At 53.4% G+C, this 57,671-nt stretch carries 48 protein-coding genes and 1 pseudogene (2 of these 49 cut by a window edge); 17 read left to right on the top strand and 32 right to left on the bottom strand.

The genetic code is table 11. The features are described 5' to 3' along the window. The 3 genes from uraA to SK32_RS00485 all read right to left on the bottom strand — a co-directional run. Nucleotides 1-207 carry the 5' portion of a uracil permease gene (uraA, locus tag SK32_RS00495; protein WP_003037932.1) on the bottom strand. It extends 1,083 nt beyond the left edge of the window, so only the first 207 of its 1,290 coding nucleotides appear in the window; it begins with the start codon at nt 205-207; its stop codon lies off the left edge, out of view. Nucleotides 208-303: 96 nt separating this feature from the next. Further along, nucleotides 304-930, bottom strand: coding sequence for a uracil phosphoribosyltransferase (gene upp, locus SK32_RS00490; RefSeq protein WP_003037929.1), 627 nt, complete (start codon nt 928-930; stop codon nt 304-306). Nucleotides 931-1,113: 183 nt separating this feature from the next. Then, nucleotides 1,114-2,544 (bottom strand): 6-phospho-beta-glucosidase, encoded by a 1,431-nt coding sequence (locus SK32_RS00485; RefSeq protein WP_048210941.1) that lies wholly within the window; start codon nt 2,542-2,544, stop codon nt 1,114-1,116. A gap of 295 nt (nt 2,545-2,839) precedes the next feature. Here SK32_RS00485 and purM point away from each other — a divergent pair, with 295 nt between their 5' ends. From purM to ppx, 4 genes are all read left to right on the top strand, one after another. Continuing rightward, nucleotides 2,840-3,877, top strand: coding sequence for a phosphoribosylformylglycinamidine cyclo-ligase (gene purM, locus SK32_RS00480; protein WP_003838485.1), 1,038 nt, complete (start codon nt 2,840-2,842; stop codon nt 3,875-3,877). Next, nucleotides 3,874-4,515 carry a phosphoribosylglycinamide formyltransferase gene (gene purN / locus SK32_RS00475; protein WP_048210940.1) on the top strand — a complete coding sequence of 214 codons (642 nt, stop codon included), beginning with the start codon at nt 3,874-3,876 and terminating at the stop codon, nt 4,513-4,515. The genes purM and purN overlap by 4 nt, the downstream gene beginning before the upstream one ends. A 214-nt stretch (nt 4,516-4,729) precedes the next feature. Beyond that, complete coding sequence (gene ppk1, locus SK32_RS00470) at nt 4,730-6,796, top strand: polyphosphate kinase 1 (protein ID WP_048210939.1); 2,067 nt, start codon at nt 4,730-4,732, stop codon at nt 6,794-6,796. A gap of 4 nt (nt 6,797-6,800) precedes the next feature. Next, the gene (gene ppx / locus SK32_RS00465) at nt 6,801-8,342 is read left to right on the top strand and encodes an exopolyphosphatase (RefSeq protein ID WP_048210938.1); all 1,542 of its coding nucleotides are present in this window, start codon (nt 6,801-6,803) and stop codon (nt 8,340-8,342) included. On the opposite strand, the gene SK32_RS00460 is transcribed toward ppx, so the two are convergent. Continuing rightward, nucleotides 8,322-10,592, bottom strand: a complete 2,271-nt coding sequence (locus SK32_RS00460) for a bifunctional diguanylate cyclase/phosphodiesterase (protein WP_048210937.1) — start codon at nt 10,590-10,592, stop codon at nt 8,322-8,324. The genes ppx and SK32_RS00460 overlap by 21 nt on opposite strands. Before the next feature lie 366 nt (nt 10,593-10,958). On the opposite strand from SK32_RS00460, the gene SK32_RS24065 reads away from it, so the two are divergent. Together SK32_RS24065 and mscS are read left to right on the top strand one after the other, a co-directional pair. Beyond that, a complete protein-coding gene (locus SK32_RS24065) occupies nt 10,959-11,162 on the top strand; it encodes a YfgG family protein (RefSeq protein ID WP_071887371.1) in 204 nt (67 codons plus the stop codon). Between the two features lie 363 nt (nt 11,163-11,525). Further along, nucleotides 11,526-12,405, top strand: a pseudogene (gene mscS / locus SK32_RS00450) (small-conductance mechanosensitive channel MscS). A 97-nt stretch (nt 12,406-12,502) separates the two neighbouring features. Here mscS and guaA read toward each other — a convergent pair. Beyond that, a complete protein-coding gene (guaA, locus tag SK32_RS00445) occupies nt 12,503-14,080 on the bottom strand; it encodes a glutamine-hydrolyzing GMP synthase (protein WP_048210935.1) in 1,578 nt (525 codons plus the stop codon). Nucleotides 14,081-14,143: 63 nt separating this feature from the next. Beyond that, a complete protein-coding gene (gene guaB / locus SK32_RS00440; RefSeq protein WP_048210934.1) occupies nt 14,144-15,610 on the bottom strand; it encodes an IMP dehydrogenase in 1,467 nt (488 codons plus the stop codon). 160 nt (nt 15,611-15,770) lie between these two features. On the opposite strand from guaB, the gene xseA reads away from it, so the two are divergent. Then, nucleotides 15,771-17,144 carry an exodeoxyribonuclease VII large subunit gene (gene xseA / locus SK32_RS00435; RefSeq protein WP_048210933.1) on the top strand — a complete coding sequence of 458 codons (1,374 nt, stop codon included), beginning with the start codon at nt 15,771-15,773 and terminating at the stop codon, nt 17,142-17,144. On the opposite strand, the gene SK32_RS00430 is transcribed toward xseA, so the two are convergent. From SK32_RS00430 to SK32_RS00370, 13 genes are all read right to left on the bottom strand, one after another. Then, on the bottom strand, nt 17,141-17,356 hold the full coding sequence (locus SK32_RS00430) for a zinc ribbon domain-containing protein (protein ID WP_048210932.1): 216 nt from the start codon (nt 17,354-17,356) through the stop codon (nt 17,141-17,143). The two genes, xseA and SK32_RS00430, sit on opposite strands and share 4 nt — an antisense overlap. A 52-nt stretch (nt 17,357-17,408) precedes the next feature. Further along, nucleotides 17,409-18,443 carry a Gfo/Idh/MocA family oxidoreductase gene (locus SK32_RS00425; RefSeq protein WP_048210931.1) on the bottom strand — a complete coding sequence of 345 codons (1,035 nt, stop codon included), beginning with the start codon at nt 18,441-18,443 and terminating at the stop codon, nt 17,409-17,411. A 63-nt stretch (nt 18,444-18,506) separates the two neighbouring features. After that, complete coding sequence (locus SK32_RS00420; protein ID WP_048210930.1) at nt 18,507-20,048, bottom strand: peptide MFS transporter; 1,542 nt, start codon at nt 20,046-20,048, stop codon at nt 18,507-18,509. A 289-nt stretch (nt 20,049-20,337) separates the two neighbouring features. Beyond that, the gene (gene der / locus SK32_RS00415; RefSeq protein WP_048210929.1) at nt 20,338-21,810 is read right to left on the bottom strand and encodes a ribosome biogenesis GTPase Der; all 1,473 of its coding nucleotides are present in this window, start codon (nt 21,808-21,810) and stop codon (nt 20,338-20,340) included. A 118-nt stretch (nt 21,811-21,928) separates the two neighbouring features. Beyond that, nucleotides 21,929-23,107 (bottom strand): outer membrane protein assembly factor BamB, encoded by a 1,179-nt coding sequence (gene bamB / locus SK32_RS00410; RefSeq protein ID WP_048210928.1) that lies wholly within the window; start codon nt 23,105-23,107, stop codon nt 21,929-21,931. Nucleotides 23,108-23,117: 10 nt separating this feature from the next. Beyond that, nucleotides 23,118-23,738, bottom strand: a complete 621-nt coding sequence (locus SK32_RS00405; protein ID WP_005120429.1) for a YfgM family protein — start codon at nt 23,736-23,738, stop codon at nt 23,118-23,120. 13 nt (nt 23,739-23,751) lie between these two features. Beyond that, a complete protein-coding gene (gene hisS, locus SK32_RS00400) occupies nt 23,752-25,026 on the bottom strand; it encodes a histidine--tRNA ligase (protein WP_048210927.1) in 1,275 nt (424 codons plus the stop codon). A gap of 110 nt (nt 25,027-25,136) precedes the next feature. Continuing rightward, nucleotides 25,137-26,255, bottom strand: coding sequence for a flavodoxin-dependent (E)-4-hydroxy-3-methylbut-2-enyl-diphosphate synthase (gene ispG / locus SK32_RS00395; protein WP_003037720.1), 1,119 nt, complete (start codon nt 26,253-26,255; stop codon nt 25,137-25,139). A 26-nt stretch (nt 26,256-26,281) separates the two neighbouring features. Next, entirely contained in the window at nt 26,282-27,259 is a 978-nt protein-coding gene (rodZ, locus tag SK32_RS00390; RefSeq protein ID WP_048210926.1) for a cytoskeleton protein RodZ, read from the bottom strand. A gap of 285 nt (nt 27,260-27,544) precedes the next feature. After that, nucleotides 27,545-28,711, bottom strand: a complete 1,167-nt coding sequence (locus SK32_RS00385) for a dual-specificity RNA methyltransferase RlmN (protein WP_003037713.1) — start codon at nt 28,709-28,711, stop codon at nt 27,545-27,547. A gap of 290 nt (nt 28,712-29,001) precedes the next feature. Further along, on the bottom strand, nt 29,002-29,433 hold the full coding sequence (gene ndk, locus SK32_RS00380) for a nucleoside-diphosphate kinase (RefSeq protein ID WP_003037710.1): 432 nt from the start codon (nt 29,431-29,433) through the stop codon (nt 29,002-29,004). 137 nt (nt 29,434-29,570) lie between these two features. Next, nucleotides 29,571-31,883: a peptidoglycan glycosyltransferase PbpC gene (pbpC, locus tag SK32_RS00375; protein WP_048210925.1), complete on the bottom strand. Its 2,313-nt coding sequence runs from the start codon at nt 31,881-31,883 to the stop codon at nt 29,571-29,573. Next, nucleotides 31,884-36,815, bottom strand: coding sequence for an alpha-2-macroglobulin family protein (locus tag SK32_RS00370; protein WP_048210924.1), 4,932 nt, complete (start codon nt 36,813-36,815; stop codon nt 31,884-31,886). It abuts the gene before it with no gap. A 206-nt stretch (nt 36,816-37,021) separates the two neighbouring features. On the opposite strand from SK32_RS00370, the gene sseA reads away from it, so the two are divergent. Together sseA and timP are read left to right on the top strand one after the other, a co-directional pair. Next, nucleotides 37,022-37,870, top strand: a complete 849-nt coding sequence (gene sseA, locus SK32_RS00365; protein ID WP_048210923.1) for a 3-mercaptopyruvate sulfurtransferase — start codon at nt 37,022-37,024, stop codon at nt 37,868-37,870. 339 nt (nt 37,871-38,209) lie between these two features. Continuing rightward, nucleotides 38,210-38,338 (top strand): small toxic inner membrane protein TimP, encoded by a 129-nt coding sequence (gene timP, locus SK32_RS26575; protein ID WP_306308094.1) that lies wholly within the window; start codon nt 38,210-38,212, stop codon nt 38,336-38,338. A gap of 36 nt (nt 38,339-38,374) precedes the next feature. Here timP and sseB read toward each other — a convergent pair whose 3' ends face one another. The 11 genes from sseB to trmJ form a co-directional block, all read right to left on the bottom strand. Then, nucleotides 38,375-39,151, bottom strand: a complete 777-nt coding sequence (sseB, locus tag SK32_RS00360) for an enhanced serine sensitivity protein SseB (protein ID WP_048210922.1) — start codon at nt 39,149-39,151, stop codon at nt 38,375-38,377. A 109-nt stretch (nt 39,152-39,260) separates the two neighbouring features. Then, on the bottom strand, nt 39,261-40,544 hold the full coding sequence (pepB, locus tag SK32_RS00355; RefSeq protein ID WP_003037696.1) for an aminopeptidase PepB: 1,284 nt from the start codon (nt 40,542-40,544) through the stop codon (nt 39,261-39,263). Nucleotides 40,545-40,605: 61 nt separating this feature from the next. Next, nucleotides 40,606-40,806, bottom strand: a complete 201-nt coding sequence (gene iscX / locus SK32_RS00350) for a Fe-S cluster assembly protein IscX (protein WP_003037694.1) — start codon at nt 40,804-40,806, stop codon at nt 40,606-40,608. Between the two features lie 11 nt (nt 40,807-40,817). Beyond that, nucleotides 40,818-41,153, bottom strand: a complete 336-nt coding sequence (fdx, locus tag SK32_RS00345; RefSeq protein ID WP_003037690.1) for an ISC system 2Fe-2S type ferredoxin — start codon at nt 41,151-41,153, stop codon at nt 40,818-40,820. A 1-nt stretch (nt 41,154) separates the two neighbouring features. Then, the gene (gene hscA / locus SK32_RS00340; protein ID WP_048210921.1) at nt 41,155-43,005 is read right to left on the bottom strand and encodes a Fe-S protein assembly chaperone HscA; all 1,851 of its coding nucleotides are present in this window, start codon (nt 43,003-43,005) and stop codon (nt 41,155-41,157) included. 15 nt (nt 43,006-43,020) lie between these two features. Further along, entirely contained in the window at nt 43,021-43,536 is a 516-nt protein-coding gene (gene hscB, locus SK32_RS00335) for a co-chaperone HscB (protein ID WP_048210920.1), read from the bottom strand. A gap of 108 nt (nt 43,537-43,644) precedes the next feature. After that, a complete protein-coding gene (iscA, locus tag SK32_RS00330) occupies nt 43,645-43,968 on the bottom strand; it encodes an iron-sulfur cluster assembly protein IscA (protein WP_003037681.1) in 324 nt (107 codons plus the stop codon). Between the two features lie 20 nt (nt 43,969-43,988). Beyond that, on the bottom strand, nt 43,989-44,375 hold the full coding sequence (gene iscU, locus SK32_RS00325) for a Fe-S cluster assembly scaffold IscU (protein WP_002913991.1): 387 nt from the start codon (nt 44,373-44,375) through the stop codon (nt 43,989-43,991). 25 nt (nt 44,376-44,400) lie between these two features. Continuing rightward, nucleotides 44,401-45,615, bottom strand: a complete 1,215-nt coding sequence (gene iscS / locus SK32_RS00320) for a cysteine desulfurase (RefSeq protein WP_003835233.1) — start codon at nt 45,613-45,615, stop codon at nt 44,401-44,403. A gap of 112 nt (nt 45,616-45,727) precedes the next feature. Further along, nucleotides 45,728-46,219, bottom strand: coding sequence for a Fe-S cluster assembly transcriptional regulator IscR (gene iscR / locus SK32_RS00315; RefSeq protein WP_003037674.1), 492 nt, complete (start codon nt 46,217-46,219; stop codon nt 45,728-45,730). A 173-nt stretch (nt 46,220-46,392) separates the two neighbouring features. Further along, on the bottom strand, nt 46,393-47,124 hold the full coding sequence (gene trmJ, locus SK32_RS00310) for a tRNA (cytosine(32)/uridine(32)-2'-O)-methyltransferase TrmJ (RefSeq protein WP_003838431.1): 732 nt from the start codon (nt 47,122-47,124) through the stop codon (nt 46,393-46,395). 118 nt (nt 47,125-47,242) lie between these two features. On the opposite strand from trmJ, the gene suhB reads away from it, so the two are divergent. Beyond that, on the top strand, nt 47,243-48,046 hold the full coding sequence (suhB, locus tag SK32_RS00305; RefSeq protein WP_003037670.1) for an inositol-1-monophosphatase: 804 nt from the start codon (nt 47,243-47,245) through the stop codon (nt 48,044-48,046). 104 nt (nt 48,047-48,150) lie between these two features. On the opposite strand, the gene SK32_RS00300 is transcribed toward suhB, so the two are convergent. Both SK32_RS00300 and SK32_RS00295 read right to left on the bottom strand, forming a co-directional pair. Then, entirely contained in the window at nt 48,151-49,131 is a 981-nt protein-coding gene (locus SK32_RS00300; RefSeq protein WP_048210919.1) for a nickel/cobalt transporter, read from the bottom strand. Then, on the bottom strand, nt 49,122-49,760 hold the full coding sequence (locus tag SK32_RS00295; RefSeq protein WP_048210918.1) for a DUF1007 family protein: 639 nt from the start codon (nt 49,758-49,760) through the stop codon (nt 49,122-49,124). Before SK32_RS00295 ends, SK32_RS00300 begins: the two co-directional genes overlap by 10 nt. Before the next feature lie 420 nt (nt 49,761-50,180). On the opposite strand from SK32_RS00295, the gene SK32_RS00285 reads away from it, so the two are divergent. From SK32_RS00285 to csiE, 7 genes are all read left to right on the top strand, one after another. Continuing rightward, the gene (locus tag SK32_RS00285; protein WP_003037665.1) at nt 50,181-51,164 is read left to right on the top strand and encodes an autoinducer 2 ABC transporter substrate-binding protein; all 984 of its coding nucleotides are present in this window, start codon (nt 50,181-50,183) and stop codon (nt 51,162-51,164) included. A 104-nt stretch (nt 51,165-51,268) separates the two neighbouring features. Beyond that, complete coding sequence (locus SK32_RS00280; RefSeq protein WP_048210916.1) at nt 51,269-52,777, top strand: sugar ABC transporter ATP-binding protein; 1,509 nt, start codon at nt 51,269-51,271, stop codon at nt 52,775-52,777. Beyond that, nucleotides 52,770-53,759, top strand: coding sequence for an ABC transporter permease (locus tag SK32_RS00275; RefSeq protein WP_048210915.1), 990 nt, complete (start codon nt 52,770-52,772; stop codon nt 53,757-53,759). Before SK32_RS00280 ends, SK32_RS00275 begins: the two co-directional genes overlap by 8 nt. 1 nt (nt 53,760) lies before the next feature. Then, complete coding sequence (locus SK32_RS00270; protein ID WP_003037658.1) at nt 53,761-54,714, top strand: ABC transporter permease; 954 nt, start codon at nt 53,761-53,763, stop codon at nt 54,712-54,714. 17 nt (nt 54,715-54,731) lie between these two features. Then, on the top strand, nt 54,732-56,369 hold the full coding sequence (locus SK32_RS00265; RefSeq protein WP_003847100.1) for an FGGY-family carbohydrate kinase: 1,638 nt from the start codon (nt 54,732-54,734) through the stop codon (nt 56,367-56,369). After that, nucleotides 56,366-56,965, top strand: a complete 600-nt coding sequence (locus SK32_RS00260; RefSeq protein WP_048210914.1) for a KpsF/GutQ family sugar-phosphate isomerase — start codon at nt 56,366-56,368, stop codon at nt 56,963-56,965. The genes SK32_RS00265 and SK32_RS00260 overlap by 4 nt, the downstream gene beginning before the upstream one ends. A gap of 323 nt (nt 56,966-57,288) precedes the next feature. After that, nucleotides 57,289-57,671, top strand: the 5' portion of a protein-coding gene (gene csiE / locus SK32_RS00255) for a stationary phase inducible protein CsiE (RefSeq protein ID WP_048210913.1). Its footprint extends 895 nt past the window's final position; the window shows 383 of its 1,278 coding nt (coding positions 1-383); its start codon is at nt 57,289-57,291; its stop codon lies off the right edge, out of view.

Below are 57,671 nucleotides of genomic sequence, written 5' to 3'. Positions count from 1 at the left end.
GAGGTAAGCCGGAATTTTTCCTTTGCAAATAAAGAGATACAGTAACGTACCAATGCCGTTAAACAGCAGAACGGTAGCTGGGTTGATATGAAACAGGACTGGCACCAGTACCGTTGCGCCAAACATGGCGAACAGGTGCTGCAAACTAAGCGGGATTGTCTGTAAAAGCGGCGGTCTTTCACTCACCCCGATAGCACGGCGCGTCATAGTGTTTTCCTCTGAGTGTTGTTTGTTATTAGCGATTGGGTTGTTTTATTCAAAAAAAAGCCGACTCTTAAAGTCGGCTTCTTTTCACTTATTCGTTTACTTGGTACCAAAAATCTTATCGCCGGCATCGCCGAGCCCCGGAATAATGTATCCGTGCTCGTTCAGTCCCTGATCGATGGAGGCAGTGTACAGCTCAACATCCGGGTGCGCTTTTTCCAGCGCCGCGATACCTTCCGGCGCTGCAACCAGCACCAGGACTTTAATGCTGCTGCAGCCTGCTTTTTTCAGCAGGTCGATGGTCGCGATAACGGAACCACCGGTTGCCAGCATCGGGTCAACGATCAGCGCCATACGCTCATCGATGTTAGAAACCAGCTTCTGGAAGTACGGAACCGGCTCCAGCGTCTCTTCGTTACGGTACATCCCCACCACGCTGATACGCGCGCTCGGAACGTTTTCCAGTACGCCTTCCATCATGCCCAGACCCGCACGCAGGATTGGCACAACGGTGATTTTTTTACCTTTGATTTGGTCAACTTCAACCGGACCGTTCCAGCCTTCGATGGTCACCTTTTCGGTTTCCAGACCAGCGGTTGCTTCATAAGTCAGCAGGCTGCCAACTTCCGAGGCGAGTTCACGAAAGCGTTTAGTGCTGATATCGTTTTCACGCATCAGTCCCAGCTTGTGTTTGACGAGTGGGTGTTTGACTTCCACGATCTTCATACTCTTCTCCTTTCCTCAGACGAGTGGCAACCACAAAAAAAATCGCCGGATTATACCGCTTTTCGTCTCTGGCGCAACACTGCATACGCTTGATATGGATCAACCAAAATCGTTTGCGTCCGGATGATGAGTATAAAACAAGCCCCGCTTTGAGTGCGGAGCTTATTATCAACATCATGAATTTTATAGATTTTCAGCATTGTTCTGGATGACGTTTCTATACCAGGAAAAAGATTTCTTCGGCGAGCGTGCTAATGTCCCACTCCCGTCATTATTTTTATCAACATAGATAAAGCCGTAGCGTTTTTTCATCTCCCCCGTCCCGGCTGAGACTAAATCAATACAGCCCCACGGGGTATAGCCCATCAGATCCACGCCATCTTCCACCACCGCTTTTTTCATTTCGCGGATATGTGCGGCCATATAGTCAATACGATAGGAATCATCCACCGAGCCGTCAGCCTGCTGCACGTCAATCGCGCCAAAGCCATTTTCTACAATAAACAGCGGCAACTGATAATGATCCCAGAACCAGTTCAGCGAATAGCGCAGGCCAACCGGATCAATCTGCCAGCCCCAGTCCGATTTCTGCACATACGGGTTGGAAACCAGGCTTTTCGACTCGTCGTAATCCAGCTGTGGGTTGTCCGCCGTTGCCTGGGTCGCGAAAGACATATAATAGCTAAAGCCGATGTAATCAACGCAGCCCTCGGTCAGCGCCTGAAGGTCTTCCTGGGTGATATCCAGTTCAAAGCCACGACGGGTAAAGTAATTGAGAAGATGCTGCGGGTATTTGCCGCGCACATGGACGTCAGTAAACCAGTAACGCCGGTGCATAGCGTTCATCGCCATCATCATGTCGTTCGGCGCACAGGTCAGCGGATAAATTGGGCACATCGCAATCATGCAGCCAATTTGCAGCGCCGGGTTAATTTCACGAGCGACCTTTACCGCCAGCGCGCTGGCCACCAGCTCGTAGTGCGCCGCCTGGTACATGACCGGCTCGCGGTCTTCACCAGGCAGATATTTCAGGCCAGAGTTAGTGAACGGCGCGAAGTCTTCGTGATAATTTGCCTGATTGTTAATCTCATTAAACGTCATCCAGTACTTCACTTTGTGCTGGTAACGAGTGAAAACCACCCGGGCAAAACGGACAAAAAAGTCGATAAGCTTACGGTTGCGCCAACCGCCGTATTCCGTCACCAGATGGTAGGGCATCTCGAAGTGCGACAACGTAATCACCGGCTCAATGCCATATTTCAGGCATTCGTCGAACAGGTCATCATAGAACTGCAGGCCAGCTTCATTAGGTTGCGCTTCATCACCTAAAGGGAAAATCCGCGTCCAGGCAATAGAAGTGCGAAAGCATTTAAACCCCATTTCGGCAAACAGCTTGATGTCGTCTTTATAGCGATGATAAAAATCGATGGCATCGTGGTTAGGGTAGTTTTTACCGGCAATCACACCGTCAGTAATTTCACGCGCCACGCCGTGCGCCCCCGCCGTCATGACATCAGCAACGCTTATGCCTTTACCGCCCTCCTGCCAGCCACCTTCCAGTTGATGAGCGGCGACAGCGCCACCCCACATGAAATCTGCTTTAAATCCTGACATCCCCTTCCCCTATCGTGATGAGTCTGCGCAAAACGCTCCAAATGAGGCCTGCAACAGAAAACTGAAACCGGTTTCAGTATGATACTGTGCATTCGGCTGGCAGGTTTCAAGCACAAGACTGTACCCGGTTTCATTTTCGTGGCGCAGTTCAAACAAATAGATAAATGATTGTAAAATGCTGAAAAAACCAGCAGATAAAACTTGATGCAGAGCAGGCTCGCAAACGTTTGCTTTCCCTGTTAGAATTGCGCCGAATTTAACTTTTACTGCAAGTAAACATGTGGGGAAGCAGGCAGTGACCGATAAAACCTCTCTTAGCTACAAAGATGCCGGTGTTGATATTGATGCAGGTAATGCTCTGGTTGATCGAATCAAAGGCGTAGTAAAGAAAACGCGTCGTCCGGAAGTTATGGGTGGTCTGGGTGGCTTCGGTGCGCTGTGCGCATTGCCGCAAAAATATCGTGAACCGGTACTGGTTTCCGGCACTGATGGTGTTGGTACAAAACTGCGTCTGGCGATGGATCTGAAACGCCACGACACTATCGGCATTGACCTCGTCGCAATGTGCGTCAACGACCTCGTGGTTCAGGGCGCTGAGCCGCTGTTCTTCCTCGACTACTATGCAACCGGCAAACTGGATGTGGACACCGCAGCCAGCGTCATTAACGGGATTGCCGAAGGCTGCCTGCAGTCTGGCTGTGCGCTGGTCGGTGGGGAAACAGCTGAAATGCCGGGGATGTACCACGGCGAAGATTACGACGTGGCAGGTTTCTGCGTTGGCGTCGTCGAAAAATCAGAGATTATCGACGGTTCAAAAGTGGCCGACGGTGACGTACTGATTGCGCTCGGCTCCAGCGGTCCGCACTCTAACGGCTACTCTCTGGTGCGTAAAATTGTAGAAGTCAGCGGTTGTGACCCAGAAACCACCGAGCTTGAAGGCAAGTCGCTGGCCGATCACTTGCTGGCTCCGACCCGCATTTACGTAAAATCCATTCTGGAACTGATCGAGAAGGTTGATGTGCACGCCATTGCGCACCTGACCGGCGGCGGCTTCTGGGAAAATATTCCACGCGTTCTGCCAGACAACACGCAGGCCGTGATCGACGAGTCTTCATGGCAGTGGCCAGCCGTCTTCAACTGGCTGCAAACGGCGGGTAACGTCAGCCAGCATGAGATGTATCGCACCTTTAACTGCGGCGTAGGTATGGTTATCGCCCTGCCAGCTCCTGAAGTGGACAAAGCCCTGGCTTTGCTCAATGAGAAAGGTGAAAACGCATGGAAAATCGGTATCATCAAAGCTTCTGATTCCGAACAGCGTGTGGTCATTGAATGAAAAACATTGTGGTGCTCATTTCCGGTAACGGAAGCAATTTGCAGGCGATAATAGACGCCTGCGAACAGAAAAAAATCAATGGCACCATACGTGCAGTATTCAGTAACAAGGCCGATGCGTTCGGCCTTGAGCGCGCACGCGAAGCGAATATTCCGGCACACTCGCTGGAAGCCGCCCAATTTGCCAGTCGCGAAGCCTTCGACCGCCAACTGATACAAGAGATTGACGCCTGGGCACCCGATGTCGTGGTGCTGGCCGGTTATATGCGTATCCTCAGCCCGGCGTTTGTCGCTCACTATGCTGAACGATTGCTGAATATCCACCCGTCTTTATTGCCAAAGTATCCTGGCCTGCATACGCACCGCCAGGTACTGGAAAACGGCGATGAAGAGCATGGTACCTCCGTCCACTTCGTCACTGATGAACTGGACGGCGGGCCCGTTATTCTTCAGGCCAAAGTTCCGGTATTTGAAGGCGACAGCGAAGATGACGTCACGGCGCGGGTTCAGGCCCAGGAACATACCATTTACCCGTTGGTGGTAAGCTGGTTTACCGATGGCCGTCTGAAGATGCGTGATAACGCTGCATGGCTGGATGGCGTTCGTCTGCCGCCACAAGGCTACGCCGCCGACGAATAATAAAATCCAACCTGTAAGCCGAATATCACCATCCGGCTTACAGGCATAAATACCTTTTCCGGTTAACATCTCCGGTATTCATCTACACTCCCCCTTTCTCTTTGCTATCAGACGGTTTATTGTCATATTTTTCTGGCACAGTTGGACATCTGAGAGCAATGCTCGCCATAATTAACCGGTAGTGTCCCGTGAATGAAACGGAGTAAAAGTGGTAATGGGTCAGGAAAAGCTATACATCGAGAAAGAACTCAGCTGGTTAGCGTTCAACGAACGCGTACTCCAGGAAGCTGCTGATAAGTCAAACCCGTTGATCGAACGGATGCGTTTCTTAGGCATCTATTCCAACAACCTCGACGAATTTTACAAGGTGCGTTTTGCTGAACTGAAGCGCCGAATCATTATTAGCGAAGAACAGGGTTCAAACTCTCACTCCCGCCATCTGTTAGGCAAAATCCAGGCTCGGGTATTAAAAGCCGATCAGGAATTTGACGGCCTGTACAACGAGCTGCTGCTGGAGATGGCGCGCAACCAGATTTTCCTCATCAACGAACGTCAGCTATCAGCCAATCAACAGAGCTGGTTACGCCACTACTTCAAGCAATATCTGCGTCAGCACATTACGCCGATCCTGATTAACCGCGAGACGGATTTAGTCCAGTTTCTGAAAGATGACTACACCTATCTGGCGGTGGAAATTATCCGCGGCGATACAATCCGCTACGCGTTGCTGGAAATCCCTTCTGACAAGGTTCCCCGTTTTGTGAATCTGCCGCCGGAAACCCCGCGTCGCCGCAAACCGATGATCCTGCTGGACAACATCTTACGTTACTGCCTTGACGACATTTTCAAAGGTTTCTTTGATTACGATGCGCTGAACGCCTATTCGATGAAAATGACCCGTGATGCCGAATACGATTTGGTGCACGAGATGGAATCGAGCCTGATGGAACTGATGTCATCCAGCCTGAAACAGCGTCTGACCGCAGAGCCTGTACGTTTTGTTTATCAGCGCGATATGCCCAATGCGCTGGTTGAAGTACTGCGTGAAAAGCTGACGATCTCTCGCTACGACTCCATTGTCCCCGGCGGGCGTTATCATAACTTCAAAGACTTTATTAACTTTCCCAACGTTGGCAAAGCTAACCTGGTGAACAAACCCCTGCCGCGTCTGCGCCATATCTGGTTCGATAAAGAGAAGTTTCGTAACGGCTTTGATGCTGTACGTGAACGCGATGTGCTGCTTTATTATCCGTATCACACCTTTGAACACGTTCTTGAACTGCTGCGCCAGGCCTCATTCGACCCGAGTGTGCTGGCGATAAAAATCAACATTTACCGTGTGGCAAAAGATTCGCGCATCATCGACTCGATGATCCATGCTGCGCATAACGGTAAAAAAGTGACCGTGGTGGTGGAACTGCAGGCGCGCTTTGATGAAGAAGCCAACATTCATTGGGCCAAGCGTTTGACTGAAGCGGGCGTTCACGTCATCTTCTCCGCACCAGGACTGAAAATTCACGCCAAACTGTTCCTGATTTCGCGTAAAGAAGGCGATGAGGTCGTGCGCTATGCACATATCGGCACCGGGAACTTCAACGAAAAAACAGCGCGCCTGTATACTGACTACTCGTTGCTGACCGCCGATTCACGCATTACCAACGAAGTCCGTCGGGTGTTTAACTTCATCGAAAACCCGTATCGCCCGGTAACGTTCGATTATCTGCTGGTTTCCCCGCAGAACTCACGGCGCCTGCTGTACAGCATGATCGACAAAGAGATCGCTAATGCACAGCAAGGGTTGCCTTCTGGCATTACCCTGAAGCTGAATAATCTGGTCGATAAAGGGCTGGTTGACCGCCTGTATGCGGCTTCATGTTCAGGTGTCCCCGTTAATTTATTGATCCGCGGTATGTGCTCACTGATCCCGAATCTGGAAGGCATCAGTGACAATATTCGCGTCATCAGCATTGTTGACCGCTATCTCGAACATGACCGGGTCTATATCTTCGAGAACGGGGGCGATAAGCAGGTGTATCTCTCCTCTGCTGACTGGATGACCAGGAACATCGATTATCGAATTGAAGTTGCCACACCGCTTCTTGACCCACGCCTTAAGCAGCGCGTGCTGGATATTATCGATATCCTGTTCAGCGACACGGTGAAAGCCCGCTTTATTGATAAAGAACTGAGTAATCGCTACGTACCGCGCGGAAACCGCCGTAAGGTTCAGTCACAATTAGCGATTTACGACTACATCAAATCACTCGAGCAACCTGACTAACTCTATGCCAATACACGACAAGTCTCCACGACCGCAGGAATTTGCTGCGGTCGACCTTGGTTCAAACAGTTTCCATATGGTCATTGCCCGCGTGGTTGATGGCGCAATGCAAATTATCGGGCGACTGAAACAACGCGTACATCTGGCGGACGGCCTTGGCGCGGATAACAAGCTAAGCGAAGAAGCGATGGAACGCGGATTAAGCTGCCTGTCGCTGTTCGCCGAACGTCTGCAAGGCTTTCCCCCGTCAAGCGTATGCATCGTGGGAACCCATACTTTGCGTCAGGCGCTGAATGCGCCAGATTTTCTCAAGCGAGCGGAAAAAGTCATCCCCTACCCGATTGAGATTATTTCCGGTAACGAAGAAGCCCGACTGATTTTTATGGGCGTGGAGCACACCCAGCCGGAAAAAGGTCGCAAGCTGGTTATCGATATCGGCGGCGGCTCAACAGAACTGGTGATCGGCGAAGATTTCGAGCCTAAACTGGTCGAAAGCCGCCGTATGGGCTGCGTCAGTTTTGCCCAGATGTACTTTCCGGGTGGTGCGATCAGCCGGGAAAACTTCCAGCGCGCCCGTATGGCGGCAGCGCAAAAGCTGGAAACGCTCACCTGGCAATTTCGAATCCAGGGCTGGAACGTTGCACTGGGAGCTTCAGGCACCATCAAAGCAGCCCATGAAGTGCTGCTGGAAATGGGTGAGAAAGATGGTTTTATCACCCCTGAACGTCTGGACAAGCTGACAACAGAAGTCCTGAAGCATACGTCATTTGAGGCACTCAGCATGCCGGGGCTGTCAGAAGAACGAAAGGCGGTTTTTGTTCCCGGTCTGGCAATACTGTGCGGTGTTTTTGATGCCCTCGCTATTCGTGAACTCCGGCTTTCCGATGGCGCGCTGCGTGAAGGTGTACTGTATGAGATGGAAGGCCGTTTTCGCCACCAGGACGTTCGTAGTCGTACCGCCAGCAGCCTGGCAAACCAGTACAACATCGACAGCGAACAGGCCCGGCGCGTGCTGGAAACGACGATGCAAATGTACGACCAGTGGCATACACAACAGCCCAAACTGGCCAATCCTCAACTGGAAGCGTTACTGCGCTGGGCAGCGATGCTGCATGAGGTTGGGCTGAACATCAACCACAGCGGACTGCATCGCCACTCGGCTTATATTCTGCAAAACAGCGACCTGCCAGGTTTCAACCAGGAGCAACAGCTGATGATGGCGACCCTGGTTCGCTATCATCGTAAAGCGGTTAAGCTGGATGATTTACCCCGCTTTACGCTGTTCAAGAAAAAGCAGTTCCTGCCGCTAATTCAGCTGTTGCGACTTGGGGTATTGCTCAACAACCAGCGCCAGGCAACCACTACGCCGCCGACGCTCACGTTGATTACCGACGATAACCACTGGACGCTACGCTTCCCGCACGACTGGTTTAGCCAGAACGCGCTGGTGCTGCTCGATCTGGAAAAAGAGCAGCAATACTGGGAAGCCGTCACAGGCTGGTGCCTTAAAATTGAGGAAGAAAACTCACCCGATATCGCTGCGTGAGTGATCGACAGGTGCCAGCGTGACTGGCACCTGTTCTTCCAGAGTTTTATGCAGCGGTCGCGGCTCACCAATCAGATAGCCCTGCAAATAATCAATCCCCAGAGAAATCACCGCACTGCGTATTTCTTCGCTTTCAACATACTCCGCGACCACCAACATTTTTTTCATCCGCGCCAGGTGACAAATCGAGGCCACGATTTGGTAGTCGAGACTATTTGAGACAATGTTACGGATAAAGCTTCCGTCAATCTTCAGGATGTCGGCACTCACATTTTTCAACCGCGCATAGCTGGCATAGCCGGTACCAAAATCATCGATTGCAATCTGACAGCCCAATGATTGCAGCTGCAGTAACGTTGCCTGTGCCTGTTCCGCATTGGTTAAGGCGTTGCTTTCCGTGACTTCAAAAATCAACTGCCACGCTTCAACCTTGTACTTAACCAGTAGCTGGTTGATGTCATGCGGAAGTCGGGCGCGACATATCGACGTGGGTGACAAGTTAATGGCAAACCGATGAGCGGGCATTTTCTCCCGATTCTGCACCATAAATTTCAGCGTATTTTCAATGACCCACAGATCAATGCTGGATGACAAGCCAAACTCATGGGCTACCGGTAAGAAATTATCAGGAGCAATCGTTTCACCTTCATCGCCCTGAAGACGCAGCAGGATTTCATGATAAACATCGCCGCGTACGCCAGAAATCGGCTGTGCCATCAGGAAGAAGCGATCATGCTCCAGTGCCTGCTGCAAACGATTCATCATTGCCACTTTATCTTTCAGATCCCGCTGCAGGTGCATTACGCCACGTCGCTGCAAACTCTCCGGCATATTGGTTGCCAGCGAGAGCTCGGCGATGGTGCTTAACTCCCCCAGTAACAGATAAATGTGGTTAACGGGTGAGCGAACATAGCAAAAACTGATCCCAACCTGCGGTTGCAGGGGCATGCCATCCCAGACAAAACGGAATTGCCTGATATGTTTGTCCAGCGCTTCAATACGCTGCTGATGTGACTCAGTATTAAAACGCAGTATTAAATCATTACCAGATAATTGAAAAACATATTCATCTTGTTCCAGCAACGGCGCTATCCAATGTGAGAGTTTTTGCTTGTACTGGATACGCAACATAATACCGTAGTTTTTCACCAACAGTTCCATGCCCGGTATACGCAGAAAACAGAACACTGACCATGGCGCTTTTTTCAGCGTTCGGTTCAATGCCCGCAGGTTTGGCAAATGCACCATTGGATCAAAATATGCCAGACGATGTGTGCGTCGGGTGACAAATCGCTGACGCGTTGCCAGCACGGCAATGTAATTTACGATGAAAGAAAAAACGAGGTAACTCGAAGAGGTAATTGCAAGTTGTGTATCGTAACCCGAATACCAGGGCATATAGCGCTGATAATAATGAATGGCAGTTATCAACACGACTGTCCATATCATTGAAATAAATCGGTAACCGTAACGCATTGCGCCCCATAACATGACGGGCAGTAACAGAGACAAGGTATAATTTGTGCTGAATATCGAACTCTGTTCATTTAACGGCATACACAACAGAGCCATCAATAAAGTCAATATTATCAACCAGACAGCAAACTCTGTTCGCGTTACTTTGGTGTCAAATTGCTGCTTTAATTGCGAAAAATAGCCCCGTATATGCAGCGGGTTTCGAATGGTTCGGATGATAAAATAGCATAGAGGTATACCAACAAGGTTCCCTACCAGCATAGCCTGGTAGTTGATCAACGTTCCGGTATTAAAGGGCATGACGCCCACCATACCTGATTTGCTCTCGTATACACCAACAAACGCAGCGAACTGGAAGAGAATCAGGAATAGCGTTGCCGGACAGAAAACCTGCCAAAATATTCGCTGAAACATCAGATGGGAGTCGCCGTGCGCCACGTTGTTTCTCCGGGGAGCAAAAACTTTATATCCGCCCCAACTAAGCACCACTGTAACTATAAAGTGCGTAATAATTGACAGCGTTTCAAATAACCCAACCTGCGGATATTTGTACCAACCGATAGCAATGATTATTCCTGGCAGTGCCGCCCAACTAAAAAACAACATCAGGCTAATCATCAGCGCTAAAGGCAGGTAAAAAAGGATGACTGTACCGGTACTAATATGTGCGTAGGTATTGGCAGTGCTCAATAACGGCAACAGTAAAGATGGTAAGATGAGGGGCAGCGCCCACCATTTATCTCTAATATTTATATAGTTTTTATTGAGTTTCATAGATGCTCAGTAGAATCCCTCACATCATGTAGGGGTATTTTCTGTGAAGGGCATTCAGACAGGCATCCCACCTGACTTTAAAACTATGATGTAATACACATCACAATGACTCATCAATTTTAGTTACGGATAACCGACGGGGTTTGATATATGTCAAAAAAAATATCCCCCATTAATCAATTATTACCTTTTTCTTTATTTATGATCGTTTATTCATTATTAATGCAAATAATAATATTAATTTCCATAACATAAGTGGATAAAACCGTTGATGCAATTTTACATAACGAAGAATTGACCATTCCCTCTTAGTGTGCCTTAATGTAAGTATCGCCCACTGGTTGGGTACACTTTAAGGAACCTTTTGTGAGCCAGGTTACCAGCCTACGCAAACGACACCGATTTAACAGTCGCATGATCCGGATCGTACTGCTTATCAGCTTCATCTTCTTCTTCGGACGCTTCGTCTACTCTGCTATCGGTGCGTGGCACCACCACCAGGACAAGAAAGAATCCCAGCAGACCACCTTGCCGCAACAGACTTCTCCAGCTCAAACTGACGAACGCTGAACGCTCGTATCTGTGATCCCCTGTCTTAAGATTCCTTACCGGATGGCTAATCGCCTGACATTTAACCATCCGGTAAGGGATTTGAGCGATGAAACAATACGCTGTCTTACCCACCACACGCACTAAGTTATCGGATAAAAGACCGTGTTTTTCGCACAAATGCACAATCTTTTAATCCCACTTCACCGCACTATTCGCGCTCATTTTTACGTTCCGATTTACTGGGTATAAAAAGACACACTGTGTTCAAATAGACGTCAATTAATATCTCCAAAAAATATCACAGACGAAAGCATTAATATTATGTATGAAATTAAATGCTTATTTGAATCATTACCATTTTAAATTCTACAGGGTAATACCATGAGTGGTTTTTCATTATTTCCGAAAATAAGCAGCGGTCTTGAATGGATTCGCTGGACACAGCGATGCGGTTATTCAATTCGGCTCGAATATCGTTGCCGCCGTAATTTTACTGTTTGTCGGTAAATTTGTCTCTCGCATGATCTCCAGTGGTCTGGAAAAATTACTGTTAAAACGTAAAGTTGACCGAACCATTATCCAGTTCTTCACCGCGCTGGTACGTTACATTACCCTCGCCTTTGCCGTTGTTGCCGCATTGGGTCGCGTCGGTATCGAAACATCTTCCATTATTGCCGTCATTGGTGCCGCCGGGTTGGCCATTGGACTCGCGCTACAAGGATCGCTTTCCAACTTTGCCGCTGGCGTACTATTGGTCTCCCTACGTCCATTCCGCGCCGGAGAAGTGGTACAAATTGGGGCAGTCACCGGAACGGTGGAAAAGGTGCATATTTTCTCCACCACCTTGCTCACCGCCGACAGCAAAGAAGTGGTCATTCCAAACGGTAAGATCATCGCTGACAATATCATTAACTATTCCCGCCACCCTTTCCGCCGTATCGATCTGGTGATTGGCGTCGGCTATCAGAGCCGGATAGCTGACGTTAAGCGCGTGATTAACCATATTATCGAGCAAGATACCCGCATCGATAAGCAACGTGGGGTAACCGTTCGCCTGGGAGAACTGGGCGCTTCAGCATTGAATTTTTACGTCCGCGTATGGGTACCCAACATCGAATACTGGAATACCTATTACGATCTGCTGGAAAACATTAAAGAAGCCATGGACGCCAACCATATCTCCCTGCCGTATCCGCAGATGGATATTCGCGTTGAGAACGTAGCCCCCCAATCTCAACCCCAGCTACAGTTGGTTGATTAATTCACAGCGCTTCGGTATGAGCGCAATAAAAAACCCTCTATAAAAAGAGGGTTTTTTTACATATTACCGGTTCAGAAACCGCTAACAGAAAGGGCTATTATTCCCACTCAATGGTAGCCGGCGGCTTACCGCTGATGTCATACACCACGCGGGAAATACCGTTCACTTCGTTGATAATGCGGTTAGACACGCGGCCTAAGAAGTCATACGGCAGGTGTGCCCAGTGCGCGGTCATAAAGTCGATGGTTTCAACAGCACGCAGGGAAACAACCCAGTCGTATTTGCGGCCATCGCCCATCACACCAACGGAACGTACCGGCAGGAACACAGTGAACGCCTGGCTGACTTTGTTGTACAGGTCGGCTTTGTGCAGTTCTTCGATGAAGATAGCATCCGCACGACGCAGCAGGTCGCAGTACTCTTTCTTCACTTCGCCCAGCACGCGTACGCCCAGCCCCGGTCCCGGGAACGGGTGACGGTACAGCATGTCGTACGGCAGGCCCAGTTCCAGACCAATTTTACGCACTTCGTCTTTGAACAGTTCACGCAACGGTTCAACCAGACCCATCTTCATCTCTTTCGGCAAACCGCCCACGTTGTGGTGAGATTTGATGACGTGCGCTTTACCGGTGGCGGAAGCGGCAGATTCGATCACGTCAGGGTAGATGGTGCCCTGTGCCAGCCACTTAACGTCTTCCAGCTTCAGCGCTTCTTCGTCGAACACTTCAACGAATACGCGGCCGATGATCTTACGTTTCGCTTCAGGATCGTTCTCGCCTTTCAGCGCGTCGAGGAAACGCTGTTCGCCTTCAACGTGAACGATGTTCAGGCCGAAATGGTCACCAAACATATCCATTACCTGCTGGGCTTCGTTCAGGCGCAGCAGACCGTTGTCGACGAACACGCAGGTCAGGTTTTTTCCGATTGCACGGTGCAGCAGCATCGCAGTCACAGAGGAGTCAACGCCACCGGACAGACCGAGGATAACTTTATCATTGCCAACCTGCTCACGAATGCGGGCAACGGCGTCATCGATAATTTTTGCCGGCGTCCAAAGCGCTTCACACTGGCAGATGTCGCGCACAAAACGCTCCAGAATGCGCATGCCCTGACGGGTGTGGGTAACTTCCGGGTGGAACTGCACGCCGTAGAAGCGTTTTTCTTCGTGCGCCATGATAGCAAACGGGCAGCTGTCGGTGCTGGCAACAGTCACGAAACCTTCCGGAATCGCAGTCACTTTGTCGCCGTGGCTCATCCACACGTCCAGCAGCGGTTTGCCGTCTGCGGTCAGGGAGTCTTCGATACCACGGACAAGCGCGCTGTCGGTCTGAACTTCAACCTGCGCATAGCCAAATTCACGTTCGTTAGACCCTTCAACATGGCCACCGAGCTGCATTGCCATGGTCTGCATGCCGTAGCACACGCCGAACACCGGCACGCCGGCATTGAACACGTACTCTGGCGCACGCGGGCTGTTTGCTTCGGTGGTACTTTCCGGACCACCGGAAAGAATAATACCGCTTGGGTTGAATTCGCGAATTTGTGCTTCCGTAACATCCCATGCCCACAGTTCACAGTAGACGCCCAGCTCACGTACGCGGCGTGCGACCAGCTGAGTGTACTGCGATCCGAAATCGAGGATGAGAATGCGATGTTTATGAATATTGTCTGTCATTGACGCTAATTCCGAGGCAAGTGAAACAAATTCGCCCGGCACAGAGCCGGGCGCGGAAACTTATCAGGAGCCCATGCGGTAGTTAGGGGACTCTTTGGTGATGGTCACATCGTGAACGTGACTTTCCTGAATACCCGCACCGCTGATACGGACAAATTCAGCCTGAGTACGCAGCGCGTCGATAGTACCACAGCCGGTCAGCCCCATACAGGAGCGCAGCCCGCCCATCTGCTGGTGAATGATCTCTTTCAGGCGACCTTTATACGCCACGCGGCCTTCGATACCTTCCGGGACCAGTTTGTCGGCGGCGTTATCGCTCTGGAAGTAACGGTCGGAGGAGCCTTTGGACATCGCGCCCAGAGAGCCCATACCGCGGTATGATTTGTAAGAACGGCCCTGGTACAGTTCGATTTCACCCGGGGATTCTTCGGTACCCGCCAGCATGGAGCCAACCATGACTGCAGCAGCACCTGCAGCAATCGCTTTCGCGATGTCGCCGGAGAAACGAATACCACCATCGGCGATAACCGGAATACCGGTGCCTTCCAGCGCTGCAACCGCGTCAGAAACAGCGGTGATCTGCGGTACACCTACGCCGGTAACGATACGGGTAGTACAGATGGAGCCTGGGCCGATACCGACTTTCACCGCGCTGCAGCCGGCTTCCGCCAGTGCGCGAGCGCCAGCGCCAGTTGCCACGTTACCACCGATTATCTGCAGATCAGGATATTTAGCGCGAGTTTCACGAATACGCTGCAATACGCCTTCAGAGTGACCGTGAGAGGAGTCAATCAGCAGTACGTCAACGCCCGCGGCAACCAGCGCGTCAACGCGCTCTTCGTTACCTGCACCCGCACCGACAGCGGCGCCAACGCGCAGACGACCATGCTCGTCTTTACAGGCGTTAGGTTTACGTTCCGCTTTCTGGAAATCTTTAACCGTGATCATGCCGAGCAGGTGGAAGCTGTCATCAACAACCAGCGCTTTCTCAACGCGTTTTTCGTGCATTTTGGCAAACACGACATCGCGCGCTTCGCCTTCGCGAACGGTCACCAGACGCTCTTTCGGCGTCATGTAAACGCTCACTGGCTGGCTGAGATCGGTCACAAAACGTACGTCACGACCGGTGATGATGCCGACCAGTTCGTTATCTTCAGTCACAACCGGGTAGCCTGCAAAACCGTTACGCTCGGTCAGTTCTTTCACTTCGCGCAGCGTGGTGGTTGGCAGAACGGTCTGCGGGTCGGTCACCACGCCAGATTCGTGTTTTTTCACACGTTTAACTTCTTCGGCCTGGCGCTCGATGGACATGTTTTTGTGGATAAAACCGATGCCGCCTTCCTGGGCCAGGGCAATTGCCAGGCGCGCTTCCGTCACGGTGTCCATTGCCGCGGAGAGCATAGGAATGTTCAGGCGAATGGTTTTCGTCAACTGGGTGCTAAGATCAGCAGTATTCGGCAGAACGGTAGAATGAGCGGGAACGAGGAGGACGTCGTCAAACGTCAGGGCTTCTTTTGCGATACGTAGCATGGGCAATATCTCACCTGGGAGGTTATTAAATATTGCCGCGGCATTATACAGAGCGTAACCGATTGCATCCACACTTTTTTGCAAAAAAACCTTGCGCTCCTCTGTGAGCATGTTACTTTCGACTGAATAACCTGCTGATTTAGAATTTGATCCCGCTCACATGTTATCCTCTCAGACCACCTCAATTTTTACCGTAAGCCGCCTGAATCAGACGGTTCGTTTGCTGCTTGAGCAAGAAATGGGGCAAGTGTGGATCAGCGGTGAAATCTCCAATTTCACTCAGCCGTCCTCGGGTCATTGGTACTTCACGCTCAAAGATGACACCGCTCAGGTTCGCTGCGCGATGTTTCGCAACAGCAACCGCCGGGTAACGTTCCGCCCACAGCACGGGCAGCAGGTACTGGTACGCGCCAACATTACATTGTATGAGCCGCGTGGGGACTACCAGATAATCGTCGAGAGCATGCAGCCAGCTGGCGAAGGGTTGTTGCAGCAGAAATACGAGCAACTGAAGGCGAAGCTCCAGGCCGAAGGCCTCTTTGACCAACAGTTCAAACAGCCGCTCCCCTCACCTGCGCACTGCGTTGGGGTCATCACCTCTAAAACCGGCGCCGCGCTGCATGATATTCTCCACGTGCTGAAGCGTCGTGACCCTTCCCTGCCCGTGATTATCTACCCAACCGCCGTCCAGGGCGACGATGCGCCGGGACAGATTGTGCGCGCCATTGCGCTGGCGAACGCGCGGGGCGAGTGTGATGTACTGATTGTCGGTCGTGGTGGCGGCTCGCTGGAAGATTTATGGAGCTTTAACGACGAACGGGTAGCGCGGGCGATCTTTGCCAGCCGGATTCCAGTCGTCAGCGCCGTCGGCCACGAAACTGACGTGACCATCGCTGATTTTGTTGGCGACCTGCGCGCACCAACACCGTCGGCGGCCGCAGAAATTGTCAGCCGCAATCAGCTTGAACTGCTGCGTCAAATTCAGCAGGGTCAGCAACGTCTGGAAATGGCGATGGATTACTATCTCGCCAACCGAACTCGCCGATTTACCCAGCTTAATCACCGCTTGCAACAGCAGCATCCGCAGCTGCGCCTGGCCCGTCAGCAGACCGTGCTGGAACGACTAAGTCAGAGAATGAACGCCGCTCTTGAGAATAAGATTAAACAGGCAAATCAGCGTCAACAGCGCATGCTGCAGCGTCTGAATCAGCAAACCCCGCAGCCGCGTATTCACCGCGCGCAAACACGTATTCAGCAACTGGAATACCGACTGGCGGACAATATTCGCTCGCGCGTCAGCCAGCAACGCGAACGTTTCGGCAATGCGGTCACGCATCTGGAAGCCGTCAGCCCACTGGCAACGCTGGCGCGCGGCTATAGCGTCACTACCGCGACAGACGGCAAAGTGCTGAAGCAAACCAAACAAGTGAAGGCCGGTGATGTTCTCACCACCCGACTGTCAGATGGTTGGGTAGAGAGCGAAGTGAAAGGCGTAACGGCGGCAAAGAAAACGCGTAAGAAAAAGCCGGATTAAACCGGCGCAAACTCCACGCGTTTTTTCGAAATAAGGCCATGGCCGTTCTGACAGAAATAATCCACTGCGCCGCAGGCTTTTAACACTTGCAGTGGCAGATGGCACTCCGGACAGCGCGCTTCTAACGGAATAACTTTTTTGCAGTTTTCACAGTGCGCCACACCGTTTTGCTGTTCCAGTTCTGCGTGACATTCCGGGCAGTTCATTGACATGGTAACTCCTATAAAGGGCGTTCAGCTCTGCGCTAATTTTACCACGATACGCTTAGTGTGGGCCACGCAGCTGTTGCTGCAAGGTGAGTAATCGTTCAACCTCCTCCAGTCTGCGCTGCGTTGTGCGCCTCACCTCCTGTGGGTTGCGTTCAAACAGACTTTGCGCCCCCAGAATATGTTCCGCCAGACAATGGGCATAAATCGTGCCAGGAAGCTTCCAGCGACGCACAGCATCACCGTCAATCACTTCCAGTACATCTTCTGTACCGCGCCGATCATGACTGATGATACGACCATCGCTCAGATACAGACGCAAACCTTTTTGACCGCCAGTTGGACCCGCGTACTTATTCAGCCAGATATCCAGCGGTATGCCGCTAATCTGCCCCTGAAGATGAGCTTCACCCTCTGCCGTGGTCAGGTCACTCTGGGGGATATCACGCCCCAGACGGTCTTTAGCACTCACCACCCGTAGCGCCATCTCATTATTCCCTCCCAGATACCGTACCGTTTCCCGCAGCATTGCTAACACGTGCGTACCGATATCCAGAATCACGCCATCCGGGTGGCGAAGTTCACGCGTGTCCGGTTCACCGGTGGCAAAGTTAAGCGCTATCGGCACCCCTGCGGGGTTAAACCCGCTTGGCTCCTGCAAGAAACCTTCGATTTTCACAATCTCGGCAAAAGTGCTGACCAACCCTCGTTTCACCGTTTCGATGCGCGCCATCCAGTGGTCTAGCGCCAGCACGCGATCAGCAACGCCGGGTTGAACCAGCAGCATTTTCAGTTTTTCAATTTGGGAAAGCGTGGCGACAATAGGTTTTTCAACCACGATACGTGCAATGGGAGAGGCCAGGGATTGTTCAAGCACCTCAAGATGATGTAGGGATGCGGTCGTGATAAACAGGGTATCAAGAGGCTGAGTAAGCAGCTCTTCGAGCGATGTACAACGCGTCACGCCTGCTGGCTGTTTTGCGGGTTGAACGTCAAATCCCACGCAGCGTAGTGAATCACCGAACATGTTACGTAATGCAGGCAAGTATGCCGTTTCAACGACTGCGCCAAGTCCAACAAACCCAAACAGCATGTTCTTACCTCGAAAATTAAATGGCCGGGACATAACGTCTGCCCCGGCACAATCGAGGTGTTATCAGGCGCTGGTCACCGGTTTAGTTTGCGTATTCTCCAGCATGCGACGAATCGGAACAATGAGGACGATCAGTACTGCAGCGCAGATCAGCAGCGCAATCGAACAGCGCGCGAAGAGATCCGGCAGCATATCCAGTTGGTCAGCCTTCACATGGCCACCAATCAGACCCGCGGCCAGGTTACCCAGCGCACTGGCGCAGAACCACAGCCCCATCATCTGTCCACGCATTCTTTCCGGCGCCAGCAGCGTCATGGTTGCCAGACCAATCGGGCTCAGACACAGTTCGCCAAGCGTCAGCATCAGAATACTACCCACCAGCCAGAATGGCGAAACGCCTGCACCACCATTATTCAGCACGTTTTGCGCTGCCAGCATCATCAGGCCAAAACCCGCTGCGGCACACAGAATACCGATAACGAACTTGGTGATGCTGCTCGGGCGAATGTTCATGCTGGCAAGCTTAGGCCACGCCCAGCTGAACACTGGTGCCAGCAAGATGATAAACAGCGCGTTGATCGACTGGAACCACACTGCCGGGATTTCAAAATCGCCGATCATACGATTAGTGTAGTCGTTAGCGAACAGGTTAAACGACGTTGGTTTTTGCTCAAATGCCGACCAGAAGAAGGCCGCGGAAACCAGCAGAATAAAGCAGACCAACAGTCTGGCGCGCTCTTTACGGTTCAGCCCCGCAAAGACAAACAGGTAGATGAAGTAGAGGGCTACGGATGCCGCAATCACATACACCAGCACGCTGGCTACCGCGACCGGGTTAATCACAATCACGCCCTGCGCAATCAGCGTAACGATAACCGCCACACCCACAGCAAGCGCCAGCAGCCACGTGCCCACACCGTTACGCTTCACAACCGGGCTGTTCCAGGTAGAGTCCAGCCCGACTTCGCTGTCGTAGCGTTTCATCGCCGGAACAGCAAATACGCGGAAGATAATCAACGCGACCAACATCCCGATGCCACCGATTCCAAAACCCCAATGCCAGCCATGAGATTTAATCAGCCACCCGGAGATCAACGGCGCGATGAAGGAGCCCATGTTGATGCCCATATAGAACAGCGAGAAACCGCCATCACGACGCGCATCGCCTTTTTTATACAGCGTGCCGACCATCACCGAGATACAGGTCTTGAACAGACCAGAGCCGAGCACGATAAACATCAGGCCGATAAAGAACAGGTTGTCACCCATGATGGCCGAGAGCGCAATCGACAGGTGACCAAGCGCAATCAGGATGGAGCCATACCATACCGCCTTTTGTTGGCCGAGCCAGTTATCCGCCAGCCAGCCACCCGGCAACGCGGCAAGATACATCGTACCGGCAAAGATACCGACAATCGCCGAGGCATTTTCACGCGCCAGCCCCATACCGCCGTCATAAACGGTAGCCGCCATAAACAGGATCAGTAACGGACGAATGCCATAAAACGAAAAACGCTCCCACATCTCAGTAAAGAACAATGAGCCGAGCGGATAAGGATGACCGAAGAAAGTTCGGCTTTCTTTTTGATTAACAGAGGATTGCATAATTCTCCCGAAAAGATATGTCGTGTGCTTGTAAACACCGTGATGTACGCCGGCCAGTTACGTAGCTGGTCGATTTTTTACATACGGCGAAGAGTTATTTAACCATTTGATAACCTGACAGTAGTTTTGTCTAGTACCAACCGGGTGACTTTAAGATGAAAATTCGACAATTGTCTACTTTCTTAGATTTAAACTTGGTAAAAAGCGAATAGTCATTGACAGCAAACAGACAGGTACAGGAGAAAAAAAAGCCCGCGATTTACGCGGGCCTCTATCGCCATCAGCAAGGTTACTTACTTTTTTTGATGTGCTTAATCAAACGCTTACGCTTACGCATCTGCGTTGGTGTCAGTGTATTACGTTTGTTGGCAAACGGGTTTTCCCCTTCCTTGAACTGAATACGGATTGGTGTACCCATGACTTCCAGTGATTTGCGGAAGTAGTTCATCAGATAGCGCTTGTATGAATCCGGCAGGTCTTTCACCTGGTTACCGTGGATCACCACAATCGGCGGGTTATAACCACCGGCGTGTGCGTACTTAAGCTTCACACGGCGACCACGCACCAGCGGCGGCTGATGATCTTCTACTGCCATGGTCATGATGCGAGTCAGCATCGCGGTGCTGACGCGACGGGTTGAGCTGTCATACGCTTCGCGCACGGATTCGAACAGGTTACCTACACCGCTGCCGTGCAGCGCGGAGATAAAGTGAACACGGGCAAAGTCGATAAAGCCCAGACGGAAGTCCAGTGTCTCTTTTACCTGTTCTTTCACTTCCTGCGTCAGGCCATCCCACTTGTTGACGACGATAACAAGTGAGCGCCCACTATTGAGGATAAAGCCCAACAGCGAGAGGTCCTGATCGGAGATCCCTTCGCGAGCGTCAATCACCAGCATCACCACGTTGGCATCTTCAATTGCCTGCAACGTTTTGATTACGGAGAATTTTTCTACCGCTTCGGTAATTTTACCGCGCTTACGTACACCCGCAGTGTCAATCAGCACATATTCGCGCTCATCACGCTGCATTGGGATATAAATACTGTCACGCGTGGTCCCCGGCATGTCGTAAACCACCACGCGGTCTTCGCCAAGAATACGGTTAGTCAGTGTGGACTTACCTACGTTCGGGCGCCCGACAATCGCCAGTTTGATCGGCAGATCCTGCGGATTGAAGTCGTCTTCAGGCTCTTCTTCGCCGTTTTCCTCGGCTTCCAGTTTCGCCCAGTATTCCGCATCTTCATCCACTTCTTCCTGAGGTGCGATATCATCCATCCACGGCAGCAGAACATGCTCCAGCAGGCTGAGGACGCCGCGACCATGGGACGCCGCGATGGGGTAAATTTCGCCCAGCCCCAGTGAATAGAAATCGACAACAGCCTGATCCGGATCGAGTCCGTCAGTTTTGTTGGCAACAAGGAAGGTTGGTTTCTGGCGCGCACGCAGATGCTTGGCAATGGCTTCATCTGCCGGCATCAGGCCAGCACGCGCATCCACCATAAACAGCACAACGTCCGCTTCTTCGATAGCCAGCAACGACTGCTCAGCCATACGGGTTTCAACACCGTCTTCGGTGCCATCAATACCACCAGTATCAATGCAGATAAACTCGCGGCCTTCAATTTCCGCACGACCGTACTTACGGTCACGAGTCAGACCCGGGAAATCCGCAACCAGCGCATCTCGGGTGCGAGTTAGACGGTTAAATAACGTGGATTTGCCAACGTTAGGGCGCCCGACAAGCGCGACCACAGGTACCATGTTTAAAGCCTCATTTAAAAAATCATCAGACAACGGACGCTATTTTTGCGCCATTGTTAAAAACAGTAAAACGGCCCCTGCACCAGGAGCCGTTTTTCAAAGCGAGCGGCCAGGACGATTAACGCGTAATGGAGTACAGCGTACCGTCTTTCGCCTGGATCAGCAGTTTACCATCAGCAGCGACCGGCTCGGTCAGGAAACCTGAGCTATCGACTTTCTGCTGAGCGACAAAGCGACCATCTTCAACGTTAATCCAGTGCAGGTAGCCTTCGCTATCGCCTACGACCAGGTTACCGTTATACAGGGCCGGAGACGTCAGCAGACGGTGCAGCAGATCGCTTTGCGTCCACAGCGTCACGCCGCCGTCGGTGGTCAGCGCCAGCACACGGTCATTCTGATCAACCAGATAGATACGATTACCATCGACGATGAAATCATTCACCGAGCCGAGCTCACGTTTCCACATGATCTGGCCACTGCGCAGATCCAGCGCCGTCAGGTTACCATTATAAGCCAGTGCGTAAACTACGCCATTGACGATAACCGGCGTGGTATCGACATCACTCAGACGATCGATTTCGGTTGGGCCAGTGGCCTGAGAGATACGCTGCTGCCAAATCATCTGGCCCTGCTGCATCAGTACGGCACTTACGCGACCATTATCGCCACCCACAATAGCTGCGCCAAAGGCGGTCGCTGGAGCAGATTCGCCGCGCAGTGACAGAGAAGGCATATCGAGGTTAACGGTCCATTTGATGGCGCCATCAGCTTCGTTCAAGGCCTGCAACTGGCCGTTGCTGGTGTGGATTAACACCATGCCATCGCTCACCACCGGGCGAGACAGCGCTTCCCCGGCAACTTTCGTCTGCCATGCGGTTGTGCCGTCACTGGTGTTCAGCGCATAAACTTGTGCTTTTTCGCTGCCAATATAAACATGGCCGCCGGACACGGTAACTCCGCCAGAAAGCTGAGCAGATGCACGGGAGAACCAGCCGTCTTTCTCACCCAGATTAACAGACCAGACTTCTTTGCCGTCGTCTGCGTTCAGCGCTTTCACCACACCGGCGCGAGAGGCAGCATAGACCACGTTATCCGCCAGTGCAGGATGAAGGTTGGAGTAGAAATCACCAATACCGTTGCCTACAGAAGTGCTCCAGGCAGTAGACGGAGTAAACTGGTTTTCGACCACCGGTAACGGGGACATCTTAACGACATCTTCTTCGCCACTAAACAGTGAACAGCCGCTCAATAGGGTAACGGAAAGCAGCCCTGGCAGAAGTAATTTACGCAATTGCATCGGGTCCCTCTCAGATGGACAAATTATTGATTTTCATCTGCATCATTTCGCTCAGAGCAGGAGAGGCATCGCTTTTCACACCCGCTTCCCATGCGCTACGCGCACCTTGTTTGTCGCCTTTGCTCAGCAACGCTTCACCACGCAGATCGGCCACAATTGCCGCCCACCCTTCACCTTTAATGGTATCGAGTGTTTTCAGCGCGGTATCAGCCTGCTTAAGCTGAACCTGAACACGAGCAAGACGCAGATTAAGCACCGCTTTGAGATTCTCATCGCTGGTGGCAGCCAGGCCTTGTTGTAACTGGGCCGCGGCTTTCTCTAGTTCGTTTTGGTCAACAAACTGCTGTGCCAGTTCCATTGACGCTAATGCGCCGTAAGTATTTTTGTTCTCTGCGGCAAATTTCTCTGCGGCAGGAATGCTATCAGGCTTACCTGCGCTAACCGCAGTCACCGTATTTTGATACGCCAGAGAAGCAGAGCGTGCGGACTCCGTCTGATGACTGGTCCAGTAACGCCAGCCGACCAGCGCGCCAACCCCTAAAATTACCCCAACAACCAGCGCTTTGCCGTTTTCAGCAAAGAAGCGTTTTACCGCATCAACCTGGTCGTGTTCGTTCTCGTAAATTTCCACGCTGTCCTTCTCCTTAGCCCAGTAGAGTGCGCAAATGCGTGGCAACGCTATCCTGCGCTACTGCCGTTTGCTCACCAGAGCGCAAATCCTTCACTACAACAGTACCGTCAGCCACTTCGGACTCGCCCAGTACCAGTGCAACGCGGGCGCCCCACTTATCGGCACGGGCAAACTGTTTCTTAAAGTTGCCGCCGCCGTGGTTTGTCATCAGTTTCACACCAGGAAGTTCATCGCGCAGACGTTCTGCAAGCCGCATTGCCGCCGACTGCGTGTCTGCCCCCGAAGCGACCAGGTATATATCGACAACAGGATCGGCGTTAAATTCCGGATTAACTGCCTGAACTAACAAAACAAGTCGTTCCAGGCCCATGGCAAAGCCTACGGCCGGCGTTGCGCGACCGCCAAGTTGCTCTACCAGACCGTCATAACGGCCACCTGCACAGACGGTACCCTGTGAGCCCAGGCTGGTGGTGACCCACTCAAATACGGTGCGGTTGTAGTAATCAAGACCACGAACCAGACGCTGATTGACGGTGTAGGCAATACCTGCGGATTCCAGCAGTTTGCACAAGCCCGCAAAATGCTCGCGCGAGTCGTCATCCAGATAATCGCCCAGCGCAGGCGCGTCGTTCAACAGCGCCTGTACTTCCTGGTTTTTGGAGTCGAGCACGCGCAGCGGGTTGGTGTACATGCGCCGCTTACAGTCTTCGTCCAGTTTATCTTTATACTGTTCCAGATAAGCGACCAGCGCATCACGGTAGTTCGCACGGGCTTCAAGCGACCCAATGGAGTTCAGCTCAAGGCTGACATGCTGAGAAATACCCAGCGCACGCCACCAGCGGGCGGTCAGCAGAATGAGTTCAGCATCGATGTCCGGGCCTTGCAGGCCAAACACTTCGCAACCCAGTTGATGGAATTGACGATAGCGCCCTTTTTGCGGACGTTCGTGGCGGAACATCGGCCCGATATACCACAGACGCTGTTCCTGATTGTACAGGAGACCATGTTCGATGCCGGCGCGTACGCAGCCCGCAGTGCCTTCAGGGCGCAGGGTCAGGCTGTCGCCATTGCGGTCCTCAAAGGTATACATCTCTTTTTCAACGACGTCGGTGACTTCACCGATCGCGCGTTTGAATAACGGGGTCTGCTCTACAATCGGCAAGCGGATTTCACTGTAACCGTAGCTGCCGAGCACGTTTTTAAGAGTGCCTTCAATGCGCTGCCAGATGGCGGTTTCGCCAGGCAGATAATCGTTCATGCCGCGAATGGCTTGAATGTTTTTTGCCACGTTTATTCTCTTTATGGATATAAAAATGAACCCTCAGCGCTAACCCGGATAATACGGGCGCCATGCGGGTTCAATCATACACGGGAAGCACGCCGCTTCCCATCACGTTATTATTTTTCAAGCTGCTGCACGTCAATGCGTCGCGCTTCGTCCAGAATACTCGCTTTGGCGCGAATACGGGCTTCGAGCTGCGTGATCATGTCGTCGTTATCGAGTCGGTCCTTACGCACACCGTCTTCATACAGACCGCTTTTCTTGTTACCGCCCGTCACGCCCAGCGTGGAAACCAGTGCTTCGCCAGGGCCGTTTACCACACAACCGATGATCGAAACGTCCATTGGCGTAATAATATCTTCCAGACGTTGCTCCAGCGCGTTCACTGTACCGATAACGTCAAACTCCTGACGCGAGCAGGTTGGGCAAGCGATAAAGTTGATGCCACGCGCACGAATGCGCAGCGATTTCAGGATGTCGAAGCCAACTTTGATCTCTTCTACCGGATCGGCCGCCAGAGAAACGCGCAGCGTATCGCCGATCCCTTCAGACAGCAGCAATCCTAAACCGATCGCGGATTTTACCGAGCCGCTACGCAGGCCACCGGCTTCGGTGATCCCCAGATGCAGCGGTTGATCGATCTGTTTCGCCAGCAGGCGATAGGATTCTACGGCAAGGAAAACGTCAGACGCTTTAACACTAACTTTGAATTGGTCGAAGTTCAGACGATCGAGGTGATCCACGTGGCGCATAGCGGATTCCAGCAGCGCCTGCGGCGTCGGTTCACCGTATTTTTCCTGCAGATCTTTTTCCAGCGATCCGGCGTTGACGCCGATACGGATAGGAATATTTTTATCACGAGCGCAATCCACCACCATGCGAATACGCTCTTCACTGCCGATATTACCTGGGTTAATACGCAGGCAATCAACGCCGTATTCCGCCACCTTCAGTGCGATACGATAGTCGAAGTGTATATCGGCAACCAGCGGGACGTTAACCTGCTGTTTGATAAGCTTGAACGCTTCTGCGGCATCCATTGTCGGTACAGAGACACGAACAATGTCTGCGCCTACGCGTTCCAGCGCTTTAATCTGATTAACCGTCGCTTCCACGTCCGTGGTACGCGTATTAGTCATAGACTGTACGGCGATGGGCGCACCATCGCCGATCGGCACATTCCCAACGTAAATGCGTGTCGATTTTCTACGTTGAATTGGAGCCTGGTTATGCATTAAAAAATCTCCCGCATTGCCGTCTGTTACTGAGCCGGTGATTGTTCGGCATTAACGGTCAGACGCGCAACCTGGTTAGTTCTGATAAAACGACTCAGATCGACAGGTTTACCCTGGAACTGAATCTGCACTGCCGCCGGCGCACCAATCTTCAGTTTGTATGGTGCCTGACCGGTCAAATTCAGATTGCCGTCTTTACGCTGCATCCCGCTGAACAGTTTTTTACCGGTTGCGTCGGTCACTTCCAGCCAGCAATCAGCGGTGAAATTCATCACCAGCGCGTTAGGATCGCCAGCCGGTGTAGTGACGCCAGCCTGGTCAGTCGGCAGCGGTGCCGCTGTCGCCGGTGCAGTGGGTGTGGTCGCTGCAGTATCAACATTGGCCTGAGACGGAGCCACAACGGCGTTTTGATCTGCGCCAGAAGCCGGAGTCGCTGCGGTATCCGGCGTTTGAGCGGCATCATCCGGAGCCGGTGTACTGTCCTGGCTTGCAGAGGCGCTGGTATCCAGTGGCACACTCTGTGCGTTATCTTTACCAGCATTCAGCTCAGCAGAGGATTGATCGGCCATGGTGGTGATCTCTTCCTGCTGCGCTTTATGGTTCTGCCACCACCAGGCACCGGTCAGTCCGACAACGACAAACAGTACCAGCCAGGTAAAGGTCATTAGCCAGCCGTCGCGTTTCTTACGACGCTTACCGAGCGAAAAACTTTGCATCGGTGCGACGTTGGCAGGACGAATCGGAGCCTGTTTTTCCAGCCCTGGCAACAGTTCTTCTTCAGGAATATGCACCAGACGCGCATAAGAACGGATATACCCGCGCAGGAATGTTGAAGCGAGATCGGCTGGTGCCTTATCTTCTTCAATATCGCGTACCGTGGAAACCTTCAGGCAGAGTCGTTCCGCGACCACCTGTTGGCTGAATCCGAGTTGTTCACGGGCATTGCGCAGACGAACGCCGGTGGAGAGTGCTTCATTTTTGTCGTGCGTGGCTTCAGTATTCATTCGCTACAGCTGCGTAATATTTGGGTTCTGATGCCGGCGAGCCACAATGCTCACCCACACCGCGAAACATCTGGTCAGTTAACCTTCGTCAGACAGTATAAAACCGTCAGACCATCAATGACAAAACAGCGTAAACCTGAGGGCTAAACGCTTGTTGCGCCGTTACATACTGCCTTAAAGTCGACAAAAACGCACCGTTATTATTGACCTGACGACAACAACAAAGAACCTCATCTGGTTTACGTTACACTACGGTACATTAATTATACCGTAGTGCACTCAACATCAAACGGTCTTGATGTCGATAGCATCACCCTGCATACGCTTACGCAGAGTACGCTTGGTACGGTCAATAACGTCGCCCGCCAGCTGACCGCAGGCTGCATCGATGTCATCGCCACGTGTTTTACGCACGATGGTGGTGAAACCATAGCTCATCAACACTTTGGAGAAACGATCGATACGGCTGTTGGAACTGCGGCCATACGGCGCGCCCGGGAACGGGTTCCACGGGATCAGGTTGATCTTACACGGCGTATCTTTCAGCAGTTCAGCAAGCTGATGAGCATGCTCAGTGCCATCGTTGATGTGATCCAACATCACATACTCGATGGTCACGCGGCCCTGATTCGCATTGGATTTCTCCAGATAACGGCGCACAGCCCCGAGGAACGTTTCGATATTGTACTTTTTGTTGATAGGTACAATTTCGTCACGAATTTCATCATTTGGCGCATGCAAAGAAATCGCCAGCGCGACGTCGATCATATCGCCCAGTTTATCCAGCGCAGGGACAACGCCCGAAGTGGACAGCGTAACGCGACGCTTGGACAGCCCAAAACCAAAGTCGTCCAGCATGATTTCCATCGCCGGAACGACGTTGGTCAGGTTAAGCAGCGGCTCGCCCATCCCCATCATCACCACGTTGGTGATAGGACGCACGCCCGTTGCTTTCACCGCGCCGACGATTTTCGCCGCACGCCAGACCTGACCAATGATTTCCGACACTCGCAGGTTACGGTTAAAGCCCTGCTGCGCCGTAGAGCAGAATTTACACTCTAATGCGCAACCGACCTGTGAAGAAACACACAGGGTGGCGCGATCGTCTTCCGGGATATACACGGTTTCTACGCGCTGATCGCCAACCGCGATGGCCCATTTGATCGTACCGTCAGAGGAGCGCTGCTCTTCCACCACTTCCGGGGCGCGAATTTCAGCCACTTCTTTCAGCTTGTTACGCAGCACCTTATTGATGTCAGTCATGTCATCAAAGTTGTCGCTGCAATAGTGGTACATCCACTTCATGACCTGATCGGCACGAAACGGTTTTTCGCCCATCTCTTTGAAGAATTCGCGCATTTGCTGACGGTTCAGATCCAGCAGGTTAATTTTTCCATTTTTATTTGGAACCGCAGGAATGACGACTTCAGAGGTGTTAACTAATTCAGACATAATTTTTTCCGGCCTCGTTGTTACACGTTGTGGCCCGTGGAGGGTTAAAAAGAAACGCCCCGGCAAGCGATCTGCTCTTCCGGGGCGTTGCATTGTACAAAGTCTGGCGCAGGGATGCCACGTTTGCACGAAGCATTAGCGAAAATAATATGTAAATCGCTAATTCATCTCCAAAGGATTTCACGTCGCAGGAAGGCGGCAAGTTCGAGCATCCCCGGGAGCATAGAAAACTATGTGACCGGGGTAAACGAATGCAGCCAACGCATCTGCAACGTGAAAGACGCGGGAGATTAGCGAGTGCGCGGGCAAACCTCGCCTTCCCCAAAGAAATAGGCGATTTCACGCGCCGCAGATTCAACGGAGTCAGAACCATGGGTGCCGTTCTCAGTAAAACTGTCAGCGTAATCTGCGCGCAGCGTACCTGCCAGCGCATTTGCCGGGTTGGTTGCACCCAGCAGATCGCGGTGGCGCTGTACGGCATTTTCGCTTTCCAGCACAGAAACAACGATCGGACCAGAGGTCATGAATTCAACCAGACCGTCAAAGAACGGCTTGCCATCATGCTCGGCGTAGAAGCCGCGTGCCTGCTCAACGGTCAGGTGCAGCATTTTAGTACCGACAATTTTGAACCCTGCTGCTTCAAAGCGCGCAAAGATGCTCCCAATAACGTTTTTTGCCACCGCGTTTGGTTTGATGATGGAAAAAGTACGTTCAATAGCCATGATTACCTCTGAAAAAGATGTTTTGTTGTGGTTTACCTGGCGCGGATTATAAAGAGCATCCCGGCAATTGACTATTGACGAAGATAACATTTCTTTAAAATAAGATGAATTTTAGCAACAAACAGTGACCAACTGGTCTACTGCAACGAAAATCTCACCGTCTCTATTTGGCCTGCATCATCCATCACCAGCAGTTGATAATCCCCTTTAGTCGCCAGCCGTAGCGTAAGACGACGTCCGCGTTCATCCAGCCGTTCACCGTTAAGAAACCACCAGCGTTCACCGCTCCCACCGCTGGTTTGCACCGGCAATGAGGCTTGAGCAGAACCGGGTAAACGTCTCACAATCGCGCCATCGCGAATGCCTGTCAACTGCAACGGCTGCGAAGCGTCTTGTCCCAGCGGCGGACATGTGGCAGAAACTGGCGGTAATCTCGCCCCACGACGTTCTGATTCCGGTAGCCATGGTTCCAGCGGCAACGGCCAAACGATTAACGTTTGCTCGTGCGCCTGCGGGCAATCCGCCGCCACACGTTTGCCTTCATCATCCAGCCAGACAGGAAAACGAATTCCATTAACCCCTTCCTGCTCGGGCAATAATAACGTTGGCGGCTGACTGCCATCCAGTAACCAGGTTGCCAGACGGCGACGGCAGTTGCTGTCACTGGGGGCAAGAGATTGCCCTCCCGGCCAGCACACCACACCGCGACTCACGGATTCAGGGCGTGGATCTTCCGGCTGATTTGTCCCGCGAGAGAGCAAAAGATTGTTGACCTGATTGAGCAACGGCACGGCGCTGGCAAAACCAAACTGTCCCACCACCGGCGTACCGTCTGGCCTGCCGGTCCAGATGCCAATCACATAACGGGCGTTAACACCAATCGCCCACGCATCGCGATAGCCATAGCTGGTGCCCGTTTTCCACGCCAACGGCACCACGCGGCTCAGCGCGTTATCCGGCAGCGGTTGCGCTTCGTCAGCCATAATGCGGCGAATAATCCACGCCGCGCCCGCCGACATCAACGGACGTTCCAGCAGCGGATCGTCTGGCTGCAGACGCAGTTTTCCCGCTTTTCCCTGGCGGGCAAAGGCGCTGTACGCCGCCGCCATATCCTCAAGCCTTGCCCCCGCACCACCTAAAATCAGCGACAGATTCGGTGCGGCCCCTGCGGGAAGATACAGCGGTAAGCCGACGTTACGTAACGATGCGGCAAAACGCTTCGGGCCATAGGCTTCGAGTACCTGCACGGCGGGTAAATTCAGCGAGCGCACCAGCGCTTCGCTCATGCTCACCGGGCCATGAAAACCGCTGTCAAAATTCCCTGGTCGATAATCCCCGGTTCGCCGCGGTACATCCTGCAACAATGAAGCCGGATGAATGAGTCCGTCATCCAGCGCGAGACCATAAACAAACGGCTTTAGCACCGAGCCCGGTGAACGGATCGCATTCACCATATCCACATGACCAAAACGGGAGTCGTCATTCATATCTACCGAGCCAACCCAGCCACGCACGCTCATATCGGTGTGATCGACCACAATCATCGCCAGCGAACTGCGCGCAGGTAAGCGCCCTTTCCAGTTTTGCGCCAGCTCTTCCAGTTGACGCTGCAATCCGGCGTCAAGGGTGGTCACGATTTTATCGCTCCGGCTTTTTCCCAGCATCATGCGCGAGAATAACGGCGCGAGCTGCGGCATTTGCCGGGGCGCCAGCCAGACCGGTTCTTCACGTGATTCCTGTACTTGTCTGGCTGGCCAAATGCCCTGCGTTGCCATGCGTTCGAGTACTTTATTGCGCGCCGCTTCAGCGCGGTCCGGCCAGCGATCCGGGCGCAGGCGGCTCGGTGCCTGCGGCAGCACGGCCAGCAGCGCGGCATCGGAATAACTCAATTGCGCAGGTGATTTCCCCAGATAAGCCCAGCTTGCCGCCCCCACGCCCTGCAGCGTACCACCAAACGGCGCGCGGTTAAGATACAGCGTCAGGATGTCGCGCTTGGAGAGATGCCATTCCAGCTGCAATGCGCGCCAGAGCTGGCGAAATTTACCGCCAAAGGTGCGAGGATGGGGATCGAGCAATCGCGCAACCTGCATGGTGAGCGTGCTGCCGCCCGAAACCACACGCCCTGAGGAGAGGTCCTGCCATGCCGCGCGCAGTACTGAAAAAGGATTAACGCCAGGATGTTTCCAGAACCAACGGTCTTCGTAGTTAATTAACGCCTCAAGATACCGGGGGGACACTTCATCAATCGTTACCGGATACCGCCAGATGCCGTCCGCGTCGGCGAAGCGCCAGAGCGGCGTACCATCATAGGCCACCACGACACGCGCCGGATCGACTTCGTGAAGCGGCAGCGGCCAGATTTTATCTGCCACCCAAACCGCCGCCGCAAGCAGTAGCGCAACGGCTGCCAGCCAGAGCCAACAGCCGCGTTTACCCAACCCGCGCATCATTTACGGTCTGACAATCAACAGTCCCTCTGTCGCACCGGTCGCGCGCCACTGCGGAACGTACATGGACTCCACCTGCGGCACAGGAACCTGATAGGTCCCCGGCGTTACCGCCCGCGCCAGATACACCAGCGTCACCGGCTGTCCTTCGTTAACCGCCACCGCGGCGACAAAGCGATCGTCACGGAACTCAACGTGCTGGATATCCGCCTGCTGCATCTGATTGAGCAGATTCGCCACTTCGCTGCCGCTGTCCTGCAGGCTGGCGCTGCCGTTGGCCAGATTCTGGTTTTCCAGTTCCAGGCCCGCTGGCAGTAAGTCGACCACCAACGCATCCGGTACGTTCTGGCTGGCTTTCACCTCCAGCCAGACCAGCACCAGTTCGCCGCTGCGCAGAGAATCCAGCGATTTGCTGTTCCCGTCGAGCCCCAGGATTTGACGTTCAATATGCAGGACATTGCTGGCAGGCGTCGGTGAGGTTTGCGGATAACCGCTCACATCCAGACGCAGCCACAGCGGTAGATTACCGGTATTGGTGACGCTCAGCGTAGACAGCGCATCGGCATCCAGATTACGCGTCTGTGATTTCTCTGCGGCTAACGGTTGTTCAGAGAATGACGTTTGCGCCTGCCACGAGCCAGGCAAATCCTGTAACGTACGCGCGGCAAGGAACAGCGCATTATTTTCCTGAGTCGAGAGCCAGCGCTGTCCAAAGGCCTGTTCTGACAAGGTGTTCAGCAGCGTATTCTGTACCTCAGGTTTAAGTTTGTTTTCTTCCAGCAAGGCCAGCATCAGCGCGTTGTCGCGCAGTTGACTGCCGTAATCCGCCATCCACTGCTGCGTATCGCGGCGCGGTGTATTCAGGGCCAGCGTCAACGCCTGTTCACTGCGGTTGGCATCGCCCATATTTTTCAGCGCGATCCCCAGTTGTAACAGCGGTAAACCAGAGGCTGCTTGCGCACGACGCTCCCAGATCTCACGCAATGCGCCGAGCGGAGCTTTTTGCTGATGCGCCAGAACCAACGCGGCGTAGGCTTGTACGGCAAACCGGCTTGCTGAAGAGTCGTCGGTATAGCGAATCGACATCATGCCCGGATCCTGCAAATAGCGCAGTAGCCGCTCGTTGCCCCGGTTAATCACCTCTACCGGGACACTGTAGCCCTGTTCATTTGCCCGGACGAGGAAATCCATGACATACGCGGTCAGCCAGTACTCTTCCGACCCGTTTTTATCCCACAGCGCGAAACCGCCGTTATCACGCTGCATCTGCACTAAACGGGAAATCCCAATATCGACTGCCGCGCGACGTTTTTCATCGCTGTCGCCTACAATACCTAACGCCTTCAATTGCGCAGCGTTGGTGTATAAGGATGGGAACAACCCGCTCGCCGTTTGCTCCAGACAACCGTAGGGGTAAGCTTTCAGTTCGCGGATATAGCGCGCCAGATTCAGCGGCGGCTTACCGCTGAACAGCAGTTGCCCCTGCATCGTCACAGGGGAGAAATTGGTCAGTTCTTCGCCCGGAAGCTGCCAGGTTGCGCCCGGCTGAAGTGCGACACCGTTATTAACGGTTTGCGCCGGGAACGCCGGACGCACGCCAATCTTCCACTGCTTATGCTGAACAGGCAGCGTTTCACCCGGTAAAGTCAGACCGCTAATTTCTGCCTGAATTTCGCCATCGCCAAACCCCTCCCGCGCGCGCACCGGAATAAACAGCGTAGTCCTTACGCCTGGCGCCAGATTTACCGGCGCGGGATCTTGCCCCATCAGCTCCAGTAAACCATTGGCCGCGAGCTTAATATTCAGCGTTTGCGGTTTGTCAGTCAGGTTAGTCACGTCCAGCGTCAGGCGCGAGGTATCGCCTCCCGCCAGAAAACGCGGCATATTCAGTTCAGCAATTACTGGCGCGGCAACAATCACCTTGCTTTCGCTGCTGCCAAAGTCATCCGCCGTCCAGGCCTGCGCCATTACCCGCAGCTCGCCGTTGAAATCACCGATAGGTAACGTCACCGACCCTTCGCCTTGCTCGTTAAGCGTGACCGGCAACGCCTGTTGCGCCACGATATTGACGTGATTGACCGGTGGTTTACCGCCACGTTTTAATTCATCGCCGTCACCACCAAAGCGCAGCGCTGCCAGACGTCCTTGCCCTTCGATCACCTGGCCGTAAATATCATAAATATCCGCGCCATAGCGTTTTTGCCCGAAAAACGCCTGCCACGGATCCGGCGTGGCGTAATCGGTAATATTCAGCACTCCGCTATCAACGGCAGAGACCAGCACGTTAACCTGTTTTGGTACGTCACCATTTTTGACGCTGGCTTTAATCTTGACGGTCAACGGCTGGTTTGGACGTATTTTCGCCGGGTTTTCCAGCGCCAGCGCCAGACGACGGTTTTCGTCACCTAACGGCAAATGCAGTAAACCGACCGCCCGTTTTGGCGTTGCCGAACGGGACTTGTCGCCAGGACGAACCACCAGCGCACTAAGATACAAATCGTGGCGATTCCAGGTTTTATCGATTGGGATGGAGATATCGAGACCATCCGCCGGTACGTCTATTTCTTGCCACCACAGCGGGCCTTCGCTGGATTCCACCATCGCATAACCTTTGCCAGCAGCGGGAGCGGCAACGTGCAGCTTCATGGTATCACCGGGACGATAGCTGGGTTTGTCCAGTTTCAGCGTCACGCGATCGGGACGCACAGCCCCACTGCCGTCGCTATTATCCTGCCAGCTATAACCGGCCCAGAAGCGTACGCTGCTCACCGCATCATTAGGGGCTTTCACTTCCAGACGATAAGCGCCCCACTCAACCGGGAAGCTGACTTTACCGGTTTCATCGGCCTTAAGATCCAGAGTCTGCTCACCTTCAACCAGATCCTTTTGATCGAACTGTGATTGCCAGCCCTCGCCTTCAGACCAGTTCCAGTAATAATCTCGTCGCTCGCGGATCAAACGCACCTGCAAACCGGACACCGCTTTTTTCTCGCCTTGCGCATCGGCATACACAATGTCGAAAGCGGCGTTGCTGTTTTCATCAACGATAGGCTGATTCACGGTGGTATCGGTGCGGTAGTCATAAACGGCTTTCGCCGCAAACTGCGGACGAATGCCCGGCAGCGTATCTGCAGGCCAGATGGCTTGTTCAACCCGACGCGTCACCGGACGACCGCCCGACTCCAGCAGGCTGGCTTGCAGGATCACCTGTAACGGGGAATGCGTCTCCTGCCACTGGCTGTTGGCGGTCACTTCGCCGCGACCGTGGTCATCCAGCGTGAGCTGAACTTCATCGAGGCTGCGGGACAGGTTTTCTTCGGCAATATTACCAAACTGGAACCCCGGCAATGCCTGCACCGCTTCGCGCAGCGGGCGCAGGAAAAGCTGCCCTTGCAGCGCATTGCCGTTAGCGGGCGCGCCGTACAGGTAGTAACCCACTACCGAAAACTTCACGTCATCAGTTGGTGCCACCGGGATCTTATTGGCGGAGAGATTGAGCGCCATCCGCTCAGGCATAAAATCTTCGACGTGGAAATCCCACATCCGTGACTGGTTGTCGCCGGTATTAGCCCGAATATGCCACATGCCGGTTGGCGCGTTGGTGTCCAGCGGCCAGCTAAAGCGGTACAAGCCGTTTTCCGGTTGGCTAACTACCGAGCGTAGCACTTGTCCGTCGGGCTTCACGACCTCCAGCTTCACCGGCTGGTCGGGCAACGTTTTGCCATCGCTGTCACGCAGTAATCCGTTGAGGATCACCGTTTCGCCAGGACGATAGAGATCACGTGGGCCGAACATAAAGAACTGCTTGCTGTATCCCGGCGCACCGGCAATATCAAATTCAGCCAGATCCAACGCCGGGAGCTTCAGATCCAGCAGCGTGGTTTGCCCGTCTTTGCGGGCCAGCAATAAAGCAGCGTCTTTATCAGTCTCCAGTTTGACATGACCCTGAGCGTCGCTGGTAGCCTGCGCCAGCGTCTGTCCTTTTTCATTGAGTAACGTGACCTCAATCCCCTGCTGCGCGGCGCCGTTTTCCAGACTCTGCGTAAAGACATCCAGTTGATTATGGTAACGGTGCGCAGACACACCAATATCGCTGAGCGTGAACAGCGTAGCGGCATTACTGTAGTTGTATTGTCCAGCCTGATTCATCACCGCGATGTAAACACCTGCTTGCTGCAACGGCTTGATATCGCTCAGCGGCAGCAGCAGCTTCTCACGGGTGTTGCGCGCAGGATTGAGGTCAAAGCGTCCGGTATACACCAGTTCCGCCATTTTCAGCAGATTGTCAGATTCCCAGTTAGTCAACGAATTACGATATTCCCACTGGCTGACAAATGCACCGAGCGACTCAGGCTTCACGCGAAAGAAGTTCACATCTACGCTGTTAACGTTAAGGGCCATCACTGGCAGCCCTTCAATCACTTTTCCCGGCAGCAGCGAGCCGCGACTGGCGAAGCCTACGCTTGGCTGGACGTCGCGGGTGGTAATATTTTTTTCATAGTCGATAGCGAACGTCGCTTTATTCAGCGCCAGCAAATCACGCTCAATGGTCACCACCAGTTCGCGGTTGGGTTCGAGATGGCGTAAGCGTAGCTCTTTCAGATTTGGCGCCAGCTCCCAGGCCCCATCCACTTTGCCGCTTTTTTTATCGACAACGTGCAGTACGCGAGAAAAATCTTGTTCAGGATCGAGAGGAATAGAAAAAGTCAGCACCAGCGTCGCCGCACCATCCAACTGGACTTCTGAGGCATCCAGCAGCGTCAACGGCTTGCCCTGGCTTTGCTGCATCAGCTTTTGTAATTGCGCCGGATCTTTTGCCGGTGTGGTCTGTGGGGCGGGCGTATCATTTTTTGCCGTCGTCGACGGCTTATCGTTATTATCGCACCCCGCCAGCGCCAACATCAGCATACAGGCCACTACGCGTAAATGTTTCATTTTTCATCCCTGGCCTGAGTGGCCCGTTAGCAACGTAGAACAACTATTATGCGTCAGATTTCAGCAGGTGGAAGTCAGTAATAAGATGTTGTTGTCTGAATTTTCGTGATTAATGTGGGTCCACCTGACAAATCAGCCTCTTTTACTTGTCGCTTTGCACCAAACATCCGACAATTTGCCGAAACCTGGTAAAAATGGAGATGCCTATGACTACCGCCTTCTTTGTCGCTGCCGACTGGCTTGTCGAACATATTGACGACCCGGAAATACAAATTCTTGATGCCCGGATGGCACCTCCAGGCCAGGAAGATCGCGATGTTGGCGAGGAGTATCGCGCCGGCCATATTCCTAGTGCGCTCTTTTTTGATATCGAAGCGCTCTCCGACCATACTTCTGCGTTACCGCATATGCTGCCACGTCCGGAGGCTTTCGCCGTCGCCATGCGCGAGCTGGGTGTACATCAGGATAAACACCTGGTCATCTACGATGATGGCAATCTGTTTTCCGCCCCGCGTGCCTGGTGGATGCTGCGCACATTTGGCGTCGAAAATGTTTCCATTTTGGCAGGCGGTTTTGCGAGCTGGCAGCGTGATGAGCTCCCCTTGCAGACAGGAAATGTTGACTTGCCCGAAGGTGAATTTGACGCCGTGTTTACGCCAGAGGCCGTCGTGCGGGTGACCGATGTCCTGCTGGCCAGCCATGAAAAAACCGCACAGATTGTCGATGCGCGCCCGGCTGCGCGTTTTAACGCAGAAGTTGACGAACCCCGACCAGGTCTCAAGCGCGGCCATGTTCCCGGTGCGCTGAACGTACCGTGGACAGAGTTGGTTCGTGACGGCGAACTGAAAACCACCGATGAGCTGGATGCTATTTTCTTCAGCCACGGCGTGAGCTTTGACAGACCGATAATCGCCAGCTGCGGCTCCGGCGTAACGGCGGCCGTGGTGGTGCTGGCGCTTGCGACGCTGGGCGTTTCCAACGTCGCGCTGTACGACGGCGCATGGAGCGAATGGGGAGCGCGCAACGATTTACCGGTAGAACCCGAAACTAAATAAAATCTGATTTACACATTTTTTTCGCCCACAAAAAAACCGCTCAAATGAGCGGTTTTTTTGTGCCAGTCCGGTTCGCGGCCTTTCCAGCAGGCTGTGTTGCCATAGCAACGCAGGCACACCTCAGGAGCTAAATATTCCGGTTTAAGAGAATAAAAGTCAAGTTAATTAACAGGGAAACTATTCAACATTTAATGTATTATTCTGAGCGGCCCTTTCCGCTGTCTCGCAAACGGGCACTGGCTTTAGGGAAGGTCATTGTATGGCCGTATACGCAGGCGCACCTCAGTGCTTGCTATCACGGCATGATCGCCAGTGGTGCTGTCGTGATGCGGTCTTCGCATGGACCGCGCAATGAAAATACGGTACTTCTGTATCGTGCTTGTTGTATCTGGCGCGTTGTGTCTTCACGGGGACCAGAGTTACTCAGGTAATTTTGCACGCGTGACGCTCAGCGCCCAGGGCAAGTAAGCCAGGTAGCCGCCCTACGGGGCGGCTTTCCTTTACTCAGATAATCCTGTTCTGTTTGAAATCCCTCAGGAAGCCGCCCCAGCGGCGCTCGTAGAAAGGCGCGATGTGTTCGGTAATAAAGTGGCTGACCCCTTTCTCACCTTTCACCACCTGGCAGATATCAATCGGTTCATCACCCGGTAACGTATCCGTTGCAACACTCCCCGTGGCATGAATAATCTCTTCAATATCGCCATCGGCTTCAATGCCAATCAGCAGGTTGGGTTGGGCATCCGGACTTTCTTTGATCGAGCAGAGAAACGCGCGTTTTACCGGCTTAATGGTTTTAAACAGCGTAGTCAGCGAGTCAATCATCTGCGCCGGAGGTTCAGCGACTTCAGAGAGGAGCAGCGATTCTCCGCCTTCCAGTACTTCCTGGGTGCTGAGCGGATTCCCTTCTTCCCCCATCAGCAGGCTGATTTCACGCGGCATAAACTCTTTGCCGGTCGGCAGTTTCGCGTTGAGAAACAGCGTTTCGCCGAGCGTCATTTCAAACAATGTACGCACCGGCATGACGACAAATGCCTGCTCATCTTCAACCGCCTGCTGAAGAGCTTCCAGGGAGGTGAAGAACGGGATCACGGTGGTGCCGTCTTCTTTTTCCCAGTGCTGAAGATCGAGGGCGCTGTCTTCAACCACCGCCTCGCCTTCTGCGGCTGTACCCGGCACCCAGACGGTAGACTCCAGTAAAGTACGGAAAAATGCCGGACGATGCGCAGGCTCTGTCGCCGCTTGCTCCAGCAGGGTTTCTAATTCGTTTTTCGTTTCGGACATAGAGATCACAAATTATGTATATGGGTTGTAGGCCTGATAAGACGCACGGCGTCGCCATCAGGCAAAATGCCGGGTGGCACTTCGCTTACCCGGCCTACAAAAACACCGTTCAGGCAATCAGCAGATTTGCAATCGTGCGCACACCCAGACCAGTTGCGCCCGCAGACCACTGCTCAACTGGCGCTTTGCGATAGGTTGCAGAGCAGTCGATGTGCAGCCAGCCTTGCTGATAGTTTTCCACGAAATGGGACAGGAAGCCCGCCGCAGTGCTGGCACCCGCCGGATAGGCCGCACTGCCAGTATTATTCAGCTCGGCAAAGTTAGACGGCAGCTGGCTACGGTGGAACTCTGCCAACGGCAGACGCCAGAACGGCTCGTTTTCTTGCGCCGCGCTTGCCAGCAGACGGGCAGCCAGCTGATCATCAAAGCTAAACAGCGCGTGGTAATCGTTGCCCAGTGCCGTTTTCGCCGCGCCAGTCAACGTGGCAGCATCAATGATCAATTCTGGTTTTTGCGCGCTGGCGTCAATCAGGCCATCGGCCAGTACCAGACGTCCTTCGGCATCGGTATTCATTACTTCAACTTTTTTACCGTTGCGATAGTGAATAATATCACCGAGCTTAAAGGCGTTGCCGCTGATCAGGTTATCCGCACAGCACAGGTACAGCTTCACACGCTTGTTCAGGCCACGGGTGATGGCGAACGCCAGCGCGCCGGTCACCGTTGCTGCACCGCCCATATCAGACTTCATCGAGTCCATAAATGCGCTTTGCTTGATGCTGTATCCGCCGGAATCAAAGGTAATTCCCTTGCCAACCAGACAGGCATAAACCGGCGCTTCTTTATCGCCAGTTGGATTGTAATCCAGCGCCAGCAGTACCGGAGGACGTTCAGAGCCACGACCTACGGTATGCAATCCCATGTAGTTCTGCTCGCGCAGATCTTCGCCTTTAGTGATCCGGTAAGAGACGTTATCGCAGGCAACAGAGCACAGCAGGTCTACTGCGCGTTGCGCCAACTGTTCCGGGCCCAGCTCTTCTGCCGGGGCGTTAATGGTATCGCGCACCCAGTCAATAATTTTCAGGCGGTTATCCAGCTCTTTGCGCTGCGCCTCATCCAGAGCGGCCCACTCAACTTTGCGGGTGCCTTTTGGTCCTTTGTAGCCCTGCCAGAACGCCCAGCTACGTTCGGTATCCCAGCCTTCACCGTCCAGTTGGACATGTTTAATACCCAGGCCGTCAATTTTACGGGCGGCGCGCTGGATAAGGCCGAGGTCATCTTTCCCGTTCAAGTGCAGGGTAATACCGTCATTATTAATGCTGTATGTCGCCTTTTCACCCCAGCGGGCATCAGCGGGTTGCGTGGAAAGCGTAATTTTCATGGCTTCTGTCATTTTATTTATCCTTATTTTCGCGCATACAGGAAAACGGGCCACCCGTGGGCAGCCCGTTGACTTATTCGGCTTCGTCCAGCCAGACCAGCAAAATGGCCTCAAGGATTTTTTCGTTCGATGCCTGTGGATCATCATCGAACTCTTCCAGGTCACAGATCCACTGGTGCAGATCGGTGAAACGAACGGTCTTGGGGTCGAGATCGGGGAACGCGTCGTACAGCGCTTCGCCGATTTCACGGCTATCGGTCCACTTCAGTCCCATACTACCCTCTGTTAATGCTCACGTGCATGATTGATTGTGTAACGTGGGATTTCGACCACTAAATCGTCCTCGGTGACACGTGCCTGACAGCTTAAACGACTCTCCGGCTCCAGTCCCCAGGCTTTATCCAGCATGTCGTCTTCTTCTTCTGTGCTTTCCGGCAAAGAATCAAAACCTTCACGTACGATGCAGTGGCAGGTTGTGCAGGCACAGGATTTTTCACAGGCGTGTTCAATCTCGATACCGTTACGCAGGGCAACGTCAAGAATGGTTTCGCCGGTCTCAGCTTCCAGAACTGCGCCATCGGGACAGAGATCCTGATGAGGCAAAATAACAATCTTTGGCATATTAAACCTCGTCCACGGAATGGCCTTTCAGCGCGCTACGGACGGACTTGTCCATGCGGCGAGCGGCGAATTCCTGGGTTTGTTTGTCTACGTTTTTAATGGCTTGTTCTATCGCGTCAACATCGTCACCCTGTGCAACCTCGCTCAAGTGCGCGGCGGCGGTGTCGATAGCCTGACGTTCTGCGGCGCTTAACAGCGCGGCATCAGCGTTCAGCGCACCGGATAAACTTTCCAGTACGCGTGCCGCTTCGACTTTCTGTTCTGCAAGCCAACGGGCTTTAACGTCCTGCTCGGCAAAACTCATCGAATCCTGAATCATGGAGGCGATTTCACTGTCGGTCAGACCGTAGGACGGTTTAACCTGAATTGAGGACTCAACGCCGGTAGATTTTTCCATGGCGGTGACGCTCAGCAGACCATCGGCGTCCACCTGGAAGGTCACGCGGATGTGTGCGCCGCCAGCTGGCAATGCCGGGATGCCGCGCAGCGCAAAACGCGCCAGTGAACGGCAGTCCTGCACCAGCTCACGCTCGCCTTGCATCACGTGAATGGACATCGCGGTTTGGCCATCTTTAAAGGTGGTAAAGTCCTGCGCGCGCGCCACCGGGATAGTGGTGTTACGTGGGATCACTTTCTCCACCAGACCGCCCATCGTTTCCAGTCCCAGGGACAGCGGGATAACGTCCAACAGCAGCATTTCGCTGTCTGGTTTATTGCCGACCAGAATATCCGCCTGAATTGCCGCACCAATGGCGACCACTTTGTCCGGGTCGATAGAAGTCAGCGGCGTACGGCCAAAAAATTCACCGACGCGTTCACGCACCAATGGCACGCGCGTTGAACCACCGACCATCACCACTTCCAGCACATCCTGCGGCTCCACGCCCGCATCTTTCAGCGCGCGACGGCAGGCCAGCAGCGTACGCTTGACCAGTGCGGAAATGAGTTCATTAAAGGTTTCACGGGTGATTTCACCCTGCCATCCCGCCACATTAACAGTCACAGAATCGGCATCGCTGAGCGCGATTTTCGCGGCAATAGCGGCATCCAGCAGTTCACGCTGTACGCGGTTATCGCTGCGATCGGCAACAACCGCCTGCTCGCGAATGTAATCCGCCAGCAGATGGTCAAAGTCGTCGCCGCCGAGCGCGGAATCACCGCCGGTCGCCAGCACTTCGAATACGCCGCGACTCAGGCGCAGAATAGAAATATCAAAAGTACCGCCGCCAAGATCGTAGACCGCGATCACGCCTTCCTGACCGGAGTCCAGGCCATAGGCTATCGCTGCTGCGGTCGGTTCGTTCAGCAGACGTAATACGTGCAGACCCGCCAGACGCGCGGCGTCTTTGGTCCCCTGACGCTGTGCATCGTCAAAGTAAGCCGGAACGGTAATTACCACGCCGTCCAGTTCGCCGGACAGTGATTCGGTTGCCCGCGCAGCCAGCGCTTTCAGAATGTCAGCGGAGACGCGCACCGGATTAAGCAAACCGGCAGCGGTTTCAATCATCGGCAAGCCATTTTCACTTGCCTGGAAGGTATAAGGCAGATGCGGGTAACGCGCCTGGATATCCGCCAGAGAGCGGCCCATCATGCGTTTTACCGAACTGACGGTGTTTGCCGTATCCAGCGCAGCATTGGCGCGGGCATCGTAACCGACAGAATAACCCTGCTGCTGATAGTGAACCACTGACGGCAACAGGTGGCGACCTTCATGATCTGCCAGCGTTTCGGCCTGGCCGCTGCGTACGGTCGCAACCAGGGAGTTGGTGGTGCCTAAATCGATACCTACCGCCAGACGACGCTGGTGCGGCGCGGCGCTCAGACCAGGCTCACTAATTTGTAATAAGGCCATTTTCGCTTCCGGAAATTAAAAATCGAGCAGTTTTTCTTCGAGTTGTTCTGCACTGCTTCGCAGTTTATCGAGAAAACGCAGCTTACGCACGGTATCTGCCGCCGCGTCCCACGTCTCGCTATCCAGCTGTTCCACCATCAATTGATGGCGAACGTTATACATTTCGCTGACGCGCTGCATAAACGCATCTAAACGTTGACTGTCTTTTGCCTGTTCAATTTCGTCCAGCTCTTCGCGCAGCTCCAGCTGTTCCATCAGGAACGCGGTATCGCGCACCGTGTGCTGCTCGCTGCGGATGTCAAAGCCGTGTAAAGACAATAAGTATTCGGCGCGCATCAAAGGATGACGCAGCGTTTGCCAGGCCTGGTTAATGGTGGCGGACTGCGAAACCGTAGCAAGTTGTTCCGCCTGGGAACCGCTGGCGAATTTATCAGGATGATACTGACGTTGTAGATCCTGAAAACGTAGGCTCAGCGCCTGAGTATCGAGCTGATAACGGGCCGGCAAGCCAAAGAGGGTGAAGTAGTCCATAACATTCTCAGGGCATCGATTCTCTGTTGTTCACGGGAGCAAAACCAGAGAGTCAGGTAAAACAAACCCCACGCGCAGGCGACCACGGTGGGGTTATCGGTAAGCGCGTTACACGTGGAAGCTTTCGCCGCATCCACATTCGTCTTTCACGTTCGGGTTAGTAAACTTAAACCCTTCGTTCAGACCTTCTTTGACGAAGTCTAACTGCGTACCGTCGAGGAATTGCAGGCTCTTACCGTCGACCACAACTTTAACGCCTTTGTCTTCAAACACGGTATCTTCAGCCGCCGGCTCGTCAACAAATTCCAGTACATAGGCCATACCTGAGCAGCCGGAGGTTCTCACGCCCAGACGCAGACCAAACCCTTTACCGCGGTTTGCCAGGAAGGTATTTACACGCGCTGCTGCACTGTCGCTTAAGGTAATCGACATAATAAAACCTCAACTCTTAATTATTTTGCTTCACGTTTGCTTTTGTAATCCGCAATCGCGGCTTTAATCGCGTCTTCAGCCAGAATAGAGCAGTGAATTTTCACCGGTGGCAGTTCAAGCTCGTCGGCGATATCGGTGTTTTTAATCGCCTGTGCTTCGTCCAGAGATTTCCCTTTTACCCATTCGGTAACCAGAGAGCTGGAAGCAATAGCGGAACCGCAGCCGTAAGTCTTGAAACGCGCGTCTTCAATGATACCTTCATTGTTGACTTTAATCTGCAACTTCATCACGTCGCCACAGGCCGGTGCACCCACCATGCCGCTGCCCACGTTCTCGTCGCTGTTGTCAAAAGAGCCCACGTTACGTGGATTCTCGTAATGATCGATTACTTTTTCGCTGTAAGCCATGCTGAATTCTCCTTATCGATACCGATTAGTGATGTGACCATTCAATGCTGTTCAGATCCACGCCCTGTTTGAACATTTCCCACAGTGGAGAAAGGTCACGCAGGCGGCCGATGGAGTTGCGAACCAGATTGATGGCGTAGTCAATCTCTTCTTCGGTAGTGAAACGACCTAAAGAGAAACGAATTGAGCTGTGTGCCAGCTCGTCGGTCATCCCCAGTGCGCGCAGCACGTAGGATGGCTCCAGGCTTGCAGAAGTACATGCAGAACCGGAGGATACCGCCAGATCTTTCAGCGCCATAATCAGCGACTCGCCTTCAACAAAGTTGAAGCTGACGTTGAGAATGTTCGGTGCGCCCTGCTCGAGGTCACCGTTGAGATACACCTCTTCCATATCTTTCACGCCGTTCCACAGACGGTTACGCAGACTGCGCAGGCGCGCCATCTCGGTTTCCATCTCTTCTTTGGCGATACGGTATGCTTCACCCATGCCGACGATCTGGTGCACAGGCAGCGTACCGGAACGCATGCCGCGCTCGTGACCGCCGCCGTGCATCTGCGCTTCAATACGAATACGCGGTTTACGACGCACGTACAGCGCACCGATACCTTTCGGGCCATAGATTTTGTGACCGGAGAAGGACATCAGGTCCACTTTCAGTTGGCTCAGATCGATAGGCAGTTTGCCCACGCTCTGGGTCGCATCAACGTGATAGATGATGCCGCGTGCGCGGCACATTTCGCCGATAGTCGCGATATCCTGCACCACGCCGATTTCGTTATTCACGTGCATGATGGACACGAGGATGGTGTCGTCACGCATTGCCGCTTCAAGTTCTTTCAGGTCGATAATGCCGTTACGCTGCGGGGCGAGGTAGGTGACTTCGAACCCTTCGCGCTCCAGCTGACGACAGGTGTCCAGCACGGCTTTGTGTTCGGTTTTGCTGGTGATGATGTGCTTGCCTTTTTTCTGATAAAAGTTGGCTGCACCTTTAATCGCCAGGTTATCGGATTCAGTCGCACCGGAAGTAAAGACGATTTCACGCGGGTCAGCGCCCACGAGGTCAGCAATCTGGTTACGGGCGATATCTACCGCCTCTTCAGCCTGCCAGCCGAAACGGTGTGAACGAGACGCTGGGTTACCAAAGTTTCCGTCCAGGGTCAGACACTGCATCATTTTCTCGGCAACACGCGGGTCCACCGGCGTGGTTGCGGAGTAGTCGAGATAGATCGGTAATTTCATTGCTCTATAAACTCCGTACATCGCTTCAATGCAAGGAATCAGGCAACCGGCTGGATGTACGACCGTGTTAACGGGGTGTGTAACACCCCGGCCTGATTCTAAAATACTTTTATTATGCGCGTAACTTAACGTCGATCGCGTCTTGAGCACGATTAGTGCGTGGAGCGTCATGGGTATGCTGGCGACCAGACACATCCAGGACTTCCTGATTATTCACCAGTTCGCCCAACGTAATGTTGTTGAGGAAACCGGTCAGACGATCGCTCAGATCGCGCCACAGCGCGTGGGTCAGGCATTTATCGCCGCCCTGACAACCGCCTTTGCCCTGGCAACGGGTCGCATCTACAGACTCGTCCACAGCGCTGATTACTTCACCTACTGCGATGCTGCCGGCATCTTTACCCAGCAGATACCCGCCGCCTGGTCCACGTACGCTGGAAACCAGACCGTTTTTACGCAAACGGGAAAACAGCTGCTCCAGATATGACAGGGAAATTCCCTGACGTTCAGAAATATCAGCCAACGGTACCGGGCCCGTTTCGGAGTTGAGCGCAACGTCCAACATTGCGGTCACGGCATAACGCCCTTTTGATGTCAGTCTCATGTCTTACTTAGCCTCAAACTCGCCCCTGCCCGGGGTTTTTTATTGTAAAATGGGGGTATTGCATAGCAGGGGCAAGTCTGACATTCCCGACTAAATCAGTCAACTATTTACTTGACTAATTTAGTCAGGTATTTAACCTTCAGTGCCATTTTTACTTGCCGGAGGCGTTACGTTTACTTGCCTTTATTCTGTTGCTCAATCGACGCTAAAATCCCGCGCAAAATGTTCAGTTCCTGGCTCTCCGGACGCGCGCGCGTAAACAGACGGCGCAGCTTGTTCATCACCTGTCCCGGATGCCCTTCACGGATAAACCCGGTCGACAGCAGCGTTTGTTCCAGATGACCGTAAAAACGCTCTAAATCATCGACCAGCGGGTACTCAGCTTCTTCGTATTCTGCGGTCTTCTCGCTTTCCTGCGTCGCCAGCCAGGCCATGCGCACTTCATAAGAGATGACCTGCACCGCCATCGCCAGGTTCAGCGAACTGTATTCCGGGTTCGCAGCAATAGCGACGTGGTAATGGCACTTCTGCAGTTCTTCATTCGTCAGACCAACGCGTTCACGACCAAACACCAGCGCCACCGGCGAATTCGTCGCTTCAGAGACGCTTTTTAAACCGCATTCACGCGGATCCAGCATCGGCCACGGCAGCGTACGAGAGCGCGCGCTGGTGCCTACTACCAGGCTGCAACCTGCCAGCGCTTCATCGAGAGTATCGACGATCTGCGCGCTGCCGATCACATCACTGGCACCTGCCGCCAGAGCGATGGCCTGAGAGTCCGGTTTAACCAGTGGATTTACCAGCCACAGATTGGTTAAACCCATGGTTTTCATTGCGCGGGCTACAGAGCCCATGTTGCCAGTGTGAGAGGTTTCCACCAGCACGATTCGAATATTTTGCAGCATTGTATTTCTTCGGCTAAAGATTATTCGGGCATATTATCATAAAACGAAGACATATTCCGAACTCGTTGCTATACTCTGCGCCGTTTTCCCGTTCTTTAACATCCAGTGAGAGAGACCGATGCATCCGATGCTGACCATCGCCGTGCGCGCAGCGCGCAAGGCGGGTAATGTAATTGCCAAACACTACGAAACCCCAGACTCTGTAGAAACCAGCCAGAAAGGCAGCAATGATTTCGTGACTAACGTCGATAAAGCCGCCGAAGCGATTATTATCGAAACTATTCGCAAATCTTACCCACAGCACACCATCATCACCGAAGAAAGCGGTGAGCACGCAGGTGAAGATCAGGATGTTCAATGGGTTATCGATCCACTGGATGGCACTACCAACTTCGTAAAACGTCTGCCGCACTTCGCAGTATCTATCGCAGTACGCATTAAAGGCCGTACTGAAGTCGCCGTTGTTTACGATCCAATGCGTAACGAACTGTTCACCGCCACTCGCGGCCAGGGCGCACAGCTGAACGGCTATCGTCTGCGTGGCAGCACCGCCCGCGATCTGGACGGCACCATCATCGCCACCGGTTTCCCGTTCAAAGCGAAGCAGCACGCCGCTTCTTACATGAAAATTCTTGGCAAAATGTTTACCGAGTGCGCTGACTTCCGCCGCACAGGTTCTGCTGCGCTGGATCTGGCTTACGTTGCCGCTGCGCGCGTTGACGGTTACTTCGAAATCGGTCTGAAACCATGGGATTTCGCAGCAGGTGAGCTGATTGCGCGTGAAGCTGGCGCACTGGTTTGCGACTTCACCGGTGGTCATAACTATCTGGCGACCGGCAACATCGTTGCAGGTAACCCGCGCGTTGTTAAAGCCATGCTGGCGAACATGCGTGATGAACTGAGCGACGCGCTGAAACGCTAATCGTTTGATGCCGGATGGCGGCTAGCGCCTTATCCGGCCTACCAGGGGCGTTCCCCGTAGGCCTGATAAGCGAGGCGCCATCAGGCATTCATCCTACAACAGTGCTAAAACGGTCTTATCCCCCGCCCCACCGGCACCGCGCTCATCCACATCACTACCGCAGCAGCAATAAGCACTGCACCACCGGCTAACGCCAGCGTCGTCCATCCGATTTGCCGCCACAGCACCGGCGCTTTGTGTCCGCTAATTCTCACCGCCAGCGAGCGAAAACTGTGTACCAGCAGAGCCAGTGACGTAATCGTTAAAGAGGTTCCTGCCGCCATCGCCAGCGCCGACGCCATACCCCAGCTAAAGACGCCAACCACTTTACTGAACAGCAGCACCATAATTGCGCCAGAGCATGGGCGCATGCCCATAGAGAGAATAATCATCAACCGGGCGCGCCAGTCATCACCGCTTTGCAGTTGTTCCGGGTTGGGCAAATGCTGATGCCCGCAGCCGCAGCCCTCGTGATGCACATGGTGCGGCGTAAAGGCGGTGAATTTCGGACGGCGGAGCAGCTGGCGCAATTTCTTTAGCGCACGGACACACAATAAAACACCCAACACGCCAACCAGCGCATAACTTCCTTTCTCCAGCCAGAAACTGCTCATATGCAGCTGTCGGGCAGGCAGTTGCAAGACGGTGAGGACTACAACCACCAGTCCTATTGCCACCAGCCCCTGCAATAGGGACGACGCCAGCGTCAGCCCAATGCTCGACTTGAGTTTCGACGGATGCGTCGCAAGCCAGGTCGTGATGACGATTTTGCCGTGCCCCGGCCCCAATGCGTGCAATACCCCATAAATAAAGCTAAACAGCAGCAGAGATCCGCCCGCACGTGTGGGGTTCGCGGCAACCGCTTTCAGCAACCCGCTCATCTGCTGGTTAACGTCGCGCTGCCAGACGACACTTTGCATCATTACCTGAGGCCAGGCCTGCCACAACCACAGCACCCCGCCTGTCGCCAGCAACAAAAAGACCGCCAGCGGCCATAGCGTGAGCCAACGGCGTCTGGCTGCGCGTTGTTGATAAACTACTGACATTGCAGCGTCACCGTCTGTGCAAACTGTTTACCCAACTCCATATCCTCCGGCGGTGCGTCTTCTTTATCCAGCGACTGCGCAAAGCTCAGCATGTGTTCATTCGGCGTCGGCGTATGCATTGAAATATGGCATTGCTGGCTTATGGTCTGCGAAAGCCGGGCGTCGCTGTCTTTGTCATAGCTCATATCGACGTAGTAGGTCGGATCGAAGGTCGAAATAGTATATTTTTGACCGCTCAGTGGTTGAGCTTCGGCCAGCGGCAGAACGAACGTCAGCACCGCCTGGTGTTCTTCACGCTCCATGCCATATTCCGTCGGTCTGTTTTTAAACTTTACCTTTTTCCCATCGTGCCATACTTCGGTGAAATAGTGCTGCCCGAGAACGTTGGCCATCACTTCCGCCGCCAGTTTTTTCCAAATTTCATCGCCAGGTTTAGCATTCCCCGCGTCGTAAAGCAGATCCGCCGACGTGATTTCATCCATCGTCCAGCGCATTTTTAGCGCGACGAACCGATCATTTTCGCTCACAACTTCGGTTTTCAGATGAATAAAGCTGTGGGGATGTGCACCTGTGCCAAAAGACAGGACAGCGAGAAACAACGTCATAATGATACGTTTAACGCCTTGCATGAGTTCTCCACGTTAAAAATCAACACCGCCACAAATAATGATGCCGTATTTGGCACAAGTGTGCCGAGGATACCATTGAACGAAAAAAAGTTGAGCACCCTTTTCCGGTATCGATTCAGTTCTCAATTTCGATAATTTCTTCTTCGGGAAATTCCACCCAAACACCTTTTCGGCGTCAAATCTTAAGTCAAATGATAATAAAATGTTAATTAATGGTTTCATTTTAATGCTTCATTAACAATTAATTTGAACGCTTGAATCTAAAAACATGTAAATTTAACTAATTGTTAACTATTTTATTTCCATAAATTCACAATAATGGGCGTGCATCACATTCTCCAAACTTATGATTCATTCCCTCTTCCATTCGTTGTTAACTTCACGCCGTGACATGTCCTGCCCCCTACGAAAGGTACAACTATGAAATTCAAACTCGCATTACTCAGTGCAACCCTGGTTTCTGCATGCATGTTGTCCGGCACGTCCTTTGCGGCGGAAAAATATGAAATTGCTGTGGTTGCCAAAGTCACCGGTATTCCCTGGTTTAACCGCATGGAAACCGGTGTTAACGAAGCAGCAAAAAAACTGGATGTGAACGCTTACCAGACCGGTCCGTCTACGCCGGACCCGGCACAGCAGGTCAAAGTGATTGAGGATCTGATCGCCAAAAACGTCAACGCGATCATCGTGGTACCAAACGATGCCAAGGTTCTTGAGCCAGTACTGAAAAAAGCGCGCGATAAAGGCATTGTGGTCCTGACGCACGAATCCCCGGACGAGCAAATCGGTCAGTGGGATATCGAAACCATCGACAGTGAAAAATACGCGCAGGCCAACGTTGATGAGCTAGCAAAAAACATGGGCGGCAAAGGGGGTTATGCCATCTATGTCGGTTCGCTGACGGTCCCATTGCATAACGCGTGGGCGGATTATGCAATCAAGTACCAGAAAGAAAAATATCCGGAAATGTTCGAGGTCACTTCACGTCTGCCGGTTGCGGAAAGCATCGATAAATCCTACGCCACGACGCTGGATCTGATGAAAACCTATCCGCAGATGAAGGGGATTATCGGTTTCGGCTCGCTGGGTCCAATTGGTGCGGGTCAGGCTGTACAGAAAAAACGCGCCAAAGATAAAATTGCCGTCGTCGGGATCGCCATGCCAGCACAGGCTGCGCCTTACCTGATGCGTGGAGATATCAAAAAAGCGCTGCTGTGGGATCCAAAGGATGCGGGCTATGCGCTGGTAACGGTTGCCGATCAGCTGTTGCAGGGCAAAGAAGTCAATGCAGACCTGAGTATCGACGGTTTAGGGAAAGCCGATATCGACACGGAGAAGAAAGTGATCCGCTTTAACAAGATCCTCGAAGTCACCAAAGACAACGCACAGTCACTCGGTTTCTAAGGCTTTTGCCAACACCAGGGAAACCATAACGCCGACCGTCTGGTCGGCGCTATCCACCAAACTAACACTCAGCGTCCGTCAGGACGCTCGCAGGGGTATTGTCCATGACAGACACCACCGCATTTATCACTCTTGAGAATATCAGCAAACAATTCCCGGGCGTGCTGGCGCTGGATAACGTGAATCTGACGCTGAGAAAAGGCGAAGTTCACTGTCTGGCGGGTCAAAACGGCTGTGGTAAAAGCACCATTATTAAAGTGATCTCCGGGGTATATCACCCGGAAAAAGGCGCGCAGATTTTACTCGATGGCAAACTGTTCCATCACCTGACGCCGCAGCTCTCTTCCCATTATGGCATTCAGGTTATCTACCAGGACCTGTCGTTGTTCCCCAACTTTAGCGTCGCGGAAAATATTGCGGTTAACCGCTACCTTCCCGGCGGCGATATCTGGGTGCGTCGCGGAGCCATGAAACAGCAGGCGCTGGCCGCCATGAAGCGTATCGGGGTGAATATCGATCCCGATAAAAAAGTTGAAAAACTCTCGATTGCCGACCGACAGCTGGTCGCTATTTGTCGGGCAATTGCCGCCGACGCGCGCCTGGTGATTATGGACGAGCCCACCGCCTCGCTGACCCGTCAGGAGGTCAATGGCCTGCTGAAGGTGGTTAACGAACTGAAAGCGGCCGGCATTTGCGTGGTGTTTGTCAGCCATCGTCTGGATGAAGTGATGGAAGTGGCAGACCGCATCAGCGTGATGCGCGACGGCAAACTGGTGGGCACATATCCTGCCAGCGAACTGGACAGCCACGAGCTGGCTTTCCTGATGACCGGACAACGCTTCCATTACAGTCCGTTGCCGGAGAAATCATTCGACGCTCGAGCCCCCCTGCTGGAGCTGCGCAACCTAAGCCGCAGAGGCAAATACCAGAACATCAATCTGTCGCTGCACGGCGGCGAGATTGTCTCAATTGTCGGCCTGTTGGGCGCCGGGCGTACCGAGCTTTGTCTGAGCCTGTTTGGCATGACACACCCGGAAAGCGGAGAGATGCGTATTAACGGTCAGCCGGTCACGCTTCGTAATAACCACGACGCCATTAAGCACGGGATCGGCTACGTCTCAGAAGATCGCCTGACGCAGGGGCTGATCATGGAGCAATCGATCTACGACAACACCATCGTCACGGTGTTTGATCAACTGCACACCGGTAGCGGCTTGCTCGATCATCGTAAAGCGCAAAAGCTGGTCGCCGATTTGATCCGCGAGCTAAATATCAAGGTGTCCGATCCGCACCTGCCGGTCAAAACACTTTCCGGCGGGAATGCCCAGCGCATCGCCATTGCCAAATGGGTGGCGACCAATCCCCGCATTCTGATCCTCGACTCGCCTACCGTAGGCGTGGATATCGCCAACAAAGAGGGCATTTACCAGATAGCCCGCGATTTAGCGGAACAAGGTATGGCGGTGCTGATGATTTGCGATGAAATCCCGGAAGCGTATTACAACAGCCACCGCGTGCTGGTGATGCGTCGCGGCAGGCTGGTGGCGGAATTTAATCCTCATCACTGCCGTGAAGAGGAGATTGCTGAAGTGGTCGAGGTAATCAATGAATAAGATGCATCTGTCCCGTTTAATCGGGCAACATGAATTCTGGCTGGGCCTGCTGGTCGTGGCGCTGGCGGTTGGGCTGAGCATCAGCACCGACGAGTTCTTGTCTTTGGGGAACCTGACGGATGTGGCCACCAGCTACGCGATTCTCGGCATCCTTGCCTGTGGGATGTTTGTGGTGCTGATTTCCGGCGGGATCGATATCTCATTTCCGGCGATGACCGCGATTGCCCAGTATGCGATGGCCAGTTGGGTGATCGGCCACGGCGGCAACTTCGCACTGGCATTAACCATTGCGATTGCAGTGGGCCTGCTGCTTGGACTGATTAATGGCTTCCTGGTCTACTGGCTGCGCGTTCCGGCAATCATCATTACCATCGCCACGCTGAACGTCTACTACGGCCTTCTGGTTTACGCCACCAAAGGCACCTGGCTGTACGGTTTCCCTGACTGGTTTATGAACGGCATTAACTGGTTCTCCTTCACCGCGGCAGATGGCTACGACTACGGCCTGACCCTGCCCCTGCTGTGCCTGGCGGCGGTGATCGTCTTTACCGCAGTGCTGATGAACTATACCCGTCTTGGCCGTCAGGTTTACGCCATGGGCGGCAACCGCGACGCGGCCTCACGCCTGGGGCTGAATCTGCTGAAGCTGCATTTCTACGTCTATGGCTATATGGGCATTCTGGCAGGTGTTGCCGCCGTGGTTCAGGCGCAAATCACCCAGTCAGTTGCACCCAATTCGCTGCTCGGCTTTGAGCTGACGGTGCTGGCGGCGGTCGTACTCGGCGGAACCAGCATGAGCGGCGGGCGCGGTACGTTGACCGGAACCCTGCTCGGCGTTGTCTTGCTCGCCTTCTTACAAAATGGTCTGACGCTGCTCAGCGTCTCCTCTTACTGGCACACCGTATTCAGCGGCGCCATTATCCTGGTCAGCATCAGTGCCACGGCCTGGAACGAAAAACGCAAACTGGCAAGGGAGCTTTGAGATGAAAACAATCGCCAGATTTTTACCCGGTGATGCCATCATTCGTCTGCAATGCGTCATTATTGTGGTCGTCGCCCTGGTCTTCTCAGCCCTGCTTGGCAGCCGTTTTTTCAGCGTCGCTAACTTCCAGTCGATAGGCTCACAGTTACCGATCCTCGGCATGCTGGCCCTCGGAATGGGTATGACCATGCTGACCGGCGGCATTAACCTGTCAATTATTGCCGGGGCGAACGCCTGCTCGCTGGTAATGGCAGCGATTATCGTTACCCATCCGGATAACCCGCTGTTTCTGGTGCTGGCGCTGCTGGCAGGTGCAGCCGTGGCGGTGGCTATCGGTACGCTCAACGGCGCGCTGATTGCCTGGGTCGGCGTCTCACCGATTCTCGCTACCCTCGGCACGATGACACTTATCTCCGGGCTGAATATTCTGCTCTCCAACGGGACGGTGATTTCGGGTTTCCCGACCGCCATTCAGTACCTTGGCAACGCCACGATTGCGGGTATTCCGGTGGCGCTGTTGCTCTTTTTCCTGGTGGCAATCCTGCTATGGGTACTGCTGGAGCACACCACGCTGGGGCGCAGTCTTTATCTCGTCGGCTCCAATGAACAGGCTACCCGCTACAGTGGTGTTAATACCGTACGGGTACAAATTTCCGTGTACGTGATTTCAGCCCTGCTCGGCTGGGTCGCCGCCATTCTGATGATGGCGAAATTCAACTCGGCAAAAGCCGGATACGGTGAGTCCTACCTGCTGGTCACCATCCTTGCCTCCGTACTCGGCGGCATCAATCCGGATGGCGGCTTCGGACGCATTATCGGCCTGGTCCTGGCGCTGATTGTGCTGCAAATGCTGGAAAGCGGCCTTAACTTGCTGGGGGTCAGCAGCTATCTGACGATGGCGCTGTGGGGCGCGGTGCTGATCCTCTTTATCGCATTACAGAATCGTAAAGCCTGATTTCAGGAGAAAAAATTATGGCAAGTTACTTTATTGGTGTGGATGTCGGAACCGGAAGCGCCCGTGCTGGCGTGTTTGATCTCAACGGCAGAATGGTCGGCCAGGCCAGTCGGGCCATCGAGATTTACCGCCCGCAGGCCGATTTTGTTGAGCAGTCTTCCGATAACATCTGGCAGGCAGTGTGTAACGCGGTTCGCGATGCGATTAACCAGTCGGATATCAACCCTATCCAGGTGAAAGGTCTGGGCTTTGACGCGACCTGTTCACTGGTGGTGTTGGATAAAGAAGGTAAACCGCTGACCATTAGCCCGTCCGGGCGCAGCGAACAGAATATCATTGTGTGGATGGATCACCGCGCCATTACTCAGGCTGAGCGCATTAACGCCCTGCATCATCGGGTGCTGGACTACGTTGGCGGTATTATCTCCCCGGAAATGCAAACGCCCAAACTGCTGTGGTTGAAGCAACATATGCCCAACACCTGGGCCAATGCGGGATACTACTTTGACCTGCCCGATTTCCTGACCTGGCGCGCAACGGGCGATGACACGCGCTCACTGTGCTCGACGGTGTGTAAATGGACCTATATGGGCCATGAAGACAAGTGGGATGCCAGCTATTTCCGCCAGATTGGGCTGGAAGACTTGCTGGAACATGATGCTGCCAAAATTGGCCGTTACGTGAAAACCATGGGCGAACCGCTTGGTCATGGTCTTTCTGCGCGCGCCGCCAGCGAAATGGGGCTGATTCCGGGGACCGCGGTCAGCGTCTCGATCATCGATGCCCACGCCGGTACGCTCGGCACGCTCGGCGCGAGCGGTGTCTCCGGCGAGGTGGCGGATTTTGACCGCCGCGTCGCGCTGATTGGCGGCACCTCTACCGGACACATGGCGATTTCCAAAGAGCCGCGTTTTATCGGCGGCGTTTGGGGTCCTTACTACTCAGCAGTGCTGCCAGAATACTGGCTTAACGAAGGTGGACAGTCGGCAACCGGGGCGTTAATCGACCACGTTATTCAGTCGCATCCTTGTTACGAAACCTTGTTGACCCAGGCGAAATCTCAAGGGCAGACCATTTATGAAGTGCTGAATGCGCTGCTGCGTAAAATGGCCGGTGAGCCGGAAGATATCGCATTTTTAACCCGTGACATGCACATCCTGCCCTATTTCCACGGCAACCGTTCACCTCGCGCCAACCCAACGCTCACAGGCGCTATCACCGGACTGAAGCTGTCGCGCACGCCGGAAGATATGGCGTTACAGTACCTCGCGACCATCCAGGCCATTGCGCTGGGAACGCGGCATATCATTGAAACGATGAATCAAAGCGGCTACACCATCGATACCATTATGGCCAGCGGCGGCGGGACGAAAAATCCGATCTTCGTTCAGGAGCATGCCAACGCCACCGGCTGTGCGATGCTGCTGCCTGAAGAGAGCGAAGCCATGCTGCTGGGCGGCGCCATGATGGGAACTATCGCCGCGGGCGTGTTCGATACCTTCCCGGAAGCAATGTCGGCGATGAGCCGGATAGGTAAAACGGTCACCCCGCAGACCAATCGCATTAAGCAGTATTACGATCGCAAATATCGGGTATTCCACGAGATGTATCAGGATCATATGAAATACCGCCAGTTGATGCAGGAGGACGCATGAGTAACTCCTGGTCTCAGGCCAGCAGCGTATTCCAGCTCTATAGCGATGCCCTGGCGGGTCTGGGGCAGCATCTGACTGAACCTGTCTGGCAGTCGCTGATGGCGGAGCTGCGCGGTTGTCAGGGCAAAGTCGTCGTCACCGGCGTCGGTACCTCTGGCATTGCAGCGCGTAAAGTCGCACATATGCTTGCCTGCGTGGAACGTCCGGCGATTTACCTCAACGCGACGGATGCAGCGCATGGCGATCTCGGTTTTTTACGCGCCGACGACCTGGTGATTATGCTGTCGCGCGGGGGTAATTCGGACGAACTCACCCGGCTGCTGCCCGGACTGGCTGCGAGGAATGTGCCCATCCTGAGCGTGACTGAAAACGCGGATTCGGCCATCGCTAAAGCATCGAGGCTGGTGATTTCTACCGGCGTTCAGCGAGAGGCCGACCCGCTGAACATGTTAGCCACTACCTCAATTTTACTGGTGCTGGCTATCTTTGACGCCGCCTGCGCCTGTCTGATGAGCGAAAGCGGCTACTCAAAGGAAACGCTGCTGGCGGTACATCCGGGCGGCGATGTGGGATTAACGCTGAGTCGTGAGCAGTAACGCCAGACAACTGTTACGGAGGTAATGAATCTGTTGCCTCCGTCGTATTGCTACGTTCACTTTAGGTTTTTCACTTCTCTGCGATAGCATGTTCATACCTCCCTCCGCCAGCATTCCCCCCTCTGGCATTTTTTTATATCTCAACAAAAGATAAAACAGTGAAAAAGCGGATTAACGCGCTGCGTTCCACTCCCGCTATCTGATCCGCACGTGAAAAATTCTGTGACGCCCTCCAGCATTCCTGGTGGAAAGCATTCCATTCTTCAAATCTATGATCAAACTTTAGCTATTCTTATCAAACATACTTACGGGAGACCCTACAGATGATGTCAACGCTTGCTCCACCATCTGTACTTTCCGCTCCCCAGCGCCGTTGCCAGGTTCTGCTGACGCTTTTCCTGCCAGGGCAAATCGCGACTACACAAACCTTCAGCAGCCTCAATGGCGTTGATGATGCCACGGTTCAGGAAGATATTATTGGCGCAGGGCTCGAAATCCAGCGTTATCACCGGCTCACGATAGCCACCGCGCAGAATGGTGCCTATGCGATCGAAGGGACTCCGCTCAATCAGCGCCTGTGTCTGTTGCAGTGGCTACGCCGTGGTTTGCGAATTTGCCCGACTTTTATCGCCCAGCATTTCACGCCCGCATTAAAAATGGAGCTGAAACAACAAGGTATTGCACGTACGCTGTATGACGACACCAA

Origin of the sequence: Citrobacter sp. MGH100 (assembly GCF_001034465.1) — a bacterium.
Taxonomy (GTDB): domain Bacteria; phylum Pseudomonadota; class Gammaproteobacteria; order Enterobacterales; family Enterobacteriaceae; genus Citrobacter; species Citrobacter youngae.
The sequence above is the reverse complement of the archived record's forward strand: the minus strand, read 5'-3'. Positions and strand labels throughout refer to the sequence as shown.

Coding starts and splice junctions, on each gene's coding strand:
- upp (WP_003037929.1), bottom strand. CDS start 930: ATGAAGATCGTGGAAGTCAAACACCCACTCGTCAAACACAAGCTGGGA.
- SK32_RS00485 (WP_048210941.1), bottom strand. CDS start 2,544: ATGTCAGGATTTAAAGCAGATTTCATGTGGGGTGGCGCTGTCGCCGCT.
- purN (WP_048210940.1), top strand. CDS start 3,874: ATGAAAAACATTGTGGTGCTCATTTCCGGTAACGGAAGCAATTTGCAG.
- ppk1 (WP_048210939.1), top strand. CDS start 4,730: ATGGGTCAGGAAAAGCTATACATCGAGAAAGAACTCAGCTGGTTAGCG.
- ppx (WP_048210938.1), top strand. CDS start 6,801: ATGCCAATACACGACAAGTCTCCACGACCGCAGGAATTTGCTGCGGTC.
- SK32_RS00460 (WP_048210937.1), bottom strand. CDS start 10,592: ATGAAACTCAATAAAAACTATATAAATATTAGAGATAAATGGTGGGCG.
- guaA (WP_048210935.1), bottom strand. CDS start 14,080: ATGACAGACAATATTCATAAACATCGCATTCTCATCCTCGATTTCGGA.
- guaB (WP_048210934.1), bottom strand. CDS start 15,610: ATGCTACGTATCGCAAAAGAAGCCCTGACGTTTGACGACGTCCTCCTC.
- xseA (WP_048210933.1), top strand. CDS start 15,771: ATGTTATCCTCTCAGACCACCTCAATTTTTACCGTAAGCCGCCTGAAT.
- SK32_RS00430 (WP_048210932.1), bottom strand. CDS start 17,356: ATGTCAATGAACTGCCCGGAATGTCACGCAGAACTGGAACAGCAAAAC.
- SK32_RS00425 (WP_048210931.1), bottom strand. CDS start 18,443: ATGCTGTTTGGGTTTGTTGGACTTGGCGCAGTCGTTGAAACGGCATAC.
- SK32_RS00420 (WP_048210930.1), bottom strand. CDS start 20,048: ATGCAATCCTCTGTTAATCAAAAAGAAAGCCGAACTTTCTTCGGTCAT.
- der (WP_048210929.1), bottom strand. CDS start 21,810: ATGGTACCTGTGGTCGCGCTTGTCGGGCGCCCTAACGTTGGCAAATCC.
- bamB (WP_048210928.1), bottom strand. CDS start 23,107: ATGCAATTGCGTAAATTACTTCTGCCAGGGCTGCTTTCCGTTACCCTA.
- ispG (WP_003037720.1), bottom strand. CDS start 26,255: ATGCATAACCAGGCTCCAATTCAACGTAGAAAATCGACACGCATTTAC.
- rodZ (WP_048210926.1), bottom strand. CDS start 27,259: ATGAATACTGAAGCCACGCACGACAAAAATGAAGCACTCTCCACCGGC.
- SK32_RS00385 (WP_003037713.1), bottom strand. CDS start 28,711: ATGTCTGAATTAGTTAACACCTCTGAAGTCGTCATTCCTGCGGTTCCA.
- ndk (WP_003037710.1), bottom strand. CDS start 29,433: ATGGCTATTGAACGTACTTTTTCCATCATCAAACCAAACGCGGTGGCA.
- pbpC (WP_048210925.1), bottom strand. CDS start 31,883: ATGATGCGCGGGTTGGGTAAACGCGGCTGTTGGCTCTGGCTGGCAGCC.
- SK32_RS00370 (WP_048210924.1), bottom strand. CDS start 36,815: ATGAAACATTTACGCGTAGTGGCCTGTATGCTGATGTTGGCGCTGGCG.
- sseA (WP_048210923.1), top strand. CDS start 37,022: ATGACTACCGCCTTCTTTGTCGCTGCCGACTGGCTTGTCGAACATATT.
- timP (WP_306308094.1), top strand. CDS start 38,210: ATGGACCGCGCAATGAAAATACGGTACTTCTGTATCGTGCTTGTTGTA.
- sseB (WP_048210922.1), bottom strand. CDS start 39,151: ATGTCCGAAACGAAAAACGAATTAGAAACCCTGCTGGAGCAAGCGGCG.
- pepB (WP_003037696.1), bottom strand. CDS start 40,544: ATGACAGAAGCCATGAAAATTACGCTTTCCACGCAACCCGCTGATGCC.
- iscX (WP_003037694.1), bottom strand. CDS start 40,806: ATGGGACTGAAGTGGACCGATAGCCGTGAAATCGGCGAAGCGCTGTAC.
- fdx (WP_003037690.1), bottom strand. CDS start 41,153: ATGCCAAAGATTGTTATTTTGCCTCATCAGGATCTCTGTCCCGATGGC.
- hscA (WP_048210921.1), bottom strand. CDS start 43,005: ATGGCCTTATTACAAATTAGTGAGCCTGGTCTGAGCGCCGCGCCGCAC.
- hscB (WP_048210920.1), bottom strand. CDS start 43,536: ATGGACTACTTCACCCTCTTTGGCTTGCCGGCCCGTTATCAGCTCGAT.
- iscA (WP_003037681.1), bottom strand. CDS start 43,968: ATGTCGATTACCTTAAGCGACAGTGCAGCAGCGCGTGTAAATACCTTC.
- iscU (WP_002913991.1), bottom strand. CDS start 44,375: ATGGCTTACAGCGAAAAAGTAATCGATCATTACGAGAATCCACGTAAC.
- iscS (WP_003835233.1), bottom strand. CDS start 45,615: ATGAAATTACCGATCTATCTCGACTACTCCGCAACCACGCCGGTGGAC.
- iscR (WP_003037674.1), bottom strand. CDS start 46,219: ATGAGACTGACATCAAAAGGGCGTTATGCCGTGACCGCAATGTTGGAC.
- trmJ (WP_003838431.1), bottom strand. CDS start 47,124: ATGCTGCAAAATATTCGAATCGTGCTGGTGGAAACCTCTCACACTGGC.
- suhB (WP_003037670.1), top strand. CDS start 47,243: ATGCATCCGATGCTGACCATCGCCGTGCGCGCAGCGCGCAAGGCGGGT.
- SK32_RS00300 (WP_048210919.1), bottom strand. CDS start 49,131: ATGTCAGTAGTTTATCAACAACGCGCAGCCAGACGCCGTTGGCTCACG.
- SK32_RS00295 (WP_048210918.1), bottom strand. CDS start 49,760: ATGCAAGGCGTTAAACGTATCATTATGACGTTGTTTCTCGCTGTCCTG.
- SK32_RS00285 (WP_003037665.1), top strand. CDS start 50,181: ATGAAATTCAAACTCGCATTACTCAGTGCAACCCTGGTTTCTGCATGC.
- SK32_RS00280 (WP_048210916.1), top strand. CDS start 51,269: ATGACAGACACCACCGCATTTATCACTCTTGAGAATATCAGCAAACAA.
- SK32_RS00275 (WP_048210915.1), top strand. CDS start 52,770: ATGAATAAGATGCATCTGTCCCGTTTAATCGGGCAACATGAATTCTGG.
- SK32_RS00270 (WP_003037658.1), top strand. CDS start 53,761: ATGAAAACAATCGCCAGATTTTTACCCGGTGATGCCATCATTCGTCTG.
- SK32_RS00265 (WP_003847100.1), top strand. CDS start 54,732: ATGGCAAGTTACTTTATTGGTGTGGATGTCGGAACCGGAAGCGCCCGT.
- SK32_RS00260 (WP_048210914.1), top strand. CDS start 56,366: ATGAGTAACTCCTGGTCTCAGGCCAGCAGCGTATTCCAGCTCTATAGC.